A 57671-nucleotide genomic window follows, 5' to 3' on the forward strand; every position below is an offset into this window, starting at 1 on the left:
CTCACCGGAGGCCGCGCCCCAGGCCGCCGCCGTGGCCGTCGCGGCGCTCTGCGCCATCCTGGGCGTCCCCGCGCGGCGGCTGGCCGGCACCGCGGTGCTCGGCGAGGTCGGTCTGGACGGCAGCCTGCGCCCCACCCGCGGCGTGCTGCCCGCCGTGCAGGCCGTGCGCGCGCACGGCCTGCACCGGGTGATCGTGCCCGCCGACGCCCTGGGCCAGGCCGTGCTCGTCGACGGCGTCGAGGTGCTCGGCGCGCACACGCTGAGCGAGGTGGCCGACTGGCTGCGCGGCACCGACACCGCCCTGCACCGGCCCGGCGTGCCCGCCGGCTTCGTCGCCGAGACCCCACAGCCGCCGGGGCGGGCGCTGACCGCCCCGGCGCTGCGGGCGGTGGAAGTCGCCGCCGCCGGCGGGCACCACCTGCTGCTCGACGCCGCCGAGGGCGCGGGCGCGCTGCTGGTCGCGCAGTGGCTGCACCAGCTGCTGCCCGACCTGACCCCCGACCAGCAGCTCCAGCTCGCCGCGATCCGGTCGTTGACCGGCCCGCGCGAGGACGGCGCGATCCTGACCGCCACGGCGCCGATGGTGACCGCCCACCACAGCGACTCGCTCGCCGCCCTGGTCGGCGGCAGCGTGCCCGGCGCGGTCAGCCGCGCCCACCACGGCGTGCTGGTGGCCTGCGACCTCGACCGTTTCACACCCCTCGCGCTCGAGACGTTGCGCCGGGCACTGCTGGACCGGCAAGTCCGGTTGGCCCATGGCGGGCACGAGTTGCGCTACCCGGCCCTCGGCCAGCTGTTCGCCACCTGCATTCGCACCCCTGGGCCGCGGGCCCGGCTTGCCCCGGTGCTGCTGGACGTCCTGGACATCCGGCTCCGGCTCGCCTCCTCCCGGGCTGTGATGCTCCCGCCCGAGGACGATCGGGACCGGATCGGGCGCGTCCGCGCCCACTCCCGCGCCCGTGTCCTGCGCGCACGGGCCCGCGCCGCGACCCGCTGGAGTCAGGCCGCGTCCGGCTCCGACACCGTGTTCACCAACGCGACCGTGCCCGAGGAGGTACTGCACTCCCGGCCGTTGCCCGCTGCGGTGGACGCCCCGATCCACCACGCCCTACGGATCGGGGCGCTGTCCCACCGCGGCGCCGACGCCGTGCTGCGGATGGCCTGGACCGCGGCCGACCTCGACGGCCTCACCCCGCCGGCGCGCCGCCACGTCGAGCAGGCGCTGGCGCTGCGGCAGGCGACTCCCACGCGGTCCGCGACCGTTCCGGAGGTGCGGTGATGCCCGGCCCCGTGTCCGCGTTCGTCCCGCCCTACCGGGAGCTGCACGTGCGCGATGTCGGCGACCTGGGCAACGCGTTGATCGGCGGCGGTCTGCGCCGCGAGTTCGAACAGCAGGTCCGCGCCCGGCTGCCCGAGCCGATGATGAAGGGCGTCACCCGCTGCTGGACCGACTGGTCACAGGTCTGGGTGGTGCAGTGCGGCGGGGACACGCGCAACAACCGCGTCGTGCTCGCCGGGCGACAGCCGCAGACCACGGTCGAGATCACCCTGCCCTACCTGCACCACTACCAGGTGCGCACCCCGCTGTCGGACACCGACCGGGTGTTGACAGCGCTGCAAGCCGCCTACCCGCCCGGCACGCCCACCCGTGCGCTGGCCGACGCCCTCGTCGGTGTGCTCACCGCCTGGGCGCACCACCGGCGCGAACACCACACCGGGGTGCCACTGGCCCAGATCGACCGGGCGATCGCCGAACCGCTGCGACCGCTGTTGGCCACCTGGCTGTACGGCGACGAGATCACCGCCACCGTCGACGCGCAGTGGCGGCTGCGCTGACGCTGCGACAACACCCGCCGGCGCAGACGTGGCCCTGAGATGACGGGCGGCCCTTGGGCGGTGGGGCGGTCGCACTCTGCGCCGGCGGGGGGTCGGAGGCAAGCCCGAAAGGCAGTGCTTGCCCCCTTCCTCCGCCGCCGGCACACGACGAGTGCGCCCCACCACCCACAGCCGCCCGGCCTCGACCGGACCGGGTTGGTCGAACCCGACGACCCCGACAACCACGGTGCCGGATCCGGTGCCGAAAGGACGTGAAACCCCATGCAGGAGATCCGGACACTGGCCGCGCCGGGCATCGCCGCCGACGCCGCCCGCGCCGCTCAGGACAGTTACCGACGCTCCGCCGCCGTTGCCACCCTCATCGGCATTCCCCGCACCCCGGTCCTGGAGCGTGAGGCCCGGGAGGAAGCCGCGGGGGAGGCGATCACCGTCGCCGTCGACGGCGTGTTCGGCCACGACACCATCGAGTACGCGGCCATGCTGTTCATCGCTGTACGCACCCGCAACCACGGCGTCAACGGCGCGCAACTGGCCCGCGCCCACCTGGAGGCGATCGGCGCACCACCCCCTCCCGACCGCGCCGAGTTCATGGCCGGGCAGATCCACACCCTGGCCGAGATCCTGGAGACCTCCGGAGTGGACCTGCTCGACCAGGGCCGCACCGTGACCCAGTTGCGCGTCTATGCCCACACCTTCCACCCGCAAGGACGGGACACGTGACCGCCCCCGCCGCGCCAGGGACGAACGGCACCGGCTCTCCCCGCGTCCCCGTCCCGGCGCCCCGGCGGTGGCCCGACTGCGGCACGCGGCCCACGGCTGCGCGCGACGCCCGCCAGGCGGGTGCATGACAACCGTGGACGCGCACACCGTGCCTCTCGACGTCCCCGACCAGCCCTTCGGACGCGCCGTCTGCCATGTCTCGCCGAGCGTCGCAGTCGAGTTCGACATCCTCGGGCGCTACCTGTTCGGCGACCTGGACATGGCCCATGTCCGGATCCGCTCCATGACCGGTCCGTGGGGCGTGGTGGGAGAAACACTACGGGTGCGGTGGGGTGCCCTCGACGACATCACCACCACCAGCGGCCGGGAGATCACGCCGGTGGACCTCACCCCACCGCAGCTGCGGCAACCGGCACCACACCAGCCGCTCCCCGTGGCCCGAACCGACGCCCGCGGCCCGATCGCCGACCGCAACGTACTCGAACTGCTGTGGCTGGGCTCCTGCATCACCACGGCCAAGCACGACCCCGTTCGCCGAGCCGACCTGCGCACCTCGCTCGCCAACCGGCGAGCGGCACTGAGCCTGTCCCTCGGCACCCCGCCCGAGCACATCGACGGACTCGGCTACACCAGCGCGCAGTGGATGCGCGCCACCCGCCCGACCAGCTACCCGTCCACAGGGGGCCTAGCACCATGACCACCCGCACCGCGCCCGGCCACGACAGCACAACCGACCTGCCGGGCTCCGAGGTGAACACCGCCACGAACGTCCTGTTCAGCCACGGATTCGGCAAGGTCTTCACGTCCGTCGGTGCATCCTTCGACAGCATGCAGTGGGCCGAGGAGGAGATCGAGACCGCCCGCCGCCGGCACCCGGCACACGCCGACCGGATCCACCACAGCTTCCTGCTGCTGTCGGCCAACCCGGACCTCACGCGGCTGGCCGACAGCGAGACGGTCTACCGCGCGCACTGCCGCGAACTGCTCGACCGGGTCGCGGCCGGCGCCGACACCCGACCGGGCACCGCGGCCGAGGTGTGCTGCGCACTGCTGCACACCAGCCTGCTGACACCGCTGACCTCGGCGGCCACGGGCCTGTGCCTGCGGATGTGGCAGGCCGCGGGCCTGCCCGAGATCCCGGGATTCGCCGAGGCCGGTCGCCACCACGAGGCCCTGGAAGGCTCGCTCATCGACGAGCACGAGCGCCTCGCCCGCCGCAAGCTCACCGTTCCCGGCCGCCGCCTCGGGGCCATCCGGTGCAGCGGACGCCACAACAACCAGGACGTCGACTGCGTCTACGCGCCGACCGGCCGGCTCGCCATTGAGCTCTGAGCACGAGGCCGACGGCGACGCCTGTCGGGAGCGCGGTGGGGTCGGTGGAGGGAGAGCCGTGGAGCGGGCGCGGCCGGGGCTGTCGCTCCGCGCGAAGCCGATCAGACCGCGGCCGGGTCCGCGGCGATGAACCCGGCCCGAAAAGCACGGGCCGGAACCCCCGCCGCCCCCTGCGGGGCCCGGCCACGGCCTGATGTCCGGCACGCGGAGCGACAGCCCCTCAAGGCCGAACCCGCCCGGTGAGCGCTTGCCCGGCGGGCGAGGTCGAGCCCGCACGGTAAAGGAGCACGAGTTGGCACATCCGCTGGTCGTCCACCGGAGGTACGCCCGGTACGACGTCTACATCGGCCGGGGATCGAAGTGGGGTAACCCCTTCGTCATCGGCATCGACGGTACCCGCAACGAGGTCTGCGATCTCTACGAGCAGTGGCTGCCCGACCAGCCGGAGTTGATGGCCGCGCTCGGCGAGCTGACCGAGAAGACCCTCGGGTGCTCCTGCGCACCGGACCGTTGCCACGGCGACCTCCTGGCGCACCTGGCGGCCCGCGTGCCCGTGCCCAGCCCGTGGGGAGATGCGGTTCCCGCCGGTGGGCTCACCGCGGCCATGGCGCCGTTCTGACCCGTTCGTCGCAGCGGTGGGCCGGATGTCTCGGCCCACCGCGTCCGGTTCGGGGCGTCGGTTCCCGACGCGGTCACGACGCTGGCCACCAGGCAGACCTCCGCCGTCCGACGCCAGCGTGATCACTGTTGCCGCGGTCGGGGCCTACTGCCAGCAGCACCGGCAACTCCTGTCCATCCCCGGCCACCTCTGACCACCTGAATGAGCGGGCTGGTGCTTCCTCGCCGGCCCGCTTTCAGACCCCGGTCGGGTGTCACGCCCCCTAGCGCCCGGCCAGGGTTCTCCCTGTCCACTCCGAACAGCACAGGACAAGGAGAGCCGGTGCCAATCCGGACGCAACGCTGACACTTCGGCACACCGAGGTGGCGCCCAGCAGACGAAGCAGGCTTCGTTCCCGACCGGTACGAGGTCGTTCCCATCTCTAACAACACCGCAGCCAGCTACATCCGCCTGCACTACTACGCCAAGACCCTACCGAGCACGACCTACCGGTACGGCCTGCTCGACCACCACGCCGGCCAGCCGCGACTGGTCGGCGCGGCCACTCTCGGCGTGCCGATGAGCGAGAAGGTCCTCACCAATCCCTTCCCCGGCCTGACCCCTACGAGGAAAGTCTGGAATTCAACCGGCTCGTCCTGGCCCAGGACGTGCCGGGGAACGGGGATTCCGCGCAGTGATGTACACGATGCATCAGCAGTCGTACCCTTGATCAAGGCTTGCCTGGCTTTACTCTACGATCGTTGTATCCTCACGAGCCAGCTCTTCGCTGAAAAATTCGATTGTCTCCAACCGGGTGCCATCTGGGCGGGTCTCGATTGTCCTCCTCTTCACGACCCCCCTCGAGACTCGCCGCGAAGTCGATCTCCTCTCGATGCGGAAACGCTTGGGCATCTCCTCGTCCAAGGTTTCCTCGATAACTTCAGCGGAGACCTGCGCTTGCCCCCTGCTGACCCAAGCAGCAGTTCCGCCACTTGCGACGGTGGCGACCGCTACTGCCACCCAAGCGATCGGATTGCTGACGAGCGCCGTTGCGATATTCACCGCAACACCGACCGCTGTGGTGAGAGTTGCGGTTAACATGCCGGAGAGCAGTGGCCGCCCACGAAACCGTCGTAGTTGCCGAGGGGAGTCGGTCACCGTTGGCCACCACTGACGATTTCGCTCTGCCTCGTCAACAACCCGGCCAGAGCTTCCTCGTAGGACCGTCTCGACGATTGATCCAGTTCAGTCGATGCTATCGCTTCACGATAGAGTTCAATTGCTTCTGCCAACGCAGACTTGTCATTGAGATGTTGAGCCCGCTCTTGCAGAAGAGCCGCAAGATTCGAAAGATACGTCGTCCGGAACGCGTCACCCGGCTCCGCCTCGGCAAGAGCAGTGCGCATCGCGATGATCGCCTCGTCCAGATCAGCCGGATTTGCTCGCGACGCATATCGAGCTTGTAGAGCAGTTGCCAGATTTGAGATGTATGCCGATCTTGCCGCTAGTTCGGCTGGCGTAAGAGCCAGGGCTTGCCGTAGGGATTCGATTGCTTCGTCTAGATCACTTTCATCACCAAGTGAAGCGTGTCGACGCACCAGAACCAGCGCTAGATTCGACAGTAGCTGAGGACGCTCGGGCGAGTCGGACGGTATCAGAGATACCGATTCTCTTAGGTAACTGACGGCAGCTGTTACATCATCCACGTCGCCGGTGTGGTCGAAGCGGGCGCGCAGGGCGATCCCAAGGTTGGACAGGCGACCAGCCTGTTCCACCGAGCCCGACGGAGTCAGCTCCACCGCTCGCCGCAGCGCGTCGATCGCCTCATCCAGATCCGCCGGAGAGCCGGTGTGGTCGAAGCGGGCGCGCAGGGCGATCCCGAGGTTGGACAGGCGACCAGCCTGTTCCACCGAGCCCGACGGAGTCAGCTCCACCGCTCGCCGCAGCGCGTCGATCGCCTCATCCAGATCCGCCGGAGAGCCGGTGTGGTCGAAGCGGGCGCGCAGGGCGATCCCGAGGTTGGACAGGCGACCAGCCTGTTCCACCGAGCCCGACGGAGTCAGCTCCACCGCTCGCCGCAGCGCGTCGATCGCCTGAACAAGGTTCGGCCGTAGGCCAGTCTCTGAATACCTCCTGAGTTGGCGAGCACCGGTTTCGGCCAACTCTTCGAGATCGATTTCCTCGCCTTCCAGCAGATCTACCCTCTGCAACGCGATAGGCGCACCAGTTAGGGTTGCTGAGGTCAGAAGCAGGTTTTCTTTAAATACAGACCCCCGAAAGGATGCGTCACCCATGAAAGCGACCCTCTCAAAGGAGGCATCCCGATTGAACACGGCTCCGTCAAAGTGGACCGCATTGGAAAATCGAACCCCCTCAAAGGAGGCATCCCAACTGAAGTTGACACCGAGAAACCTTGCCGCACCATCAAAGCGAGACCCGGAGAAGTCGACATTCTGAGCAAAGTTGGCTTCGTCGAACTCGGACAAGCTTTCAAACTTTGCGCCCCGAACAGTGACCGCACTAGCGAAGTTTGCGCGCGAGAACTTTGCATGCCCGGCGATCCGAAGGCCGTCAAAGTAAGCATCATTCACGAAGTTGCAGTTCTCAAAGGATGCCTCGCCTGTAACGTACATGCCGGCGAACCGAGCAAATCCTATGAATGACGCGTCCGTGAAGTTGGCACGCCTAAGCTCGCTGCCAGAAAGGTCGAAATCGACTAGGCGGGCGCCAGCAAGATCGAGGGTTATTTCCGGCCAGAACATGGCCGCTTGAACGTCGACATCCGCCCTCAAATGTGTCGACAGAACGCGTTGTGCAGCCAGCCGGACCGACAGTTCCTGCCCGTGGGCAGACATGTCGCCAGCAGGGAAATCCGAAGTGCCCGCTTCACCGTATGGCATTCTCAGATATGCGCACAGGACATTTACGACTACCTGCCGCATTCCTGGAACATCCTGCGCCAGTCGCTCTAATGCGTACACCCCTGCCAGGCGAACTGCGGGCTTCTCGCTGCCAAGTTGCTCGACGGCAGTGGCATACAGTTCCGTAACGCGACGTTCTGTTGCGTCGATGCGATTTTCTTCAGCAATGCGTTCAGAAAAGCGTTGCCGTCGAACAAGCAATCGAAGACCGTAGATCGCAACGCCGACTCCGGTGGTCACGCCCAGCGCTAAGATGACCTCAACCCAAAGTCGAATCTGCTCAGTCATTCGCACCTTCGCTTTCCTGACGCGTCCCTTGCAGCCGTCAAGGTTGGCGTAACCGCGTCTTGTGCGCCACAACCCCAGGTCCAGCGTGTCATGAGCGTCAAACCCAACGGCGCGCGTGCTGCGCAACGTGAGCAGCGCACCCCAGGCATCGATGACCGCAGTAGAGCCTGCCACGCCGATGGTCTCCCTGCTGCGATTGATGTAGCCTCCTCCACATCATTGATGCACCGCCCGCATCATCTACTGCCGGAGGTGGCGGCGTGGAGAAGCAACCTCACAGCCGAAGCATGCAGTCGGAGCAGGGCGTACCGGGTGCCGCGACCCTGTACGTGGTGCCCGGAGTGACGATGCTGCGCCCCACCGAAGCGGTGTTCGAGAAGATGATCGAGGGGTTCGTCGAGCATCAGCAGGCCCGTGCGCTCAAGCCCAACACGATCGCCGGTCGGGTGCGCACGGTGCGCCAGCTGCACGCCTTCGCCGACGCGTTCCCGTGGGAGTGGAATGCCTCAATCTTCGACCGATGGTCGGCCACCGTGGCCGCCGCGGTGGCGCACTCGACGCTGGGACAGAAGCAGTTGCAGCTGCGAGCGTTCCTGTCATACGTGACCAACACCGCCTACGAGTGGCCGACGGTGTGCCGGGAGCTGTTCGGCACGTTCCCAACGATGGCGTTGGGCGAGCTCAACACCGTGCGCCATTCGCAGGGCTACGTCGGCCAGCCCAGCCGCAACCGGCCGCTGACCCGCCCCGAGGTCCGGGCCTTCTTCGGGCAGATGGATCCCGAGATCGGCCGTCTGCGGGCCGCCGGGCACAAGGGCGCACTGACCGCCGCCCGCGACCTGGCGCTGTTCACCACGATGTACGCCTGGGGTCTGCGGCGGCGTGAGACCGCCTGGCTGGAGATCCACGACTGGCGGCGGCAGGCCAAGCTGTCGGAGTTTGGCGACTTCGCCGGGCTGGCCGTCCGGTGGGGCAAGGCCCTGCCCGGCCAACCGCCGCGTCGGCGGATGGTGATCTCGGTGTGGCCCTGGGCGGTGACCACCGTGCGCTACTACGTCGAGAACATCAGGCCTCTGTTCTACGTCGACCGCCAGGATGACGGCGTGATGTTCCCGACCGAGCGCGACGGAGAGATCTCGATCCGCTCGGTCAACGACCGCTTCGCCCACTGGCGCGCCCTGGCGAGTCTGCCCGACCACCTGTGCCCGCACTGCTTGCGCCACACCTACGTCACCAGGCTGATCGAGGCCGGTTACGACGCGTCGTTCGTCACCGAGCAGGTCGGCCACTCCCATGCGGCCACGACCGCGATCTACACCGCCCTGTCCAGCGACTACAAGAACACCAAGGTGCGCGAGTTCCTCGACGCCGCGGAGGAGGAAGCGTTGCGGACCGCGTTCGCGCGAGCCGAGATCGAGGCCGACATAGACGACGAGTTCGACGCCACCGACACCCAGCCCGCCACCACGGCGAAGGAACGGAGGACCACACGATGAAGGCCGCGTCCGGCGGACAGCAGGAACACAGTGGACAGTCTGACTTCCACGCCCGGCAACCGCGGTGCGCCTGGCGGCTGCGTGAACTGATGGCGGTGCGCCGCAACTGGTACAACACCACCAAACTGGTGCCCGAACTGCGCCGCTACGGCTTCGACTTCGATCGCAGCACGGTCTACCGCCTGGTCTCCGCCGAGCAACCCCCGAAGATCCCGCTGGAGCTGGTGGTGGCCTTGTGCAGGATCCTCGACTGCCGGTTCGAGGATCTGGTCGTCGAACTCGACCCCGAACACGGCACCGACCGGTCGACCAAGCACGGTCCGGCACCGGCCATGCCCGACGGCCCGGTGCTGTCCGCGGACTTCTTCGACGCCGAGAGCTGACCGGCGGAGACCGCGGTGGCGTCGGCAGGGCACGGGACGTGCGACGGCTGCGGCCGGGTACGCGCGTTGAGCCTGAACACCAGGACCCGCAGGCTGTGCAAGGCGTGCTACGACGCCACGCGCCCGAAGGAGACCTGCCACCGGTGCGGGCAGTGGTGCGCGCCCTACAAGCGCACCCCGGCCGGTCCGCTGTGCGCCCGCTGCCACCGCGCCACCCGACCTACCGAACCCTGCACCGACTGCGGCAAGACCAGAACGGTCACCGCCCGACCCCACGGGCACCCGGTGTGCGGCTCGTGCTGGCGACGCCGCACCGCCGAACGCTGCACCGGCTGCGGGCGAATCCGCCCCGTCCGTACCCGCACACCGGACGGCCCTACCTGCGCCACCTGCTTCACCCGGGCCCAACCGCCCGGAACCTGCTCCGGATGCGGACGCCATGGCCCGATCAAGCTGAAGAAACGCAGCCTGTGCAACACCTGCGCGATCAAAGAACGTCCGCCCGAACCGTGCCGGGACTGCGGCCACACCCGGCCGGTCGCCACCCGTGACGAGCGCGGACCGCAATGCCACTCCTGCTGGCGCACACAGCACCGCGCCCACTGCACTCGATGCGGCCAGGCCCGGCCGGTCCTCGGCAAGCTCGACGGCCAGCCGTACTGCCCGTACTGCTGGGAGATCGTCAAGCCCTCGACCAACCTGTGCGTCGACTGCGGGCGGCGCCCCGCCCTGCTGGCCTCACGCGACGACGGCCGCCGACGCTGCCGGCCCTGCCACTGCAACCGGAAGATCCCGTGCGCCCGCTGCGGCACCCCGGCCAAGGCCGAACGCACCTGGCCGGAAGGACCGGTCTGTCTGACCTGCGTGGACACGGTCCGCTTCACCCACGTCACCTGCACCACGTGCCGGCAGCACCGGCCGGTGTTCCGCCGGGACCACCACGGCAACCCGACCTGTCCCGAGTGCGCCGGCGTCCGGTTCACCTACACGTGCACCGCCTGCGGCGGCATGGGCCGCATCCACAGCCGCGGCCTCTGCCCGTCCTGCCGTGCCCGCGAGCGCCTCGACGAGCTGTTCGCCACCGGAACCACGAGCCAGGCGGCCGAGCTTGCCCTGCTGCGCGAGCACCTGGCCGGCTATCCGAGCCCGTACAGCCTCATCGCCTACCTCAACGGCGCCGGTGGCCAGCTCCTCCACCGTCTGATCAGCGGTGACCTCGCCTGCACCCACGACGCCCTCGACCGGCTCCACCAGACCGGCTCCGTCGCGCACCTGCGTGACCTGCTCAGCGCGGCCGGGGTCCTGCCTTCTCGCGACGAGCACCTGGTCCGCGTCCAACACCGCACCCAGGCGCTGCTCGACGAGGTCGACGAGCGTGCCAACAGGCTCCTGCTCGCCCGCTACCTGCGGTGGGTCCTGCTGCCCGCCGCACACCAACAGGCCGAGCGCGACGGCCGGCTCGCGCCGCAGCGGGCCGGGTACCTGCTCGAACAGCTCCGCACCGCGCAGGCGTTCACCAACCACCTCCGCGGCGTCGGCAGCGCGCTCGCGCACTGCACCCAGCCCCAGATCGACGCCTGGCTCGCGGCCCAACGATGGCGTACCAGCTACCTGCGACAGTTCCTCACCTGGGCTGCCCTGCAGGAGGAAGCACCCCGGCACGTCGCCGTCACCGCGCTCACCACCGGTGAAGACCGGTCGATCATGAACGACGCCGACCGGCTTCTGCTGGCCCACCGGCTCGAACACGACGACACCATCGCTCTGGTCGACCGCGTCGCCGGATGCCTCGTGCTCCAGTACGGCCAACAGGTCAGCAGAATCGCCCGGCTCACCATCGACGACGTCCGAGAGCACCCGGCGGAGCCGGGCGTCCTTGGGCTCGTGCTCGGCAGCGACCCACTCTGGCTCCGGCCGAAGCTGTCCCACCTGCTCGCTCGCCTGATCACGGACCGCCGCTCCGACCGCGTCCTGATCCGGAGCGTCCCCAACCCGTATCTGTTCCCCGGCGCGCACCCCGGCCGGCCACTCGGCTCGGACACGCTGGCACGACGCCTAAAGACATTGGGAATCAACAAGGTCCGCCACGCGCGCAATGGAGCCCTCCTTGCGTTGGTCGGAAGTGTCCACTGGAAACTGCTGGCCGACCTACTCGGGATCTCGGACTCGGCAGCGCAACGCTGGCACGTCGCCGCAGGAGGTGATCGAGCCAGCTACGTCGCATCACGACTGAAGCAGGACGCGACAACGGGCCCGGAGTAGTTCCGGTTCAGCCGAATGGGGATCCGTCCGGGATCAATACTGCCCGGTACCAGGAAAGCTGGTTCTGTGCCAGAGTGTTCCGGCGCGCGGCCGAGCACGGCGTCCGTGGCGTGGTGACCTTCGGTGACCCGGTCGAACTGTGACTACCGGCCTTAGTTGTCACTTACAGGCGGTAGTTGTCACCAAGATCCGCGTTTCCGCCCTGGCGGCGCTGTTTCGCATGCGGCGCCACCTCTCCAACGCCGGCCTCCATGGTGCATGACCGTCGTCATACGGCTGGCGCCCGGCCCGTTCACCACCGCCGCCTGCGGCGGGGGCGACCTGCCGCGACGAGGTTTTCTATGTCGGTATCACCGCTGCTGGTGAATTCGCAGGCTCCGACCAGGCCGTTGTGCGCGAGTTGGCCGTTGTCGCGGAGCCGCTCGACGGCCTGGATGTCCTTGGTGCCGGTGGAGCCGAGACCGGGCATTGGTCAGGCTTCACGTGCTCTGGAACGTCGGTGTTCGGCCGCGTGGCCGCATTCTTGCGGTGTGCTGGCGAGCTGTGGGCCTGATGGTGTGCGTGGCGCTGATCCAGCTGGTGGAACCGGGGTGAGGTGGGCGTGGCGGACGCGGTAGCCGGTGGTGACGCCGTCGGTGGCGAGGTATCCGCCGGGACCGGTCAGCACGCGGTCGTGGCAGGTTCGGGGATGGTGGTGCAGGCCGGTCGTGACGCGATGGTCACGGTCCAGCAGCCGGTGCGGCCGATGGTGCCGCGGCAGTTGCCCGCCGCGCCGGGGCTGTTCACGGGGCGGAGCGCGGAGTTGGCCCGGCTGGACCGCGTGCTGACCGCCCCCACACCGCCCGCCGCCCCGGCGGGTGAGGGGCAGGGCGCGACGGTGCTGGTTTCGGCGATCGGCGGCGCCGGGGGCATCGGCAAGACCTGGCTGGCGTTGGCCTGGGCGCACCGCCAGCTGGAGCGGTTCCCCGACGGGCAACTGTTCGTCGACCTGCACGGCTTCAGTCCCACCGGCGAGCCGGTGGCCCCGGCGGTGGCGGTACGCGGGTTCCTCGACGCCCTGGGCGTCGAGGCGAACCGCATCCCCACCGACCTCGACGCCCAGGCCGCGCTCTACCGCAGCCTGGTCGCGGGTAAGCGGATGCTGGTCGTGCTGGACAACGCCGCCACCAGCGAACAGGTCGCCCCCCTGCTGCCCGGCTCGCCGAGCTGTACGGTGCTGGTCACCGGACGACACCGGCTCGCCTCGCTGATCGACCGGCACGGCGCCCGACACCTACCCCTCGACGTCCTGTCCCCGGAGGAGGCCCGCGGCCTGCTGGCCGCCCGCCTGGGCACCGACCGCGTCGCTGCCGAACCCGAGGCGGTGGACGAGCTGATCGGCCTGTGCGGGGGCTACCCACTGGCGTTGTCGATCACCGCGCGCACCGCCGAGCCCCACCCCGACCCGCCGCTGGCCGAGGCCGCCGCCGAACTGCGCGACCTCGGGCTGGAGGCGCTCGACCACGACACCGACCCTGCCGCCAGCCTGCCCACGGTGCTGTCCTGGTCCCTGCGCCACCTCACCGACGCCCAGCGCACCGTGTTCGCGTTGCTGGGCATCGCCCCCGGCCCGGACACCACCCCACCTGCCACCGCCGCCCTCACCGGCCTGCCCGACCGCACCGCCCGCAGGACGCTGAGCGGGCTGGAGGACGCCTCGCTGCTGGAGCGGCGTCCGGGTGGCCGGTATGCGATGCACGACCTGGTCCGCCGCTACGCCGCGGATACCGCCCACACCACCCTGCCCGAGCACGTGTGGGAAGCGGCCCTGGTGCGGGTGGTGGACTTCCACCTGCACACCGCCCACGCCGCCGACCGCCTCCTTGCCCCCCACAGCGCGCTCCTGTCGCCCGAGCCGCCCGCGCCCGGCGTCCACCCGCACCCGCTGCCCGACGCCACGGCTGCGCTTGCCTGGCTGCAGGCCGAGCACGCCACCCTGCTGGCCACCCAACGCACCGCCGCCACCCTCGGCCACCACCACACCGTCTGGCACCTCGCCTGGAACCTGCACACCTTCCACCAGCGGCGAGGACACCGGCGCGACGCGGTCACCACGTGGCGGACCGCGCTGGACGCCGCCGACCACCTGCCCGACCCCGCCACCCGCAGCTGCGCCCACCGACGCCTCGGCCATGCCTGCTCCCGGCAGGGCTTGCACGAGCAGGCCACCGCCCACCTGGAGCAGGCCCTCGACCTGGCCGTGCGCCACCACGACCCCACCGAACAGGCTCGCACCCACCGGATACTCGCGGTCGCCTGGGAACGACGGGGAGACGACCGGCAGGCCCTGGAGCACGCCCACCACGCCCTCGACCTCATTCGCGCCCTCGACCAGCCGGTGTGGGAAGCCGAGTCGCTCAACCAGGTGGGCTGGTACGCCGCGCGCCTGGGCCAGTTCGACACCGCCCGCCAGCACTGCCAGGCCGCCCTCACCCTGCACCGACACCACCACAACCCCGACGGCGAGGCGGCCACCCTGGCCAGCCTGGGCTACATCGCCCACCACACCGGCAACCACCACCAGGCCCTCGACCACTACCACCACGCCCTCACCTTGTACCGCGACCTCGGCCACGCCTACCTGGTCGCGGACGGCCTCGACGGCGTGGGCCATCCCCACGCCGCCCTCGGCCGGCACGAGCAGGCCCGCACGGTGTGGCGGGAGGCGCTGGAGCTGTACCGGGAACAAGGCCGTGACATCGACGCCGAGCGCGTCCAACGGCAACTCGACGACCTCGGCAACACCCCAGACGCTGATCCGGGCGACACCCGCTGACCCGCCACGCACGGCGGCACAAGGTGGGACATGATCATCGTGAGCGCGGGGAACGACACGTTCCACATCGCTTGAGACCACCGCTCACAGGACTCCGTCGGCAGCCCGACAGACACCGCCGTCCCACGCGCTGACCGGTGACAGGGGCCGTGGTGGTGGTCGACGATCGCGGCGTCGGTAGCGCGCAGGCTGACCTCGCGCAGTCACCACTCGGTGGTCCAGGCCAAGGTCTCGGGGCCGCTCTTCCGCTGCTCCGGTCACCGGATAGACGGTCGGATCGTGGTCGATGCAGGTGACAGCCATGACCTGTATTCGGTGACAACAAGCGCTGGCACCTCCACATCGGACCGCACGTCGTGGTGGTCCTCCGGTGACAACCAACTTCTGTAGTCACACGAATGCTGGCGCTCCGGCCCGAACGGGCCGGAGCTGATCAAACCCGGTCACTGCGGAATCGTCTACCAGGCCCTGAATTTCGCATACCTGGGCCGTTCCACCGTCCGCACCCTGACCCTGCTGCCCGATGCGACGGTGCTCACCGCCCGCGCACAGGCCAAGGTCACCGGCCGCGAGACCGCCGCCGCCGGCGTCATCGCTCGCCTGGTCGCTCTGGGCGCCACAGCTCCGCAGGACGACGTCGACCCTCGCCGGTGGCTGCGTGAAGCCCTGCACGCCATCGGCAGCCGCCGCGTCCGCCATCCCGGCAACTACCGCTACGCCCTGCGGATCGGCCGCACCCGCGGTGAACGCACCCGCACCGTCATCGGCATGGCCATCGGCCGCTACCCGAAGCCGGACCTCCAGCTCCCGTTTCCCGACCGCGGCGACCGTCACCAGTCGGCGGATCACCGGTCCCACGGCCCGTGACTGCAGCGACGAGCCAGGGCCGACCGCACCCCGCAGAACCAGACCACGGAGGAACATCTCATGTCGCACGTGGCTCCGCCGCCCGGAACCGCTGTCGAGATCCGACAAGCCCATCGGCACACCGTCCACTCGGTAATCGAGCGAGGAGTGATTCTCCACCCGTCGATGACCTGGTTGATCGCCTACTTCCCGGGCGACCCGGGGCGGGCCGTCGACCCCGCCGACCCGGCCTCGATCCGCGTCGTGCCCACCGCGGAGGTCACGGCCTACCGCGACCTGGTCGACTGCGACCCCGCGTGGGTCGCCGGCACCTGGGAGCACCTGGCCCAGGCAGGTCCCGGGTTGCTCCAGGCACCGCAGGCCGTGCGGGTCTGGGAAGTCGCGGCCGCGCTTGCGCGGCACCGGCTCGACGCGGACGTCACGTCGCCGATCACGCGCGGGCAGTTGGAGACGTGGGCGGGCCGACCGTTGACCGGCCACGACCTGGCCCGGATCGGCGAGGCCGTCCCGAGCTCCTCCATCCCGGAAGCCTTCGGCACCATCGTCGACGGCATGGACAGCCGGGACGCCGAGGAGATCGCCGACCTGCGCGGCAGCATGGCCGACGGCTACGACGCCGAGCGCGTGAACCGGGTCCTCGGCCGCATCAGCGAGGTCTCCGGACTGTCGGTCGTGTGCGTCTGGGTCTACCGCGACGCGGTCGGATTCGGCGGCGACTCCGACTTCTACATCGAGATCGACGGCCGACTGCACCACTGCGCCGGCGACCTCCGGCGATGGCTCAACACCCCCGAGGACCGCCCGGACGCGCCCACCGCCCCCGGCCCGCCCGCCAGCTGGGTGGGAGCACCGTCCGACCTCCACGAAGACCGACTCGCCTACGACGACGGGAGCCACAACTACGCCCTCCGCGACGACCTCGACGCCACCGACGCCACGGAGGATTCACGCCCGGACCAGCGTCTGCTGACCCTCGCCGAAGCCCTTCACGTCGACCCGCTCGACCTGGACGACACCGTGCACGACTTGGTCGGCAGGTCGGCCGGCGCCATCAACAACGGTGGCTTGGACAAGCAGGTCCCTTTCCTGCTCGACCAGCTCGGCGAGGTCGCGACCGAGCAGTTGATCCGCGGTGCCGCGACATCGCAGCAGACCGACTCCGCGTGATGCCGAAGCCGGCTACCGACCCTCGCACCGTCGACAGCCGCGGTGTTCGCCACTCGGCCGCCACCCACGTCCTGCGGATCGGCCGCACACGCGGCGAACGCACCCACACCGGCGTGGCGACCGGTCGTCGCTCCCGACCCGGTCTCCAGCTCGCCTCCACCCGTTTCCCCGGCTTCAAGGGGCAATCACGTGAACGCGCGGATCACCGCCCCGCCCGCCGAGGTCGAGATGGGCCTGGCCCGTTTTGACGGACATCCTGACCCTGTCCGTCGAAACGGGTCAACCCCAATCTCCGACTCCTCCGAGTCCACGGACATTGCACGACCGTGCCTCGAGTGGCAGGCGGGCACCGCCCCAGGCACCGAGCCCGGTGCGGTGGGGTTTGCGCACTCTGCGCCCCCGTCGGGCCGGGGGCAAGCCGCGGAAAAGATGCGGCTTGCCCCCTTACCCCGCCGCGGGCGCCTTCCGAGTGCGCCCCACCGCATCGGGGCCCGGCGCCAGGACGCCTCGACGGCATGTCCGAGCGGCGCCGAACGACATTCACGACGCCAGTGGTCGTGAAGGGTCCGCCACCGAATCGCGCAATCCGCCATGCCGTAGCCGATGCTTCGAGAGGTCGGGACGGCGGGCGAGTGAGGAAGATTGTCGTGCGCCTGAAGAATTCGGCCGGTCTGTTCGTGGACACCGTCCGTTGCCCGGGCAGTCGCAAGCTCGCCATCGACGGCAGCATCGGCCCACGGTCCGACGGCCACCCGACATCGATCTACGGGCGGTGCCCGGTGTGCCGGCAGGTCCGCCCGGTCAACCCGAAAGGGGCCATGGTCGGCCATGACGAGCCGCTGCGGCTGGTGGTCCAGCCGCACGTGGTCGGCGGCGAGAGCTGGGCCGCATACGGCGCGCCGTGGCATCCCGCCGAGCTCGCCTCCATCCCGACCAGGATCGGTGCCGAGCTGGCGTGGAAGCACGGGGACAGGATCCTCATGACCTTCTACGGCGGCAGGGCCCACCGACCGGCCACCGATCCCCTGCCCCGATCCGTTCGTACCTGGCTGGCCGTGCACCTCCGGTTCGTCGAACAGTGGACCGGCGACCGGGACATCATCGACCTGATGCCGGCATCGCAGGCATACCTGTTGCCGATGCTCTCCCCCACGGTCGCATAACGCGCCGGTTCCACCGTCCGGCCGCCGTACCCGGCCGTAGTCCGGATCCGCAATGCTGTCCGTCCTCCTCGATGGGGGGCGCAGCCTGCCGCCACCGCGGCCGCCGACCGTGCCTCGCCGACACGCCTGCCACCGCGCGCCGGCTCACCGCCCGAACAGCGTCCGCCCGTGCCCTTTCGAGCCGGTGCGCGGACGCGCCCGGCCAACCACACCTCCCGGTAGCACAGCCGAACCCCACGGCCGTGCCACCGGAGGACGGCGTGCTGCCCGGCCACACGTCCATGCGCACCCCACCGAGCACCAGGAGCCACACCATGCCCGCCACCCGCATGCCCGCCACCCGCATGCCCGCCGACGACCCGATCCTGTCCGCCCTCGACGCCGTCGGCGAGGCCGCCGAGTTCCCCCGCAGACACGTGATCTTCACCGAAGGCGAGCCGGGCGACCGGCTCTACCTCATCCGATCCGGCAAGGTGAAGCTCAGCCGTGCCCTGTCCGGCGGCCGCGAACACCTGCTGGCCCTACTCGGCCCGGCCGAGATGTTCGGCGAAATCTCCCTCTACGCCGCCGCTCCCCGGGAGTCCACCGCCACCGCGGTGACCCAGGTCCACGTGCTCGGCATCGACCGGTCCTTCCTGCTGCAGTGGATCGCCCACCGACCCGACATCGCCGAACACCTGCTCGGCGCCCTGGCCCGCGGCCTGCGCCGGTCCACCTCGATGCTGACCGAGGCGGTCACCAACGACGTACGCGGCCGGCTGGCCTGGGCGCTGCTCGACCTCACGGCGCGTTTCGGCAGCCAGCACGGCGGCCTGCTGCGGGTCACCCACGACCTGACCCAACTGGAACTCGCGCAGCTGGTCGGCGCCTCACGCGAGACGGTGAACAAGGCCCTGGCCGAGTTCACCGACCGCGGCTTGCTGCGCGTGGAGGGCCGGACCGTGGTGATCCTCGACCCGGAACGCCTCGCGCGCCGGGCGCGCTAGACGGCGTCGACCTCGCTTCCACCTCCAGGACACCTCAGCCCGACCACGCCCATGTCGAGCACCCAGGAGCAAAGTGATCGGTGGCATGGAGTTCCGGACCGAGTCCGGCCGGGGCCGTCGCTCGACACCGAGCCGATCAGGCCGCCGCCGGGCCCCCACCGCCGGGGCCACGGCACTGAGCCAGGCGCGCAAGCGCGCACCGGCCCCCACGCCGCCCCTCCGGGCCCGGCGCCGACCTGATACCCGGCACACAGATCACCAGTCTCCGCGGCCGACCCCCGGCGACATTTCGCCGGGCGCAGAAAGACCTGGCCGCGGTGACGTCGCCGCACCACACACCATCCACACGTTCCTTGCGAAAGCGAGCGCCCATGCCTGCTTCCACCATCGTCGCCTCCGGCGGCCGGTTCCGCCTCTACGACGACTCCGTGCAGACCTTCGACCGACTGCCGGTGGCCACCTACGCCATCGACTTCTCCAAGATGACCGGATACAGCCTTCGCCAGGTCACCCCGCTGGCCCCTGGCGAGGACACCGTCTACGGCTCCCACGTCCAGCGCGTGGATCGCATCATCGGCAGCTACGAGGCGATGGACCGGTCCCTGGGCGTGATCCTCTCCGGCGACAAGGGCATGGGCAAGTCGTTGATGCTCCGGATGCTCGCCGAACGCGCCCGCGAGCAACTGGAGCTGCCCACGATCCTCGTCCAGCACTCGACCCCGGGGCTCGCGTCCTTCCTGGACGATCTCGGCGAGGTCGTCGTCGTCTTCGACGAGTTCGAGAAGGTCTTCGCCAGCCACGGCGAGGACGAGACCCAGACCCAGTTCCTCAGCCTCTTCGACGGACTGAGCGTGACCAAGCGCCTCTACGTCCTCTCGGTCAACGACCTCGTCCGGGTCAACGAGTTCATGCTCAACCGCCCCGGCCGCTTCCACTACCACATGCGGTTCGCCTACCCCGAGCCCGAGACCGTCGCCACCTACCTGCACGACCAAGTACCCGGCATCGCCGCGGCCCAGGTCGACGAGGTCGTCGAATTCTCGCGGAAGTACGACCTGAACTTCGACCACCTGCGGGCCATCGCCTTCGAGCTGCGCCGCGGGGAGCCGTTTGCCGAGGTCATCGGCGACCTCAACATCAAACGCATCGAACGCTCCGGCTCCGTCGTCGAGGCCCGTATCACCTGGCCGAACGGCGAAGCCGACGTCCTGACCGGCTCCATCGACCTGTTCGACCGCGACGGCGCACAGTCGATCAACGACTACGACAGCGAGGTGAGCCTGCGGTTCCGTATGCGCGACGCCGTGTCGACCAACGAGGGCTACCACCTCCCGGCCGGAGCCTTCGAACTGATCGACATGCGGAGCGAGCACAGGAAGGCCCAGGACGGGGAGCTACCGGCTGCCCTCTCCGTCGTTCTCAGCCGTTCCCGGAAACGCCCGATCGACTTCTGAGGCAGCCATCGCGCCGCTCGCCCGGTTCCCGAGGACCACCGACGCGGCGCGCGCACCTGGTCTTCAGGCCGGGCATGCCGGGCTGCCTGCGCGACGACCGACAACCCGCTCCGCCACCTCGCCACGCACACCCGCTTCGCGTACGCGAAGCGGGTTCTTGCCGCCCCGCACCGGAAGCCCGCCCGGGTAAGGACGTGGCGGGGTGGTGGAGAAGGTCCGGGTGTCACACATCGGACGGGGCGGCAGCACCTCGGCTCCCGCAAGGGGCATAGCCGATTCACGGTGATCCCCGGTCCTGGTCGGGGATCACCGTCCGGCTGTTCGCCGCCGTCCGCAACGGCCACTACGTCGCCGGTGACGCCGGGAATGCCCGATCCGCCCTGCTCGACGCGCCGGCCGCCTCCCGGCCATCCACGGCTCGTGCCTGATTACCGCCGTCGGCGACGGGGGGCCGCAGCCCCGCCGGACGAGAACCTCACCGGCTGGCTCACCTGCCCACTCGGCGAAGTCGGCCGAACGCACCAGACGCCCGTCGCCGCCGTCTTGCACCAACTCGGCGCCTGCGCACGCTCTGACCTCCACCCTGGACGGTCGCCCAATCCGACGAGTCGTCGAGCCGGTTGGACGCCGCCCCGTTCGGTGGGGCGCTCGCACGGTGCGTCGGCGCCGGGCCGGGGTCAAGCCGAACAGCATGGCTTGACCCCTTGTCCCGGCACCGACGCCACCCGAGCGCGCACCACCGAACGGGGCGGCACCACCCGGTGATCACAAGCCGGAGACCCCCACAGCAGCCCCCGGTCGCCACCGGCTTCACAGCTCGTCATTTTCCAGGAGGACTTCTGCATGTCCGCATGGATTGTTTCCAGCAGCCACATCGACGTTCTCGTCCACGCGCTCGCGCAGTACGGGGTCGTTCCCTCCGACCTCGGCGCCGTCGGCTTCCGCGAGCTGGGGCAGAGGCTGTGGCACGAAAACCACAAGTCGGTCAACCACCGCTACAGGGAGGACACGTCCACGCCGCGCTACGAGCTGCGCACCACCGAGGCCACCCTCGACCCGATCGTAGTACTCAAGGCCGTGACCTGCTTCAACTACCAGAGCTGCGAGCACCCGGGCTGGCCCGACAGCGAGGCCCACGACCTGATGCACACGTTGCGCACCGCGATCCTCGAACGGCACCCCGACCTCGGCGAGCGGGTCGCGGGGCCGGACGGCGAAACCGACCGCTACACCACCCTGCCCACCTACGACCGCGCCCCCTGGGGAATCGAGTCGCTGGACCAGGCCATTTCCGTGTCGTCCTGATCCTCCCGCGGGCCGCCCGGCGGTCCGCGCCCGAGCAACACGGCGGTACCGCATCGTCCGGTGGAGCGCTCGCACGGTGCACCGGCAGCGGGGCGGGGTCAGGCCCGGACAGCACGGCTTGCCCCCGCCCGGCCCGGAGCCGCCCGAGCACGCCCCACCGATGCCGGAGATGACGTCACCACACCGGACAGCGGTGACCGACCACGCCGATGCCGTCGATCAACCGAGCAAGGATCACGCGCCACTGCGCGCGGCTTGCGGAACGGAGTTCACATGTCCCTGACCACCACAGTCCGCAACGCGACCTTCGAGCACATGCTGGAGATGTTGCGCACCCAGAACGCCGCCAAGCTCGACGTGGTGGCCCCGGCCACCACGCTGCGCGCCCGGGACGGCGCGATCGAGCTGGCCGGGATCGAGCCGGTCGTCGACGACCACGGCGTGACCGTCGTCGACGGCCTGTACGTGCCCACGGCAGCCGCCGACACCACGATCGCCACCAAGCTCGACATCAGCGTCAAGTACCTGCGCCGACTGCGCGTCGAACGGCCCGACCTGTTCGACGCCAACGTCAACGGCCTGCTGCACGGCAAGTCCCGGCGCACCGCCGGCGGCACGACCACCGTGGTCTACCCGGCCGACTCCCGGTCGTTCCTGCTGCGGTTGTTCCGCGGGCAGGACGGCGAGCCGGGGGTGCTGCGCGCGCTGCTGTCGGACCGGTTCGGCATGGTCGACAACCTCGACCTGCTCACCGCCGTGCTCGACGGCATCCGCCAGGCCGATGTCGAGGTCGAGATCCGCTCCTGCGACCTGACCGACTCCTCCATGCACTGCAAGGTCTACTCCCCCGCCGTCGCGCGGCTGGCACCGACCCTGCTCGCCGGCTACCGCAACCCCTTCGCCAACCGTGAACTGGAGGCCGAGCGGCAGCGCATCACCACCGACCTCGACGCCGGGCGCCGCGCGGCCGCCGCCGAGGGCCTGGGCTACGAGCCGGGCGGCGAGCCGGTGGTCTTCGCCGGATTCCGCTTTTCCAACAGCGAGATCGGCTCCGGGTCGGTGATGCTCAAGCCGGAACTCTACGTGCGGATCTGCCGCAACGGCCTGACGTTGCCCGCCCTGGCCTACCGCAGGGTCCACCTCGGGCAGAAGATGGAGGGCGGCACGGTCGGCTGGTCGCAGGACACCGTGAAAAAGCAGCTCGACGTCATCGCCGCCCAGGCTCGCGACCACGTCCGCGAGTGGCTCTCGCCCCGGTTCCTGGCCAGGCAGGTCGAGCAGCTCGAGCAGCAGGCCGGGACGCCGGTCACCGAGCCGCAGTCCACCGTCCGGGTGCTGGGCCGCGAACTGGGGTTCACCGAGGCCGAACGCGAGGGTGTGCTGCGGCACTTCATCGCCGGAGGCCAGCCCACCGCGGCGGGCATCGCCCACGCGATCACCAGCTACAGCCAGACCGTGGCCGACCCCACCCGGGCCGACGCCCTCGACGACCTCGCCCTGCGCGCGATGACCCTGGTCCGGTAAGGGGCACCCAGCCCCTGGACATCTATCGCGTCCCCGGCACGGGGCCCATCCGACAGCGACCGGGTGGGCCTCGTGCCGGGGACGGACCTGTCACGCGGGCCCGTCCCCGGCGGGTGCAGGCCGACCACGCCGATCACCTGCCGGCGCACCGCTCGGGAAGCCGACTCGGGAAGCCGACCTGGATCCCGCTTCCGATCCACCAGGTGCGCGTCGGATCCGTCGCTACTCCCGGCACTGGACTCGGTTCGACCGCACGACCCACCCATCCCGGGCCGCCGGAAGCCGCCCTGTCCACGAGAGCCCCGGGGACCCAATAGTCCGGGGCAGGGCGACCTCCACTCAGCGCTTGCGTGCCCGAAACACAACACAGGAGATGCCCGATGCCGACACCGCACAGCTCCACGACGACCTCGTCACCTCAGGCCGAGGTGGGCCGTACGGTGAACTACCACGGATCCCTCGACGAGCACTGGGGTCGATACCGGATCGCCTCCGTCAGCCGGACCGTCGACGGCCTCCGGTACGAGCTCGCCGACGAGCAGGACCGGATCGCCCTGACCGGTGTGAGCCGGACGTCCTTCACGCTCATCCCCGACGGCCCTGCGCACTGCGTGCGGGACCTGCACCGGCGTCTCGCTGCGGTCAGACGAGCAGCCCACCTCGCCTACGGCGAGCAGCTGCCCGAACCGTTCGACAGCTCTATTCGCACGGTGCCCGAGGTGGTCGCGGCCAACAGGCACGCCGAGGCCGAGCACTACCTGCTCTCGCTCGAAGCCACCGTCGGCTGCATCAGCCAGGCCGACTTCCAGCGACGCGCCCGGGAGGTGGTGGTCACGACCAGCGACGACTCCTGGTCGCCCTGGCCGCAGAATCCGACGCCGACGCCCGCCCCCGGAGCCTCGACCGGCACCGAATGACGACCTCCGATACCGACCCGCATACCGGGTCGACCTCGTCAGGCGGCCGGCCGACGCCCGCGACGCCCGGAAAGAACACCCGGCTCGGCGACGTCGTCACGCGACCGGCGGCCCCTGGCGTGAGGGGCGCGACGTCCGCGTGCGCCGTGCCGGTCCGGTGCGGAAACCCCGCGGATACCATAGTGCACAGTTGTTGATCTTGGTTTGACGTGGTCACGCTCGACGGTCCGGTGCCGACTTCCTGTTGAGCGAAAAGTACTCCCTGGAAAACGAGACCTGGGTTTCCCCGGCCGATCTCTGCGGCGACAAGACGCCATCCCCGCCGGGACGCACGCTTCGACAGCACCGACGAAGCGGTGTCCTTCGCCGTCCACAGCCCGAGGTCCACAGCCCAATACGCGCGAACCACCTGCCCGCGGGCACCCTCCAGCGCCCCGACGGCTCCCCAAGGCGCCCTGCGACGCCCGGGCATGCCCGGGCCGGCAGGCGTCGACGCCGTGCTCGCCGAACAGACCGGCCCGTGCATCGAGCGCAGCACCCGGCACGCCCGCGCCAGGCAGGCCCTGCCGCCTCCCGGTCCCGCCGACCACCACCCGATCGCGGAAAGCCGACCTCCGCAGTCGGACCGCGTTCCACGACATCTGCAAGGAGCACAGTCATGACGACCGACCCGACGCCGCCCTTCTCCCCCTTCGATGAGCCCTCGCGGCCCCGGCTGCACGACCCCGGCGACCTGATCGCCGCCGTGCCGCACCTGATGGGCTACTACCCGACCGATGCCGTGGTAATCAACGTTGTCGTCGACGCCACGATCCAGGTGACGATGTGCTCGAAGCTGCCCGTCAACGCGCAATCCCAGCATCCGATCGAGCAGCTGACCGCGATGGTGGCGCGCTACCCCGGCGCCGCAGTCGCCGGAATCGTCGTCGGCGACGGCACGCCCACCGGCGACACCCTGCCACGCAAGGAGTTGGTCACACAGATCCGCACCGTACTGGCCGAGCACGGCGTGCCCTCGGAGATGTTCTGGACTGCGGCGATCACCGCCGGGGCGCGGTGGCACGACTACGACGATCCCTGTCACACCGGTGTCGTCTCCGACCCGAACAGTTCGGTGCTGGCCGTGACGGCCGCGGTGCAGGGCCTGCACGCCTTCGACAGCCGCGAGGACCTCGCCGCCCTGCTGCGTCCCGACCCCCAGGACGCCCTGGCCCGCCGAGCGGCCCTCATCGAACAACTCCCCGAGCGACCGGCAGGCGCGTCCTACCGCCTGGTGCTCGATCAGGTGGCACGGACCGTCGAACGATCGGAGGCGCTCTCCGATCCCGACATCGCCGCTCTGGCTGTGGCCTTGTCGGACTACATGGTGCGCGACGCGTGCATCTCCACCTCCGCCGGTGACCACGCCCGGGCCGCCGAGCAGCTGTGGACCGAGCTGACCCGGCAGTGCCCCGCTCCCCATCGCGCGGAGCCGGCCGCGTTGCTGGCGATGTCGGCCTACCTGCGCGGCAACGGCGTCCTCGCCTCCCTGGCGCTCGACCGCGCCCAGACCGCCTTCCCCGGCCACAGGCTCTCCGGACTGCTGCGCACTGCCCTGGACAGGTCGATCCACTCCGACGCGTTGCTTCCCCTCGTCCGCCAGGCGACCGAGCAGGCCGAGCGGATGGTGTCCGACCAGTCCGAGTGACCCTTACCGGCGGTGTTCGCACCGGCGGCGGCGTGCCTGCGCGACGACAGGGCGACGTCCGTCGCCGCGCAGGTGCGCCGCGCCGGCGGAGTCCACGCACGCGGGTGACCGCCTCGCCATGTTGCAGACATGCCGACCCAGCAGCAGCGAGGTCGTCATGCTGGACGAACAGTCCGTCCGCTTCCACGGCCCCACCTGCGAGTACGTCCCCCCTGACCTCACCGACGCCCCGGGGGGCCGAGTCGACCCCCTGTTGCCTGATCCGGCGTACCGAGCAGGTTGGGGCGGGCGGTGGGAGAAGGCCTGTGCGACCCAAGAACCGCTCGACGGTCCGAACGACCGCGCTTGCCCGGCTACCTGCCGATGCGCGATGCAGCCAGCACACAGGTTGCACTGGCGCGCCACTTCATCGTGCCGCCCAGACGCCGATACACGCTCCCCATGTCGAGCCCTCACCACCCCCGTCCCGACATCGACCGCCCGAGCGACCCGGCAAGGCTGAGAACCAGACCGCAGACGAACAGGATCGCCCCCCGTTTCAAATCCCCCAGGCCGGGAAACTGCGGGCGGCCGAACTCGTCCTGCCCGGAGGAGATCGCGGAGACGACGTCCACCGCGAGCAGCGCCATGCCGCCAAGCGCCAACACGGCACCGAGCACGGTCACCACCTTCACCCAGGCAGGAGCACCGGAATAGTTGGCCGGACGCTCGACGGAACGTGACCATGTCTTGTTGATGATTCCACCCTGGATGGCCTGGTCGCCGCCGAAATTCTGCATGTTGACCTGTGCTTGCACCTGATTCACGAAACTCCGGCCGCCCGCCCGATCCAACTGGTCGACGATCCTCGCGATCTCTCCCGCGAAGCTGCGGTCCACCGCGGCTATGTTCTCCACGGCCCTGGCCAGCCGGTCTTGCGCGCCCACATCTTCCGGATCGTTTCGAAGATCGCGCACGGCCCCACCGCCGAGCCGCCGTACCACGTGATCGTAAAGCCTCTTCAGGCCGCCATCGAGCCGGTTGTCGACGAAACGCCTGGTCGCGCCGCCGAGGAGCACGGTGAGGTACCCCGCCACCACTCCGCCGTCTACCACCGTGCCCCCTTCGGATCGACCACCTGGCACCGCAGCGAATTCCACCCCTGGATGACCTCCGATTGTGGCACCGTGAGGGACATGGGAGTATGCGTACAAGTACGTACGGCAAGGGGGCGCGACATGAACCGGGCGCGCGATTACGAACGGCTACTCGAACTGGTGGTCGGTATTCTCCAGGACCTGGAACCGGCACGACCGTGGCCCGCGGTGCTCGTCACCCTCAACGAGCAATTGAACGGCACAGGCGCGCTGGTGTCCGAGATTGCGCCGACGACGGGGACGTCGGTCGTCCACGCGGTGGTCCCCCAGCGGTTAGGCCAGCTCGCTCCCATGCTCGACACGTGCGTGCCCGACGACCCCCTGATCCAGCACTATCTCACCACGGGCGACCTCGTACCCCACACCACCGACGAGATCGCCGACCTGCCTACCTGGCAGCGCACCGTAAGTTACGCACTGGTCAGGGACACCGTCGGAGCGCAATCGTGCGTGTCGATACCGCTGATGGCTCCCGCCGGCAGCCATCGCGGCGTGACGGTCACGCTGTCCGAGCGGTCGCTCCCGGAACGACACTGCGGTTACATGGGCGGACTCCAGCGACTGCTGATCGCACTGGACCGCCACCTCCAGCACCTGGAGCACTGGCACAAGCAGTTCCTCACCGAGGCGTCCGACGAGGACGCCGGACACGTGGACACGGTCGTGCAACTCGGCCTCACACCGCGCGAGGTCACGATCATCGCGCTGCTCGCCGACAGCCTCACCGCCGCCGCTATGGCCCGGCGGCTCGGCATCTCGCCCCGCACCGTCCACAAGCACCTCCAGCACGTCTACCGGAAACTGGGCACGACCGACCGCCTCGAGACAGTTCTGCGTGCGCGAGCTCTGGGACTGTTGTCTCCTCGCGGTACGGACGCGACGCGGCCAGCTCCACCCCTGCTGGATCTGCGTACACCGCCACTCTGAGGTTCACCCCGAACGGTGGACAGGGTGCTTACTACGACAACGACAGCTCGTGATGTCCACGTCTTCTGTGATGGCTGATCCGGGCGCGGGCTTGACTTGTTCACCGTCAGGTCGACCAGTGCAGGACGTGGTCGACGCTGTGGGCGAGGCGGTCTGCGAGACGGTTCCGTGATCGGTCATTCTCATTGACGGACAACGGCATCAGCGAGTGGCCAGCGCCGGGGTGAAGATCCCTCTTTTGGTGATCTCGCGAGTGATCACCAGGAAGGCCAGGGCGGTCATGGACAGTGTGACGTGCCGGTACCCGGCCTGGTAGCCGCGAACCTGGAGTGGTCCAGCCCGGTCTCGTTCTTCGCGGTCTGGAAGCACTCCTCGACCGCCCATCGCGCCCCCGCGATCTCCACCAAGCGCCGCAATGTGGTGTCGGCCGGTCGGCCGGGCCGAAGCAGATGTAGTAGGCGATGTCGGACGGGTCGGAGATGCTCCGTCGGGCCAACAGCCAGTGACCCCCCGGTCCGCGCAGCGGGCGGATGGCGACCGCGGCCCCTTCGCGCCCGCACCGGCCGCGAGCCGTTCCCACGCCGTCTCGGGCAGCTCGGCGACCAAGCGGTGGACACGAACCTCGAGCAACCCGCACGACACCGCCATCGCGTTCTTCTGCACGGCGACCGCGTGCGGGATGTCCAGACCTTCCAGCCACAGGCGGAACATCGTGTCGTTGCCGTAGAACTCATCCGCGGTCACCCACCCGAACGGTACCCCCGCCTCCACAGCCCGCTCGATCATCCGCCGGGCGAACATCTGCTTGATCGCGAACCCGACCTCGTCACCGATCCCCACCGCCCGGCACCGTTTCCGACCTCCCGTCCAGCCCTTGGCAGGTACCACTCCCGGTCGATCAACACCCGCCCACGCGGCGAAGCACAGACCGGAACACCCCGATTGGGCAGTTCTCGATCCGCCCGGCCGTCCCGGAGCACCGACGCCCCACTCCGGCTGATCCGGTGCCCTTCCTCAGCAATCCCGCGTCGTCCACGATCAGCCGCCATCGGAGGCGTCGCCGAGCCCTGGCGGTGGCCTTGTCGGACTACACCGTGCGCGACGCGTGCATCTCCACCACCGCCGGGGACCACGCCCAGGCCGCCGAGCGACTGTGGATCGAACCGACCCGACAGTGCGCAGCTCCCCAGCGCATGGAGCCTGCCGTGTTGCCGGCAATACCGGCCCATCCGCGCCGCAACGGCGTCCTCGCCTCCCCGGCACTCGACCGCGCCCAGACCGCCTCCCCGACCACAGGCTCTCCGGGCTGCTGCGCACCACCGTGGGGCTGATGATTCACCCGGACGCGTTGCTCTCCCTCGTGCACCGAGCGAGCAGGCCGAGCAGATGGTGTCGAACCAGTCCGAGTGCCCCCTACCTGCGGTGTTCGCACCGGCAGCAGCGTGCCTGCGCGACGACAGGGCTACGTCCGTCGCCGCGCAGGCACGCCCCGCCAGCGGAGTCCACGCACGCAGGTGACCGCCTCGCCATGCCTCGAGCACACCGATCCAGAGAACAGCGCGGACGGCAGCACGGACAGCAGCGCAGGACACGCCGCGCACCCCGACGGGCCAGAAGGCCGCGAAGCCACCCACCACGCCCCGAGGCATCACCCTCGGCCACCCCCGTGACCGGCCGCCCCTCCGCAGACGACGAACCCGCAGCACCGCCGGCGCCCGGCATCCCGACAGAAAGGACAGGACCGGCTTGCGCATCGAAACCACATCCCGCTCCCCGAGTACCCGCGCGCACCCCGTCCCGCGCCTGATGCGCGTCGCGCTCGACGCAGCCCGCGAAGGCCACTACGTCATCCCGCTGCAGCCGCGCACCAAGATCGCCCGCGACAAGGGATGGGAATCCTGCGCCACCCGCGAGCCCGAGCGGATACGCGACATCTGGAGCGCACGGCCGTTCAACGTCGGCATCGCCTGCGGCCCCAGCGGCCTGTACGTGCTCGACCTCGACGACGCCCACGGCCACCCGCCACCACCGCAGTGGGCAGGCGCCCGGCACGGCCGCGACGTCCTGACCCGCCTCGCCGCAGCAGCCGGACAGCCCTACCCGAACCGGACTTTCACGGTGAGGACCCCCTCCGGCGGGATGCACCTGTACTTCCGGGCACCCGCCGAGCCGGAACTACGCAACACCATCGGCCGCCTCGGGTGGCGGATCGACTCCCGCGGCGCGGGCGGCTACATCGTCGCCGCCGGATCGGTGAGCGCCCGTGGCCTCTACCGGCCGATGAACCGCGCGCCGATCGCCGCACTACCACAGTGGCTCATCCCGCTGCTACTACCACCCCAGCCTCCGACACCGTCGCGGTCGACGAGCTTCGCTCCGCGCCATCCGGACGCCTACCTCGACGCCATCGTCACCAGAGAGGCCGACGCGGTGCGCAACGCCGCCCATGGACAGCGGCACCGGACCCTGCTGCGCGCGGCGAACAAGCTCGGCCAGTGGGTGGGCGGTGGCGACCTCGACGAGCACCAAGTTCGCGCTGTCCTGCACACCGCCGCAGCCCAGCACAACGGGGTCGAAGGCTGGAGCGTCCACGAAGCCGAGACCACCATCAGCGACGGGCTGGCCTGGGGCATGGCCCGACCACGCAGCCTGGCCGACCTGCGCTGACCAACGCCCCCAGGTGGAAGGACCTCTCCCACCTCCAACCCGACTGTGAGGTGGGGCTGCGTACTCGCGGCCGGGTATGCCCGCGGTTGCGGTGCGCCGCACCGTACAGGACCAGTGGGTGGAGGCGGCACACAACGCCGCCTCCACCCACTGGTCCTGTTCCGGCGGACGCACCCCGCAACCGCGGGCCACCCCGACCCACACGAGGGCACGACACCATGGACATCCGAGCGATCCGACACCACCTCACCACGGCCTTCGACCGGTACAGGCACACGCTGTTGCGCTGGGCACGCCGCCCCGTACGCATCCGGGTCTTCCACAACCTCAACGACCGTGCACTACTGGTGGGCTACCAGGAGCAGCCGGTCACCGAAGTCCTCGCCTACACCGAGCCGCCGAGCGCCCGCAGCCACGACGTCGACCTGGTCGAGGCCGCCTTCGAGCTGTGCAACGTCGGCGACGACCCCGAGTTCGGCCGACCCGACCCACGCGCCGTCCGCTACCGCCGCCGCGGCAACCGGTCGCTGTCCATCGGCGACGTCGTCGCGGTCGACGGGCGTTTCTACGCCTGCCAGCGCATCGGCTGGCGCCGCATCACCGAACCCCGGCAGCTCAATGAGCGACGGCACGGCACCACACCACTGCACCACGACCAACGCCCCGTGCCGGAAACCGACCCGCAGTCACCCAACACGCGGCACTGACCCCCGACACGTCGCCACTGCGCCTCGGTCGACCAAGCACCACCTACCCGGTCGGTCATGACGATGCCGACCCCCTAGGCACCGCGAGCCGTTGGCCGATTTCTTCCCACACCAGAGCAAGCGACTCGCCGACGTGACCACTCGACAGTGGCAGGCGCGGAAGCCGACTTCTAACACGACAGGCGCAACGGCGACCCGCCCATAGCCCTTCCCAACACCTCCACCCCACGTGCCCCGACTTCCGCCGGGGCACGTGGGGTTCGCGCCATAGGCAACTCCGCCTCAGTCCTTCAGCCACCTCCTTGCCTTCCAGGAGCCATACCGCCATGCCCTATCAACCCCGACACCGGCATCTGGGACAGCAGCTATAGCCCGCCCACACCCCGCGACCTCCCGGCCGTGCGGCTCTACCTGCGCGAGGTCTTCGCCCAGGTGGAAGCGCTGGCCTTCCACACCACGATGGTCAAGGAGGGTCGCTTCTCGCTCGACCTGATCCGCTCACCGCACCCCGGCCGCCTCGTCTGGATCAACCCTCAGGTCCGAGGCCCGCAGGACAAACCCCTTAAGACCGGCCACACCGTCCACGTCTGGGACCGCCCCACGAACCAATAACACCCGCAGCTCACACCACCCCGGAAGGCACAGCCTCATGTCCAGTTCCCCCGCTCCTGCCACACCAGCGCACGAGACCGCGGTCGTGTTGAGCGACCGGTCCGTGGACTTCCACTGCCTCTCCCGCGAGTACGTCCACCCAGGCCGGCCGGTCATACAGGTGCCCGACCGCACGTGGCCCGCCGAGCGCCCCGAGCTCTGCACCTGGAAGTCGCCGAGCGGCATCTGGTTCGACCGTCACGGCCGCCCGGTCGACTCCGACACGTCGGCCCTCGACACGGGCGTCTTCCTGCTCTGCCCCGGCTGCGGCCTGGACGCCACGTAGACACCACCAGCCCGACGTCGGACACGCCCATCCCCTTGCCTCGACATCGACCTCAGTCCGGCTCGACACAGCCGTTCGAGCCGGAGGAGCACCTCTCACAAGCGCGCCTCGACGCTGCGGCGGCCCGGAGCCCGTACCCGGCCGACCACAGGCAACTTCCAACGGCACCGAAGAGACATCACGTCATGGACAACTCCGAGTTGACAACCGAGATCCAGCAGCTGCTCGCCGCCAGCTTCATGCACGGCCCAGCCGTCGAAGGGACCGACCCGGACGGCGCCGGCTCCACGTCGAAGCCTTGGCCGCGCTCCCGGCTCGGCATGTTCTGCCACGACGACCAGGTCCACTTCCTCGCCCTGCCCGACGATCCGGACGAACTTGCCCTGCTGCCGATCGGCCTAGTCGGCGATCCCTTCGCCGACCGCGTCCACGTCGCGCGCGGCATCGACTTCTGGGTCGGGGACCGCAGCCTGGAGAACCACCCACCCAACCTGACCGTGAACATCCTGCTCGACGTCCTGCTCGCCGACATCGCCTCCGGTGCCTACACCGCCACCGACAACGACCGGGTCTTCATCCGACGGTTGCTCGCCGCGGGCAGGCCGCGCATCTCCGGGGCATGCCTGCTCCTGGGCCGCGACGAGACCAGGGACACCAGCACCGGGCTGCCGGAGAGGTTCCTGGACTGGTTGCAGCGCACAGCGCTCCAAGCCGTAGCCGACTTGGTGCAGACGATAGGCAGGACCGACGGAGTCGACGCCGGCGAGTAGACCACCGTGCCCTGGGCGCCGCCCCCGAGGGCGCATCGGTGAACACGGGAACCGGTGCTACAACGGCTGCCATGGGCAGGCGTACCGCTCACGGGCAGGCCGTGACGGGCAGGTGCAGAGCCGGAGAACTTCGGAAGAGACGGGCAAGGGCGTGCCTGGCCGAAGCCAGGCACGCCCGATGTCACCCGCACAAGCCCGAAGGCTTACCACCACCGCAGGTAGTGGCTCGACCAAAAATGCGGGGACACAACGCACCAGGACCGTACAGGCTCCCAAGGACCCTATCCCGATGCGCGCTCCAGTGTAGCGACTCAACGGATCACCACCACAGCCCTGGTGTCGTAGGGCACCAACCCACCCCGAAGCGGGCCTGACCTGGCTTTTGCCGCACCCCTGGCTGCGTACGCGACCAAGCGAACATCGTCTCCGGAGCCGCGCCTCACCAACGCCCCCCTCGTGCCCTGAGGCTGTCATGCCGCTCCGACCGCATCAAGGCACCCGAAATAATTCTTCTCCGCAAGCTCCGAACAATTATTCCGGGGCCCACCTTGACCCGGTCTACGCGACACGAAACCGGCACTACGCGAGGGGGACGGGAGAAAAAGGGTTAGCCACCACTCCGAACATGTCAACAATGCACGCACCTCACGTCCCGAGGAGTCAAAACCGCAGGTCAGAAGCACGGAATGCAAGGTAACACTTCGACAACAAGCGCAAACGGACCACCCCTCGTCTTGCGAATTGCAAGAATCGCGACTAGGATTAAAACTGCAAGAAACACCGGGAAGACCAAACCCGGCGAACGTACAGCTCCCAATTTCGAGGTTATTCATGTCGCAGCGCGTTTCCGTTCCCACGGCCCTTGCCGACATTGCGTCCCTGGTCAGGTCCGGTGATCTGACCACCGCCAAGCGTCGCGTCCGCACCGTGGTCAACACCGTTGACCCGCAGACGCTAGCCCTGATGGACAAGTGCGCTACCACGCTGAGCAGCTACCCCTACAGCATCGCCGTGGCGAAGCTGCGCAACGCTTGGCAGCGCACCACCAGCGCCGAGGACCGCGCCGTTATCGCTGCCTGTGTCCCCGACCAGGACCCTGGCCTCTACCGCCCCGACACCGCCGACGCGCCCCGCTACGGTCGCGGCAACTACCAGGCCCCCCGCAACAGCAATTCCCGCTACGAGCACAGCGCCCGCCGTACCGTGCCCGAGCAGCGCCGCCGCGCCCACGCCCAGAACGAACCGCGCACCGTGACCGAGTACGTCGAGAACCGCGCCGGGGTGGACGACGCCCCCGCCCGCGCGGAACGGCCGATCGCCTACGAACTGGACTACGACCGGGCCGCCGTTGCCGATCTGCGCACCCGCCCGTGCGTATGGTGCGCCGGGGAACGCGCCGTCATCGACGTTTACACCGACCGCGTCAAGGCCGGTCACGGTGACGACGGGCTGTGCAGCGAGTGCCGCTCGCTCAACCGCCCCGGCATCCCCGAGCTGCCCACCGGCCACAGCTACGCCGACGCCATCCACGCCCGGTGCGACTACCACGTCACCCACAGCGGATTGCCCGCCGTGCGCGCCGAGTGGCGACGCGCCATGCGGCAACACCGCCGCCTCACCGCCGCCACCATCGAGCAGTGGGCGCAGGACTACCAGCAGCGGCACGCCCCCGTCACGGTGGTCGAAGGCGTTCCCCGCTGCGCCCACTGTGACGCCAACCTCCACAGCGCACCCAACCCCTACGACGTGCCCAACGAGCACGACGAGCGCACCACGCCGCATGACCCGCGCTACTGCTCCCGCACCTGCGCCGACGCCGCCACCGCCCCCGAAGACATCCCCGAACCCCAGCCCCAGCACAACCAGGAACAGGAATCCCAGCCCGAACCGGAGCCCCAGCCGGAGCCGGAGCCGGAAAGCGTGCCCACGGTGGACGATGGTTCGTGTGGGACGTGCGGAGACATGCGGCAGGTCCGGCAAGGTCTGTGCCTGGACTGCCGGCGGCTGGAGCAGCAGACCGCCCAGCAGCAGGCCGAACCGGTGGCCGCCTAACACCGAACGCCGCCGGCGGACAGGCCGACCCCGTCCGCCGGCACCCAGCAAGTAAGCGGGGTGGCCGGCATCGAGCCGACCACCCCGCCAAGAGCTGGCCCCACCCACCCACCCCCGACCGCCTCACGGCGACATCGAACCCGCCTGCGGCGGGTACTCACCCCCACCAGCCCCCACACCTCCCGCATCCAAGCGGTGCCCCCCACCTACCGCACGAGCACTCCCGTCAGCATCACCGTCCGGCGGCACCACACCGCCCGACACGTACTCACCGGAACCGCTCACCACGTCCGGTTCAGCATCGACACTGGCACCGGCGACATCCTCGCCCACACCGGCCACGCCCTCGGTGTCCTGTTCCGGTTCATCCGCCTCATCCCCGGTCGAGGCCGAGCGCGCCAAGCGCACCAGCGACGCGACCATCTGATCCGACATCCCGGTATAGCGCGCCAGCTCGACCTCACCGAACACCTCCAGCGCCGCCACGACCGTCTGCGCCAGACCAACGCGGGCCGTCTGCTTCTTCGCCCGCTCCGCCTCGACGTCCGTCCCGAGCTGCTCACGCAGCACGGCGACCCGCTCACGGTGCCGCTTCCGCAGTGCCGCGATCCGCTCGTCACTGCCGCGCTCCACCTCCTCGGCAGCCTCAGCGGCCCTCACGACATCCCGGATTGCGGTCGTGCGCAGCCGCGCTCGCCGCTTGTCCTCCTCCGCCACCTGGCGGGCGATGTCCTTCGCCGACACAGCCATACCCCTCGACCTCCGCTCCGCACGATCCCCCTGGGAGCACTACCACCGTAAACGCCGATTCCGCCCAACTCCAGCAGAAAGAGCACTGGCCACAGCAGCACAGACCCGATACGGCACATCCGCCGCATCTGCCCTTCGAGCAACTTTTCGCTCAACGAAAAGTCAGCATCGGAGCCGCCCGCTGCTTTCAAGCATTACAAGATCAACCGATTTGCACTATGGTATCCACGAGGTTTCCGCATCAGGCCAGCGGTCCGGATGCGGTGATCTCGGCCCCCACGCCAAGAGCCGAAGTGGCGACAGGTCGCGCAGCGCCGTCGCCGAGCAGCGCGTGGGGAGGTCGGGGACGTGGCTTACGTCAAGCCCATCGGCTTCAACCCTGTGGAGATTGACTACCGCCTCGGCGAGCACGACTCGTGCAGCGGCTCCGACCGTGAACGGCCACTGTCGACACACCCGCAGGGTGGTCCCACGGGTCTGCTATGGATCGGGCAAGGGCTGCACGAGGTCGGCATCACGCCGCTGAGTCCGCTGACCCGCGACCAGTTCCCCCAGGCACGGGCTCTCGCCACCGGACGGCACCCGTACACCGGCGAGGTGCTGGTGGAGCCCAAAAAGGCGGTCCCGGAGGACGCCAAGCTGCCGATCTCGCCCCTGGTGCGCGCCGTGCACGGCATCGCCGCCCAAGCCGGGGTACCGGTGTCGGACGTGCTCGCTGAGCGCAAGCTGCGCGACATGTTCGCCACCGCGGAGCGGGTGTGGCGGGCCGACGGAGAGACCGCGCGCCTGCGCGCCGACCACGCAGGTCTCATCCTCGACGCCGTAGGGCTGGCACCGGACGAGGTCTGGCAGCCCGGCGCCTTCACGCAAGCCACGGCGAACCTGTTCACCATCGTCCAGACCACCGGCCACACCGGAAAGCCGCGCAACAAGCGGGTGCCGCGACGCGTCATCACCGGCAACGCCGCCTACGACCTCACCGTCGACATCCCCAAGAGCGACTCGACCTTCCTGGCCATTGCCACCCCGGAACTGGCCGCGCAGGCGGAGCCGATGTTCCTCCAGCAGGTGCTGCGCACCTTCGACTGGCTCGAAGCACGCACCGCCTACGGCATGCGCGGCAAACACGGCCAAGGCAAGACCGCAGCCACCGTCCCAGGATCCGGCTTCCTGGGGTGGGCGATAGTCGAACGCACCGCCCGTCCGGTGGAGGGCATGCCCGTGGGCGATCCGCACTGGCACGTCCACCTCACCCTGGCCAACATGACCCGCGGCACCGAGGACGGCAAGTGGAGCACCATCGCCGCCGGCGGACGCGACCTGATCCGCCACGCCCCGGTGGTGCAACACATGGTGCACGCACTGATCCGCCACCAGATGACCACCAGATTCGGTGTACGCTACCGCCGCAGCGAACGCACCGGTCGCTGGGAGATCGCGGGCATCCCCGACGAGACACTGCGGCAGTTCAGCAAGCGCAACACCGACATCCGTGCGCTGCTCACCCATCTGGGACACGACCCGCAGACCGCGACCCGCGTCCAACAGGACCTTGCCGCCCGACTGACCCGCCGCCCCAAACACGCACCGGGACGTGCCCACGGCAACTACATCGACGCTCCCGACGCCACGCTCCAGGACATCTGGCAAGGGCAGGAACTGGCCGCCGGACGCGACCCCGCCGAGCATCTGCGGCGCGTCCTCGCAGGCGGTCACCTGCCCGAAGACGGCGAGCAACCCGAACCCGAGCCGGTCGTCACCGCCGAAACCATCGCGCAACGCCTGCTCGACCCGGCCGCCGGTCTGACCTCACACAGCCGGCGCTTCACCCGCGCCGACGCACTACGCCACGTCGCCGACGCGATGCCCGGCGGCTACCCCTCCCCCGAGGCGATCGAGGCCATGACCGAACGGGTCCTGGCGCACCTGGACTTCGTCCGACTGCCCCAGGGCGCGGAGCTGGTGCATGGGGTGGGCACGAAGCGCTCCCTGGCCGCTCAGCACATGGCCAACGCGCAGCAGTTCACCACCACCGACGTCGTCGAAGCCGAGAAGATCATCCTTCGCGCCGCGCGGGCCAGCCACCCCGAACAGTCACCAGTGCGCGTCACCGACCCCGACCTGCTCCAGATGGCGCTCGACACCGTCGAAGCCGGACAGGGCTACCCGCTCTCCGACGAGCAACGCGCCGCCGTGACCCGCCTGGCCACCGACGGCCGCATGATCGACACCGTCAACGGCGCCCCCGGCACCGGCAAAACCACCCTCCTGCGCGCCCTGCGCACCATCCTGGAGGCAGCCGGCTACACCGTGCAGGGCGCGGCCACCGCCGCCGTCGCCGCCCGCAACCTCCAAGCCGAATCCGGCATCCCCTCCCGCACCCTCACCTCGCTGCTCAGCACCACCGAGGACCCCGACAGCACCGTGCTCACCGGCGTCGACGTGCTCGTGGTCGACGAGGCCAACCTCACTGACGACCGCGACCGCGCCCGGCTCTACCAACGCGCCGCCCGCACCGGCACCCGCATCATCGAAGTCGGCGACAGGCTCCAGCTGCGCGGCGTCGGCGCGGGCAGCCTGTTCGGCCACGTCCACCGACTCGTCGACGGCCCCGAACTGGTCGACAACCGGCGCCAACGCGAGGAGGATGAACGCGAAGCCATCGCCCTGTGGCGGGAGGGCCGCTACAGCGAAGCCCTCGCGATCTGGATGCTCAAGAATCGGCTGGTCGCCACCGACACCACCTCCGAGGCCACCGCCGCCATGCTCGCCACCTGGGCGCAGATGCGCGCCGGAGCACCCGACCCGCACACCGAGATCCGCGGTCTGGTCATGCTCAGCGCCACCCGGGACATGGTCGACCGCCTCAACCACGGTGCCCAGGCACTGCGTCTGGCCGACGGCGAACTCGGTCCGGGCCGCACCTATGCGCTGCGCCGCGGCGGCGAGATCCGCTTCCACGTCGGCGACCACGTGCTGATGCGCATCAACGCCGTGCAGCGCCGCACGCTGGCCGACACCGACGTCCTCAACGGCTACCGCGCCGTCGTCACCGCCATCGCCGACGACGGCACCCTCACCGTCGAATGGCAGGAGGACGCAGCCGACGGCCGCACCACCCGCCTGGGCAGACTCACGCCCGAGTACATCGCCCGCGGCGGCGTCTCCCTCGGCTACGCCATGACCGTGCACAAGAGTGAGGGCCTCACCGTCGGCGACCAGTGGCGCGGCCCCGACGGCGAATGGTCCGGCGGCACGCTGCTCTTCCACGCCGCCGGAGCCGACAACCCCGCAGCCCACGTCGCGACCAGTCGACACCGCAGTGCCGTCCACCTCTTCGCACCACTGGACGCCCTGGACGCCGAACGCGAAGCGACCAACCGGCCCAGGCCGGGCACCCGCGCGGAGCGGATGGAACGCGCCGTCGAGAAGCTGGCCCGTCGTGCCCGCGCCACCGAAACCTGCCCTGACGACCTCCCCGTCGTCGTCCAACTCGGCTTGGCGGAGTTCCGCGACCTCACCGACGCCCAAGCCCGGGAGCAACGCTCCCGGGACGCCGAAGCCGCGGCACGCGAAGCCGACCGTCGCCGTCAGGAACGCGCGGAACGCAGCACCCAGGCCAAGCAGGCACGTGTCGAACGTGCCGAGCGGGACCAGCGGTTGCGTGGGCGTGCGGCGGAGCTGCTACGCGACGTGTGGCGCCATGAGCCCGATCTGGTGGAGCGGATCATCGCCGCGGCGGCCTTCAGCAGCGTGGCGCGACGGCTGGCCGAAGTCGAAGACTCGGCCTTGAACGTGCACGAGGTATTGGCCCAGGTACCGCTGCGCACCGTCGCCTCCGACGCTGTCACCGACCCCGCGGCGTTCACCGCGTGGGCCGTACGCGACGCCGCCGAACGCCTCGCCGACGGCCGCGTCAACGCCGCACACGATCAGGCCGAACGCCGACAGCAGTGGCAGCTACTGCGCGACCAGGTCGCCGACCTGGTGCGTGAGACCTGGACCGCACGCCCCGAACTGGCCGAAGCCGTCATCACCAGCGCCACGTTCGACGCCGTCGTGCGCCAGCTCGACCGGCACGCGGTCGGCGGACTCGACGCCCGCACCCTGCTGGCACGCGTCCCGCTGGCCAAGGTCGGCCGCGACAACGTCGAAGACCCGGCGCGCCTGACCGCCTACTTCATCAAGCGCACCGCCGGCGCCCACCAGTGGGAAGCCGACAAGGCGCAGCGGAACAGCGACCGGGCAGCCGCCGAGCGCCACCGCCGACGCACCGCCGTCGAACACCTGCGCCAGGCGTGGCCCGACCATCCCGAGGTCGTCGACCTCGTCGCAGGAGGGCCCGCGTTCGGCGCGCTCGCCCAACGGATCGAACAAGCCGCCGAAGCAGGCATCGATGTGGACGCCGCACTACGCCAGGTCTCGCCCGCCGAGGTGAGTGCACGCTGGGTCAAGAACCCCTCGGCGTTCACCACCAGCCACTTCCAACGCGCCGCACAACACCAGATCGAACTCGCCGGGCGCGATCCCGCTGCCGCCGATCAACAGCCGCACCCCCGCGCCCCTGAAGCACAGGGCGTGCCGCACTGGGCCGATCGCGAACACGGCCGCCACGACGACGAGCACCTGCGGCGCCTGCTCGCCGTCGAACAGCAACGCCTCGCCGCACTCGACCGAGCAGTCACCGAAGCTCGCCACAACGCCGAAGAACTACGTATCCAGGTTACCGCCGAAGCCGGTCCGGCCGTGCGGACACTCGACGACCACCTGCACCGGCTCCGCGAGCAAGCCGACCTGGTGCGTCAAGCCGACGACCTCGAAACACGCTGGCACGCCGCACTGGAACGCGCCGAAAACGCCGCCGCCGACCGCGCCCGCACCCAACACGCCCTCGACACCCTCGGACCACTGGCCCGCACACGCCGCACAGAGCTGTCCGAGCAGGTCAAATACCACGCTGAACGGGAAGAACAGGCGCACGCCGACGCCCGCGACCTCGCCGCCCAGGCGGCCCGGCTCCACGAACGCACCGGCCCTCCCGACCAGCGCCGCCACACCCTCACCCGAGCCGACGCGGCGGAAAAGGACTACGAACACGCGCGCCCCAGAGCACAACAGCGAGACCTCGACACCCTCACCGCCGCCCAGGACCGCGCCGAACGCCTCGCCGCCGAACACCACAGCCTCACCAGGCGCATCGACGGCCTGCGCGACGAGATCGAACTGCGGGCCGGACAACCTGCGGAAATACGCGAGCGAGAGCAGCAGGAACGCCACACCGAACTGGTCTCCGCGCGCGATCGAGCCAGCCGGGCAGCGGAGCCGGTCGCCGAGCACCAGCGAAGCGTCGACGACATCGAGCCAGCACAGATCAGCAATGACATCGAGCCGCAGCCGGGCGACCAGTGACGATCACCCGGCCGCGCGGTCTCCGCCAATCCAATCGAATAGGAAGTTACTTCATGTCTTATCGTCGTTGACCGAGGATCGATAGTCGGAAGCACGACGACCAACGATCACCGCCATTATCTTCAGGTGGGCGCGACTGCCTGCCCAATGAACAGGGCCTTGCGTGATCGACATGTCGATCACGCAAGGCCCTGTGATCAACCCAGACGGCTGCTCTGATCAACTAGTGGTCACGCCCCTAGCCGCGGCACGATCTTTCGGTCATGGGTGTGGGTTTGGTCGTGAAGACGGTCAGTCCGCCGGGATTGGTGAGTGTTCCGCGTGCGAACACCGCCGCGGCTCCGGTCGGCGTACAGTAGGTGTGCCCGCCCTGAAGTGTGCGTGGTCGGACTTCCAGGGTGAAGGCGAGGAGCGCCACAGCGCCGGTGTCGGTGCTCAGCAGTTCGGTAATCAATTCGGAGAGATCGTGGCCCGGTTCGGTCCCAATGATGTCAAGCAAGGTCCGGGTGTCCCCCCTGCAGGCGGCCTGGTGGATCGGCCGAACCTGGTCCAGCAGCGCTGTGGGCAGCGCTTGGTTGTCCGAGTCGACGGTCTCGATGTCGGTGCACACCCAGCCGTCAGGTGGAGCGGCTCGGACACCGGTCGTCGTGGTCGGCGGGTTCGTCGTCATGGTGGGCCGCGGGGCCGGGATGGTCGTCACACTGGCCGAAGCGAGCCCAACGGCGGGCTCCTCGGAGTCGATCGTTCTTACCGCGATGGCCGACAGGATGATCAGCACACCGGCCAGGACGCTCCACACCACAGGATTGCGCATCAGGTCGTCCTTGACACAGGCATCGGTCAGCAGCGGCTCGGGCCGAGGTCTATATGGGTGGGATCGAACTCAGCGACGACGCTGAGACCACTGACCATCCTGTAGGCGGATTGGTACGACGCGACATGAGGGCCGCTACATGCCATACCCGCCACCCGGAACGGGCGTCCGTTGTTGTCCACCTTCGTCTCCCGGATCTCTGTGCCGATCTGGTGGACGATCGTCAGCTCGTACTCGTAGCTGCGAGAATCGGCGAACGTGGTCAGGACGATCTCGTGGGTCTCCCCGGCCGAGAGGTTGATCGTGTGTCCGGGGAAGTACGGACCGGTCGGGATTCGACGGCCATCCTGACCCGGAGGAGGTGACGGCATCGGTTCCGAGGCTTGCACTATCGGAAACGCTTCGTCTAGGAACAACAGCACCTCCGAGGACGGCTCACCACCCTGAGGCGGCGCCCAGACGAGGCTGCCTGAGGGAGGTGGAGCCGTTCGCCGGATCGCCGGTCGGATGTCGATTACTCTGGTGCCGCCAACCGGGCCCTCCAGGTGCAGTCGAATCAGGTGGCGCTGCAAACTGACGGCCCCCTCCAGCGAGCGAACTTCCTTCACCAGGGCACGGTCCACCGCGGCCATCGGTTCGGCCAACCGGCCCACGAGGTCGCTGCTGAGGAAGTCCGGCGACTCCGACACATATCCCCACGGACCCTGGTCGTTGTGGGACATGTCGACCGTCACGCGCAACTCGCTCGGCACGCTGACGTCGGGACTCGCATCGTCTGATGACTTCGGCCACACGATGATCAACGCTGCGATCACCACGGCTGAGGAGAGCACGGCAGCAGACGCCCACCACCGAGGCTGTGCTGCCGCAGCCAGATGGACATCGCCGTGGATATCCCGCGCCTGTACCACGTCACGCGCGTCGCCGCTCTGCACGTTCGCCGTTTGAATGTGACTGTCCATCGCATCATCACGTGATGCGTCAACCATGCAACCCCCCAAGGCTGACACGACTGTAGTGTCAACAGGACGACCCGTGTCCGCCGAAATCGGGTTACCTGGATGATGCTGGGTGGTGGCACCGCAAACTCCGCCGCTCCGCCCACCGCTCGGTGACCGAACTCGAAGCCGACGTCCACCGCTGGATCAACGAGTGGAACGCCAGCCCCAAGCACTTCGTCTAGCCCAAAGCAGCCGACGACATCCTCGACACACTCGCCGCCTACTACCAACCAATTACCGACTCACGACACTAGCGAGTGGCAGGTGCTGCCCCCCAGTCGAGCTCGCGCACCCGGTTGAGGACCTCCTCTGAAGAGGGCAGGCCGAGCTTCTCGCGGAGAGACTTGATGGCTATGGACTTGTTGGCCCTGACCGCGTTGTTGTCGATGCTCAGGATTTCTGCGATCATGCGAGGCTTCAGTCCGTCGGCGGACATCCGCAGCACTTCTGCTTGTCTCGGCCCCAGGGAGCGGACGGCTCGGGCGATCTCACTGTGCCCTTCCGGGAGCGTGGCGGTGACCGGTTCGTTCTCCACTTCGCGGCGGATGTCGAGGTGCATCACAATCTCCCGAAAGGCCGAGTGGACCGCTTTGCGGGACCGGCCGGTGATGTCGGCGACCTCGGCCAACTCATAGCCGTCGAGGAAGAGTTCCAGGGCCTCGGTCATGTCGGGCGCGATCCTGTCCACCAGTTCCATGAGGTGGAGTTTCTGCATGTGCTCGATGAAGGGGTTCTGAACGATTCGGCCGACTTCAACCGTCTCGAAGTCGTCCCATGACTCGACCAGGACGTCCGTGTCACGGGCTCGGTAGTAGTCGACCGCTGCATTGTCGGCGACTCTGCGCAGGTAGGCCCACTGGTGAGTGATCCGCTTCCGCTCCTCAGGGGTCAGCCGTGTGAAGAACTTGGTCACGGCGTCTTGAATCACGTCGTGAAGGTCGATGAAGGGGACCTTGTCACGCAGGCGGAACGTGATCACGCGGACTGCGGTGCGCCAGAGGCACACTTCATCCTCGCCCACCTCGTGGCCAGGCTTGAGGTTGAAACCGCGGGCATCTTCGGTCAATGCGGTCATCTCAGGCAGTGCCCTTCTGACCACTACCGGTCAAGTAGAGAGCTGGAAGGACGAGGGCGACGAGCGCGTGGACGTCCTGCGGGCTCCACTTGGACAGCATGGCGAACCCGATGACGGCGAGCAAGGCGCCGCTGCGGGTGAATTCTCGCAGTGGGTCGAAGCCTTCGGTGATGAGCCATCGGGCGCCGAGACTTGACGTGCGGGCCTTCCTTGCGCCCGACCGCTTGTGATCGTCGGTCGCGCGGGAGCGCGGGGACGCCTGTGTGGGGTCGTTCAACCCCGTGTCATTGGTGGACAACGGTGAACCTTCCGAACAGAGGGCCCCGCCGCCCAGCCTCCGGCCAAAAAGTTCGGAGCGGCGGGTCCCTGACGCACTCGGCGGTCTGCCGAGCGTCAGATCAGGATGCCTGACCAGATGCTCTGCCATAAAGTCAAGACAGCGGCACTCGAATGTGTGAATAAACACAGGTTCGCGATTTAATGCTTTGCGGGGCCCGTCCGTCCGTGGTGGCCGAACCGGGCGAACACTCGGGTCACCAGGACCATGGTCCTGGGAACAGGAAGATCCTCTGCCCAGCCTCCGGCCAAGAGTTCGGGGTGGTGGATCTTCGACGCACTCGGCTCTGCCGGGCGTCCGATGAAAGGACGCCACGATGCGGCCAGAGCGCGCCAAGGCGGTGGTCGGGTCCTTATAGGGGCCCGGCCACCGTTTTGTCATCGGTTGGGCAGGTCGACAGGCAGGCTCATCCCGACTGCCGCGACGCTGTCTGCAGGCGGTACAACTCGGCGTAAACCTGTTCGAGTTGTTGTTGCTGCGCGGCGTTCTGCTCGGCTTTCGCTGAAGCGCTTGTCAGCGACGCCAGGTACGCAGAGTTGGTCGTACGCGCAGAGGCTGTCGACATCACAGCGCGTAGCCAACCGTATCGGTCCTGACCTCCCCGACGCACTCCGCCGGCTTTCAGTCCTGCGTACGCGCTCACGGACGCGAGGCCCTGCGATGCCTGGTCGACCACTTTGACGAGCGCGATCGCCTTGCAACGGCTGTGGCACTCCTGCGACTCCACATCGCACTGAACGCCCCAGGGGCGGACGACCCGATGGACTCGTCTCGGCAGTTTTGACCAGCTTCCTCGACCTAGATCAACTACGTGATGGCCCAGACGCAGGCGACCGACACGACGCTTACCTGCTGGCAGAGCTACTGCTTGTTCTCGGTGACCGAGACGAGCTCTCGGCCGAGGTCATGGCCGGCAACCAGTACGCGGTCGAGCGGTTCGACAAGCTGCTGACCGTGCAAGGCAGGCGGGACGAACTCGACCTGTTCCGCAAGTACGGCTTTCAGCCGTCGGGTCAATGACCGGTCGGGACACCGAACCTCATGCTCGACATCGCACTTCCCCCGGTGAAGCCGAACGCAAAGCTCAACGCCTCGCTCGGCTCGCCAGGGTCCGCGGCCTGGAGCCGGTCAGCTGGACGAAGTACGTCACCAGGGCTGGTGCGCCAGGACGCGGGGTGCTCGCCCGCACGGCAACTGGCGGGATCGCCGCCCAGCAGGTGATCCAGCCGTGCGCGGAACGCAGGCAGGTAGCGGAGGTGGTAGTCGCCTGCCATCAGCGGTGTGGATCTGGGGTCGTGGTGGGTGTCGTAGTAGACCCACACCATGACCGCGAGGTCGTGTGCGAGGCCGGGGTGCAGTTCCCAGCAGTCGGGAATGACTTCGCGGCTGGTTACGGCGTGGACAACGTTGTAGTCGTTCACCCACCGTCGCACGGTCCGTCGCAGCGCTGCGATCTCCTGCTTCGACAGCGCGGCCCACGTCCACGGTGTGCGTCGAATCGCAGCGGGTTCGGCATCCAGGAGCGCCAGCAGCATCACCACGTCGTGTTCGGCGGACGGTTCGGTGGCCGTCGAGGCGGAATCGATCGGCTGGTCGGTCACGGTTGGACGTCTCCGGGAGGGGTGAAGGTGGCTTGCACGGCAACCGCGGCGGCGGCTCCGCGGCGGCGGCTGTGTTCGCGACTGTTGGCTTCTTGGACGATCGCGTCGACTGCGGCGACCTCGCGGCGGATGCGGTGGCGCAGTGCGCGGCGTTGGTAGATCGTGGGTGTGGAGGCTACGAACAATCCTGCCCCGCGTGGGGCGATCACCGCGCGGCCGTCGGCCAAGCGCTGTTGTTCCGACACCGGCAGGCTGTCGACCCGGCTGACCTGGTCGCCGCCCCGTTCGCGGGCTCGTTCGACGAGCGCCGCGTTGCCTGCCCGGGTTGCCAGTTCCGGGGCGACGGTCATGTCCAGTCCGCCGACGATCGTGACGCTGGCCGAGGCGCGCAGGCTGTCGGCTTGGGCTCCGTAGAGTTCGTCCTCCTGGCTGCTGCTCTGCACAGAGTAGATGAAGTGCACGCCGTGTTTGCGCATGGTGTTGCCGATGTAGGGCAGGGTGGGCACCACGACGCTGTGGCGCAGCTCGTCCAGCACCGCGACGAACGGAACGGGCAGTCTGCCTCCGGGATGGGCGAGTGCCGCGGTGCGGGCGGCGATGAACATCTCCGCGGTGAACAGCGACAGCAAGGGCCTGATCCGGTGTACGCGGTCGGGGTCGGCCAGCACGTAGACGGTGCCGCCCTCGCGGACGAAGCCTGTCATGTCGAACGACTGGTCCGGGTCGACGTCGCAGAACGCGCGGCCTTCGCGGCTGACGAGGGCGTTGATGGTGAGCGCGAGGTAGCGCTCGACGCCGGAGGTGGTGCGGTCGGCGCGGGTGCTCAGGTGGGTGGTCAGCGCGAGCAGGGCGGTGCGGTCGGTGTGCGGGTGCTCGGCGAGCACGCGGCGTGGGGTGGTGTGCTGGGTGTCGGACAGCCACTGGGTGATCTCGTCCAGGCCGTAGCCGCCCAGCGCCGCCGCGTACAGCCAGGCAGCCAGGACCTCGCTGGCGGAGTTGCGGAAGAAGACGTCGTCGTCACTGGTGCGCCGCTGGGTACTCGCGGTGTCGGAGCCGGCGACCAGGGCATAGGCGCGGCGGGTGGCCACGGCGAAGTCGGCGCACCCGTTGATCGGGTTCCAGCGCACCTGGGGGAAGCCTGCGGTGAACCGGTTGGTCGGGTCGGAGAAGTCCACCGCGGCGATCGGGTATTCACGCGTCCGGCGATGGCCGGGCAGCCACCGTAGCGGCGCCCGCATCGGGCGTGCGGGGCGGTGGCGGCGGGCCAGGACGGTGTGGGTGAACACGGCGGGTTCGATGCTGAGGACCATGGCCGGGCCGGGCAGGTCGCGGATGATGGGGATGAGCAGGCGCAGGGTTTTGCCCCAGCCGGTGCGGCCGAGGATGCGGATGTTGTGCTCGAAGTGCGCCCACAGCGGCACCCACGGCGCCCACGGGCGCAACGGTCGTCCCAGGCGGTAGCCGAACGCGGCGGTGGGCATGGTCAGGCGGGTCCACCATCGGCTTCGTGGCCAGGTGACACGCCCTTTGCGGCGTGCCTGTCGACGGCCGAGCGTGCGCCGCACCTCGTGGGTGCTCGCCAGCCCTTCGCGTCGGTATCCGGCTACAGGTGCGACCACGAACGCCAGCCACGCCGCCCACAGCGGCAGGCCGGCTGTGAACGCCCACAGCGGGCGCACCGGCCACTGGACGGTCACCTGCCACCGGGATCCGTTCTCGTCCGGTCCCGGAAGCCCAACGTTGGTCGTCGTCGAGGGCGCGGCCGGGTCGGAGGTGGCAGTCGGGGACGGCGGCTGGTAGGTCGGCAGGTCCAGCAGTCCGCTGTCACCGCCGGTCGGCGAGTGCAGATGGAGCCGGGGTGGGTGCCATCCCTGCCCGTCGACCACGGCGAGCAGCCCTGCGGCCAGCCACACGGCCGCGATCGCGCCGGCCAGGGCGAGCAGCAACCCCGCCGCGCGGCGTCGACGTTGCTCCAGCGTCGTGCGGTGCCTTCCGGCGATCACCATGCGCGCACCACCGACGAATCGAACCCCGCGACGCGGGTACGCACGAGGCTGACCTTGACGACGTCTCCGCTCTGGGGTGCTTCGACCATGTAGTGGACGCCGTTGAGGGTGCCCAGGTAGAGCGCCACGTGGGTGGCCGGGCGTCCCCAGAACAGCATGTCCCCGGGCTGGGCCTGCTCCCAGGGCAGCGAGCGGCCGAACTGCTGCTGGTCCTGGGAGACCCGCGGCAGCGTGACGCCGATCTGGGCGAAGGCGTAGACCATCAGGCCGGAGCAGTCGAAGCCGACGTTCTCGAAGTCGCCGTGGGCGTCGGCGACGCCGCCGTCGCGGATGCCCACGGTGGGGCCGGCGGCGTTGCCGCCGCCCCAGGAGTAGCGGGTGCCCAGGTAGCTCAGCGCCGAGGCCACCACGGTGGTGACTCGTTCGTTGGGCATGGTGAGCGTGCCGAGGATCCCGGCTTCGGCGGGCAGAGTGATGGTGGTGCCGCTGACCATGATGCGAATCGGTCCCGAGCCGCCACCGGGCGCGCAGACGATGCCGCCGGTACCACCTTGGGCGGGGGTGCCGTCGTAGAGCTGGGCGGCCAGCGCGGTGGCCCACCCGTGCCATCGGGCGTACCAGGAGGCCCCGGCACCGGATGCCTGCACGGTCTGCGCGCCGTCGGCCAGCGCCACCGCCGGGTCGTCGTAGTTCGGAACCCGCTTGAGCAGTTGCTCGTAGAACGCCCTAGCGGTGTCGGCCGGATCGGTTCGGTTGACGCCTGCGTACAGCTCGCCCTGCTGTTGGAACAGCCCGAGGCTGCGCCCGGAGACCGCGTTCGGGTCCAGCGTCGACTCCTGCATCGCCGTGGCCAGGGCGATCGCGGTACCGCGCCGTGTTACGCCCAGGCCCTTGCCGACGGCGACGATGGTGCGCGCGACGGCCATCTGGTCGGCGTTCAGCGTGGCTTCCACCTGGTCACCCGATGCTGTTGTCTGCCCGTCCGTCTGACCGGCAGGTGGGGTGGTGACGGTGCAGCCGCCACGGGGCGGGGTCGCTTCCGCGTCCTGCGCGCCGGCGCTGAGCAGGGCGACCAGGAGAAGCAGGCTGAACAGGGCGGCTGCGCCGCCGAGGAGGCCCTTGACCATCGCCCTCAACCACCGACAGCGGCCAGGTCGACCAGCCATGCGCCGTCGGCCTGGCGCAGCACGACGCGGGTCGAGGAGACAGACTCGACATAGCGGGCACCTGTGGCGGTGGTGACCACCCGGTCGGCGGTGACCCGCACCACGACCCGCTCCGCGGTACGGGGGGCGCTGGGCACGAGCTGGGCGACGGCCGCGGAGCACCTGCCGGTCTCTCCGGCGGCGGTGGCCTGATGCCAGCTGCGCGTGGCGCGCTCGTCGCCCGTGGGGTCGAACAACGACCAGGCGGCGTCGGTCATCGCCGGCCGGGCTCGCCGTTCGGCGTCGCCGAACCGCTCCTCGGTGGTCGTGAACGGGCACCACCGGGACAGCCACGCCACCGCCGCGTCCTGCGGACCGGCCAGTTCCTGGCGTGCCGGTGGACCTGCTGGAGCGGTGACGACGTTGACCGTCGCAGGGTCCGTCGCGGTGCGGGGTTGGGCTTGTGTGGGTGCGACGCCCGCAGCCGGAATGGGCGGTTGGTCCGGCAATGACCACGTGGAGGACGAAGTGCTCCCGGAGGGAGTGTTCGCCGGTGCTGTCGAGGTGGTGGACGCGACCTCGGTGGGCGCCGGTTCGCCGCGCTGTTCCCCCGGCACCTCGGGGGCTGCCCCCGGCTCGTCGCCCATCGACCAGGCCACGCCCACCACTGCGGCGATCACGGCGGCCACGGCGGCGATGGCCGCGATGTTCCTGCTGGTGGGCACGGGCCGCCACGGCGCGCGAACGGCGTCACCACCGTGGTCGAGGCCGTGGGTGAACCGGTGGTGCAGCTCGGCGCGTCGCTGCGCGCCGAGCTTACGCAGCTCACGCCGTCGCTGTGCTCGGGCGCGGGCACCGGAGCCCCACGGCCACCATCCGGGCCGGGGACCGAGCAGGTCACTTCCCCAGAGCGCGCGGCGCACCTGTCGTGCGACCTGCGCCGGACGATCGGTGTCGCCATCGAGTGGATCGGCGGCGGGGATGGACGGCGTGGTGTCGGGCGGCTCGAAGTTGTGGCGTGCCGGGTCGGGATGCGCCATCGATGCTGGTCTCCTCTCGCTGGTCAGCCGGAGGCGGTGTCGTCGCGTCGGCGCCCAGGTGCTCGACGCGGTCGTGGTGGCCGGGCCGGATCCGCACCGCTCTGCTTCACCTGTCGAGGTGGTCGTGGGCGTCCGGTGGTGATCTGGTGAACACCACGACGACTGCGGGCAGGGGGCGGCGGGGTCTTGTCCGGCGGTGCGAGTCCGCGTCCGCCGGGCGGGACGACCCACACCCGGCGCACGTCACCGGTGGCCTGCTCCGTGCCGGTGCCGCCGGGTGGTGCGACCCATCGACGCGGGCCGACCGCGGTGGCTCGTTCGGCGTCGAACGTCGTGCCCGCTCGTGCTTCCGGGTCGGGACGCGGAGTCGGCTTCGGCCGCACCGCCAGACCGGGGCCGGAGGTGATCGCGGTTGACGGGCCGGTTCCGTGCGGGCGTGCTCGTCGTCCTCCCGGGCCCTGGGCGTAGGGCTGCACCGCGGTGGAGGGCGTGATGCGGGTGGCGGTCGCCTCCACCGGACCGCGGTCGATGTCCGCCGCCTTGCCTGCCTGGGACTTGAGCTGATTGCCGGCCGCACGGGTCGCGGCGGCGGCCAAGCCGACCCCGCCGACCGCCGCTGCGCCGGCGACGCGTGCCGTGGCGGCGGCGACGCGGGCGACGCCGCCGACCGCCTTGACCGTCGTGCGCGCCACCGACCGGGCGATCAGCGCCGAGCCGACGCCCATCGTCCGCGCGCCTTCGCCGCCGGTGAGCGAGTCCACCCAGGACTGCATCTGCACCGCCGAGGTCATCAGGGCGATGTTGAGCACGGTGACGATGAAGAAGCCGTGCTGGCCGACGAGGGTGACGATGATGGTGGAGGTGACGGTCACACCGGACACCGTGGTGGTGATGGTCAGCGCCTGGAGGCTGCGGCCGACGGTGTAGACAAGGTAGCGGGTTCCGGTCGCTCGAGGCCAGCCGGGTATCGGCCACAGTGTGAGGAACACAAGCCCGGCAACCAGGGCGAGCAAGAGGCCGACCGAGGCTTTGAGTCCGGCGATGACCAGGCGGATCAGCAGCAGCGCCAGGGGGAGCACCAGCAGGGTGAGCAGCAGCACGATGCCCAGCCGGGCCGGGTCCTGCCCGCGGATGTAGTCGCCGTAGGGCCCGAACTCCTCCACCGCGCCCTGGTCGTCGAGGATTTCCATCCACCGCTTCCACGTGTCGTCGCCTGCGAGCGCGTGGTGACCGGCTTTGCCGCACACCTCCAGGGAGTTGAAGTGCGCCAGGCACCAGGGGGTGGCGCCGAAGTTGGACCACATGCTGTCGACGAGCCGGCGGGTGCCCGCGTGCGGGCTGCCGTCGGCGATCGACGGGGTCGGGAAGCCCGTCGGGTTGTTCGAGGCGGCCACGAACTGGGTGGATCCGGCGATGACGCCGTCGGCGATCTGCTGCCGTGCGCCGTCGACGGTGGTCATCACGGTGGACGGGCCGGAGGCGAACAGCATCGCGGTGGCGGCGGTGGCGATGACCCAGCCCAGGTCGGTGGCGAAGCCTCGGCCTTCGCCGCGCCAGCGGGCGTAGGTCATGACCGCGCCGATCGCGACGGTGGCAGTGATCAGCGGCCAGAACACGTGGTAGGCGACCGAGTTCACCGCTTGGTCGATCTTGTTACTGGACTCCGCGTAGACGGTGAGGTTGAGCAGCCACTCCAGCAGGGTCAGCGCGCCTTCCAGCACTCCGAGCACGAGCCACATCAGCAGCAGCGTGATCACGCCCATGATCTGATACACCGGCAGCGCGACATCGAGCCAGCCCGATGCCGAGTCGTCGGGTTTGACGGTGATGCCGTAGTCGGAGAACGCGTACGTCTCGAACAAGGTTTTCTGGCCGCCACCGGCCAGATCCGGGCCGGTGATCACGTCGTCGGCCACCGCGCCGCGCGCGTGCCCGGCGACGAGCAGCCCCACCAGCCAGGCCAGGGTCATCATGCGCTCCGGCCGGTCCCACAGCCACCGCAGCGGACGCGGCGCACGCTCACGCACCGCCATGACCAGGAGCAACACGCGCCAGCCCGTGCCGCGTATGAAGTCGACGAGGCGAGCGGGCACGACGTCGCTGCTCATCGCGCCTCCACCGGCGTGGGCGTTGTCGAGTCGACCAGCCATCGGTCCTCGACCAGGGCCAGGGTGACCGTGACCTGGCATGGCGTCTGGTCATGTGAACGGACTGCGATCACCACCACCGCGGACTCGGCTTCCCTGCTCGCGCTGAGCACCTGCACCTCCGGTCGTGGCCTCTGCTCGATGGGCAGGCAGTTCATTCGGCGGCCGAGCTGTGCCCGCCACCGTGGTGTTGCCAGCGAGCAGGCGCCCGGATCGTGCGCCTGGTGTCGTTGGGTGAAGGCCAGCGCCACCGACTCCGGATCGGCGACGTTCAGCGGCACCGCGCCAGCCGAAGGTGGCGCCTCCGGCCACGCGACGGCGATCACGACGAGGCTGACCGAGGCGGCCAGGGACACTGCCAGTGCGAACCAGCCCGCGCGACGCCGCGTGATCGCCGGTGCGGCGGACGCGACGGCGATCACCGGACCTCCTCCTGCCGGTCGGTCCGTTGCCGGACATCAACCACGTCCCGGGCACGCGGTTCATCCGGCGTCGTGGTGTCGGCTGCTGTCCCGTCCTCGGAGTGGTCGCGAGGGGCGGCATCGACCGGTTCGGTGTCGTAGGCGTAGAGGTCGGCGGAGTCCTCGGCGGCGTCGGTGGACAGGGTGTCGGCGATCCATTCGGTGAGCCGGTCGAAGGCCACCAGGCCGAGCCGGTTGTGCCGGTCGCGCATCACGCACTCGCCCGGCCCCAACATGCCCTGGGCCTGCCGCAGGCGCGGGCCCGCGTCGGGCCGGTGCAGCAGCACCGCCTGGGCCTGCTGCTCTTCTCGCCCCAGCGCCTCGAACGCCGCGCTCATGACCAGCTGCTCGACCAGGCCCTCGATGGCGGCCAGCTCGACCGCGGACTGGGAGTCCAGCAGCAGGTAGGTCTTGAGCGCGCGGCCGGTGCGGGCCAGCCACTGCACCAGCGCGCGGCCTTCCGGGTAGGCGGTGATGCGGTGCAGCTCGGTCAGCGCGACCAGCTTGATCAGCTCCCGCACGTGGCGCGACTGCATCAGCGCGTAGGCGGTGGAGACCCGGAAGGTGGTCATCGCGCAGCGCTGGGGAACCGTCCACTGCTCCGCCACGCTGCCGGGCTGGGGCAAGCCCAGGCCGTCCAAGCGCAGGTAGACCAGACCGCGACCGGACAGCATGGGCGCGGCGTCAGCGGTCGGTGCGCCCAGTACGGCGCGCACGTCGGACTGCCGGGAGCGCACCGACAGCGTCTCGCCCAGTGTCCGTGCTGCCTGCGCGGCGGGGCTGTCGCCGGAGGTGGCGACGAGGTCGCCGATCACGGCGGTGGCCGACCACATCTTCCGGGGCCGGGCCAGGACCCGGTCGATCGCGGCTTCCAGCACCGCCTCGGTGCCGCGCCGGTCCTCGCCGCTGAGCACACCCAGCAGGGCGTCCAGGGTCAGGGCACGGGCCTCGTCGGCTGTGGGCGCCCACCGCATCGGGTCCATCGACCCAGCGGCTTCCGGGGCGGTGACATCGACGACCTGCACCGGGACACCGAGGATGCGGTCGGCGACCTCGACGATGCCGGCCAGGTCGCCCTTGGGGTCGGCCAGCAGGCACCAGGCGCCCTCGGCCAGCGCGGCGAGCACCGTCAACATCACCGCGGTGCTCTTGCCCGAACCGGAGCGGCCGGTGAACGACATGGTGGTCGGCATTCGCCGGTCGTCAGCGGTGCGGGAGACCAGGTGCAGCCGCACCGGTCCCGGCGTCGCACCGAGGTTGCCGCCGATGTAAGGACCGCTGGTGTCCCCGACCGCCGAGCCGCCATGGAACCACGACCCGGCCAGGGTGCGCATCGGCTGCACCTGGCCGAACTCCGGCACGCGCACCCAGTCGCCCGGCAGCAGCTCCTTCCACAGCAGGTCCTGGATGTTCGGTGCCAGCTCCAGCGCGACGATGCCGGTGTAGCGGCGACGCAGCGCCTCCACGCGGTCGGTCAACTCCTCCACGGTTCCGGCGTGCACCACCCACCGCGGGTGCGAGGTCACCAGCACGTCAACGCGCCGCCGCACCTCCCGGTCGCGTTCGGCGAGCGCGAGCTCGGCCTCGTCGATCTCCTCCGGCGGGACGGTGCCCGCCTCGCCTGCTTCCAGGCTCTGCGAGCGGGTCCATTTGCGGCCGGCGCGCAACAGCGCCAGCGAGCCGGTACGGCCGTGGTTGACCCCGCGCACTGACGCCTCCACGTCGATCAGCTCGGTCAGCAGCGCCAGCCACTCCCCACCGGGGATCTCCAGCTCGTCGGCCGGGAACCCGTTAACGGCCGGCACCAGCACCGCCACGTGCCGGGTGGCACCGGTGCTCGCGTCCCGGGTGGTGACGTAGCGGCCGTCAGGACTGGGTGTGACGTCGCCGTGCATGAGCGACACCAGCTGCGCGCCGGACAACTCGTCCTGTCCAACCGGGGCGAGGTCGGCGGTGCGGCGCAGCTCGCGGGCGTAGGCCCACGCGATCGTCGCGGCAGGAGCCGGAACGCCCCGAAGGGGGCTGTCCCGTACCTGGCTGAACCAGCGCCGCACGGCCGGTGCCAGTTCGTCGACGCGGCCGTGGGCGTCGCGCAGCATCGCCGCGCGGGAGCGCAGCTGGGCGGCGATGGCCTGGCGGCGGCGTTCCCACGGCGAGCTGGTATCGCGGGTGGGCCAACGGACGCCGAGCAGCACGACCCGGCGACGGAAATGGCCGCCCTCGCTGTTGCGTGCGATGCGGTGCGCGCCCAGCTCGATGTAGTAGTCCGCGCCCGGGGCACGCACCCCGGGCATCGAGGTCCAGCTGTCGCGGTAGTCCTCGGGCGAGTACCGCGCCCACATGATTTTCACGTGGTACTCGGCGTCGACCGGCAGCAGCGTGTGCATCGCGGCAGCGGTGGCCCAGGTCGCGGCCTCCAGTTCGCCGTCCTCCATCAGCTCGGTGGAGCCGTCCGGGATCTGCGCCCACGTCCACACCGCATCATCGGTGACCTCGATACCGTCCTGGATGAGCAACGGAGCGGCGGGCGGATCGGTAATCCGGCGCGATGGCCGTCCCTTGCGCGTCACGACGCACCACCTTCCCGATCAGACATGGAGACAGCGGTAACAAGGCGTGTGGTGACCAGCAGGCTGATCGGACGCGTCCGGTGTCCGTCCAGGTGCAGCAGCGGGTTGCCGATCGACCGCCGTCGTACCGGCGCGTGGAACAGCAGCCGGTCGCGCCAGGCCGCGAGCATCATCCGGCCGGTGTCGTCGCGCCGGGTGCCGTAGAGCACGAACACCACCGGCGGCACCAGGAACACCAGCGGCGACAGGCGATGCAGGATCGGCATGCCCAGCAGCAACAGCACCGCCCACCACAGCGCGGCACTGGCGGCCCCGATCAGCAGGACACGCCGTTCCACACCGCGCCCCAGGGAGCGACCGAACAGTTCGTACTGGCGGGTTTGGAGTTTCAGGTGGACGGTGTCGGTGGGCAGCCTCATACGGTGCCGCCCACGATTGACTGGATGACGCCCTTGAGGATGTTCTCGGCGGTGTCCGGGAAGAACACGAACATCCCGCACGCCATGGCGCCCAGGATCTGTGCGACCATCTTGCCGGGCTTGTCCTCCATGTAGGACCAGAAGGCCCGCACCCCGAGCACGATCATCAGCAGCACGCCCAGCAGTGCGAAGATCGCGTCCTTGATGCCGTCGAGGTTGATCTGCTGCAAAGGTTGGGTCTGCGCCAGCCCCAGGGCGGTCACGATGGTCGTCGCGGTGGTCATCACGGTGCTTTCCCGGTGTCGATGTCGATGCCGGCCAACAGCCAGCGGTCGTCCTGGCGGTGCAGGTCCAGGCGGTAGGTGCAGGTCAGCTGCCCGGCGTTCTCGGCCACTCGCCACACCACGCTCGCCACGCCCGCACGTTGCTGCGGTGGCGCGCCCGGCTGCGCCTGCATGCCGCGCCACTGCCGCACCTCCACCAGCGCGACCGCACTCTCAAGGGAGCTGACCCGGGCACGCGGGGCGCGCACGAAGTCCAGCTCGCCGGTGGCCAGCGCCTCGAAGAAGTTCTGCACGGCCTGCCGGGTCTCGCGGGTGAACCGGTCGTCATTCACCGTCTCCACCACGGGCACGGGTTCGCCAGCTGTGGTGCCGGGGTCGCCGACCAGCGCGGGAGGCGCGGTCAACAGCACGCGACCGTCGTGCCGCGCGAGAGGGACCGCGAGGACCAGCCAGCGCGCCGGGTGCGCCTGCCAGCCCGGAGGGTCCGTGGGTGCGGGTTGCGCGGCCGGGACGCCGGATTCGGTGACGGGTGGCGAGGCGTCGGGTTCCTCGGCGGGCGGTTGCGTCGATGACGGATTCTGTGCTCCAGCCTGCTCGTCCGGGGCGTAGGGCACGACCCGCACCCGCACGGTCACCACGGCCTGGTCGACGCCCCGCCGTGCACGAGCGAGCACGGCGGCGCTGTCTGCGGATTGGCGGCCCTGCCCGTCCCAGCCGTCGACCTCACGGTCGGGCAACGCCCACCGCCGCAGCGCCTGCTCGCGTCGCTCTCGCTCCCGGGCGTCCCAGGACAGGTAGTCCACCGCCACGCCCTCGGCGACCCCGTCGAGCACCTCGTCGGCGATCTCCGACGCAGGTGTCGACGTCGACGGGCGCAGGGCACCGACCATCGTGACGGTCACGTCGACCGCGCCCAGGACCGTGAACACGGTGATCGCGCCCAACACGACCAGGCGACGCGCCCGCGTCCACCACGGTTCACGGACACCGTCGACCACGTCGAAAGCGGACTCTCGCGACGAGGGCCGCCGCGGCGGCGCGGCACCGGCCGGAGGCACCGGACCGTGCGGTGGCGGCACCGGGTGGGGTGGCCTCCACAGCGGTGCTCCACCGGTGAGTGCGCCAGGTGCTCCAGGGAGATCGGGTGCTGTGGGCGTCCACGTCGTCGGTCGAGGCTGGGAGCCGTCGGGTGGTGCCGGCCAGCCAGTGACCGCGCCTGCCCGTCGGTCGTTGACGGCGGGCACGGTGCCGCTGGTGTGTCCGGCCGTGCGGGCGCGGCGAGCACGCCAGCGGGCGCGGGCCTCGCGGTGGTTCTTGCCCGCTATCAGCCGCCACAGCAGATCACCGACCATGGCCCGGCCTCCGGACGGCCGACAGCCTCGCGAAGAAAGCACACATAAAGCCCCCTGTGAACGCCGCATCATGACGTCGCTACAACCCGGACGCGCGGCGTGATACCAGCACGATAACCACCCCCTCGCGCCGACCAGGAGTTTTTCCCGCAGATCGGGAAATCCGGATTCCATTGATCGAAAAGTTTGCCCCGCGCACCCGAAACAGTGCGTCGCACCCGGTGACGTGCCATGATGATGGTGGTGGTGCGCGATCGGGGTCGTGCACCGTCGGAAAGCGGACGGTCGGCAAGTCGTCGAGCCGTGGGGGCGTGGGCGACTTACCGACCGTCTGCGGTTACCA

At 69.7% G+C, this 57671-nt stretch carries 47 protein-coding genes and 1 pseudogene (1 of these 48 cut by a window edge); 29 read left to right on the forward strand and 19 right to left on the reverse strand.

Annotated elements, in window-relative coordinates; translation table 11 throughout:
* From EKG83_RS26860 to EKG83_RS26885, 6 genes are all read left to right on the forward strand, one after another.
* Positions 1 to 1279: the 3' portion of an ATP-binding protein gene (locus tag EKG83_RS26860; RefSeq protein WP_051767030.1), read on the forward strand. Its footprint begins 203 nt before the window's first position; 1279 of the gene's 1482 nt are visible here — the last part of the coding sequence; its start codon lies beyond the left edge, outside the window; it ends in the stop codon at positions 1277 to 1279.
* A complete protein-coding gene (locus EKG83_RS26865) occupies positions 1279 to 1836 on the forward strand; it encodes a hypothetical protein (RefSeq protein ID WP_033435686.1) in 558 nt (185 codons plus the stop codon). Before EKG83_RS26860 ends, EKG83_RS26865 begins: the two co-directional genes overlap by 1 nt.
* A 261-nt stretch (positions 1837 to 2097) precedes the next feature.
* The gene (locus EKG83_RS26870; RefSeq protein WP_033435685.1) at positions 2098 to 2556 is read left to right on the forward strand and encodes a hypothetical protein; all 459 of its coding nucleotides are present in this window, start codon (positions 2098 to 2100) and stop codon (positions 2554 to 2556) included.
* 124 nt (positions 2557 to 2680) lie between these two features.
* Positions 2681 to 3253 (forward strand): hypothetical protein, encoded by a 573-nt coding sequence (locus tag EKG83_RS26875; RefSeq protein ID WP_153278444.1) that lies wholly within the window; start codon positions 2681 to 2683, stop codon positions 3251 to 3253.
* The gene (locus tag EKG83_RS26880) at positions 3250 to 3888 is read left to right on the forward strand and encodes a hypothetical protein (protein WP_051767029.1); all 639 of its coding nucleotides are present in this window, start codon (positions 3250 to 3252) and stop codon (positions 3886 to 3888) included. The genes EKG83_RS26875 and EKG83_RS26880 overlap by 4 nt, the downstream gene beginning before the upstream one ends.
* Before the next feature lie 292 nt (positions 3889 to 4180).
* Positions 4181 to 4507: a DUF4326 domain-containing protein gene (locus EKG83_RS26885; RefSeq protein ID WP_051767028.1), complete on the forward strand. Its 327-nt coding sequence runs from the start codon at positions 4181 to 4183 to the stop codon at positions 4505 to 4507.
* Positions 4508 to 5640: 1133 nt separating this feature from the next.
* Here the strand turns inward: EKG83_RS26885 and EKG83_RS26890 are convergent.
* The gene (locus EKG83_RS26890) at positions 5641 to 7695 is read right to left on the reverse strand and encodes a pentapeptide repeat-containing protein (RefSeq protein WP_153278445.1); all 2055 of its coding nucleotides are present in this window, start codon (positions 7693 to 7695) and stop codon (positions 5641 to 5643) included.
* A gap of 260 nt (positions 7696 to 7955) precedes the next feature.
* On the opposite strand from EKG83_RS26890, the gene EKG83_RS26895 reads away from it, so the two are divergent.
* From EKG83_RS26895 to EKG83_RS26905, 3 genes are all read left to right on the forward strand, one after another.
* Complete coding sequence (locus EKG83_RS26895) at positions 7956 to 9191, forward strand: tyrosine-type recombinase/integrase (protein WP_153278446.1); 1236 nt, start codon at positions 7956 to 7958, stop codon at positions 9189 to 9191.
* Positions 9188 to 9574: a helix-turn-helix domain-containing protein gene (locus EKG83_RS26900; protein ID WP_084717169.1), complete on the forward strand. Its 387-nt coding sequence runs from the start codon at positions 9188 to 9190 to the stop codon at positions 9572 to 9574. The genes EKG83_RS26895 and EKG83_RS26900 overlap by 4 nt, the downstream gene beginning before the upstream one ends.
* Before the next feature lie 66 nt (positions 9575 to 9640).
* Positions 9641 to 11836 (forward strand): hypothetical protein, encoded by a 2196-nt coding sequence (locus tag EKG83_RS26905; protein ID WP_153278447.1) that lies wholly within the window; start codon positions 9641 to 9643, stop codon positions 11834 to 11836.
* Between the two features lie 292 nt (positions 11837 to 12128).
* Here EKG83_RS26905 and EKG83_RS26910 read toward each other — a convergent pair whose 3' ends face one another.
* Positions 12129 to 12305: a hypothetical protein gene (locus tag EKG83_RS26910; RefSeq protein ID WP_153278448.1), complete on the reverse strand. Its 177-nt coding sequence runs from the start codon at positions 12303 to 12305 to the stop codon at positions 12129 to 12131.
* Between the two features lie 219 nt (positions 12306 to 12524).
* Here EKG83_RS26910 and EKG83_RS26915 point away from each other — a divergent pair, with 219 nt between their 5' ends.
* The 10 genes from EKG83_RS26915 (at position 12525) to EKG83_RS26960 (ending at position 25721) form a co-directional block, all read left to right on the forward strand.
* Positions 12525 to 14651, forward strand: a complete 2127-nt coding sequence (locus tag EKG83_RS26915) for an ATP-binding protein (RefSeq protein ID WP_051767033.1) — start codon at positions 12525 to 12527, stop codon at positions 14649 to 14651.
* 531 nt (positions 14652 to 15182) lie between these two features.
* Positions 15183 to 15518, forward strand: a complete 336-nt coding sequence (locus EKG83_RS26920; protein ID WP_051767025.1) for a hypothetical protein — start codon at positions 15183 to 15185, stop codon at positions 15516 to 15518.
* 165 nt (positions 15519 to 15683) lie between these two features.
* Positions 15684 to 16685, forward strand: coding sequence for a hypothetical protein (locus tag EKG83_RS26925; protein ID WP_051767024.1), 1002 nt, complete (start codon positions 15684 to 15686; stop codon positions 16683 to 16685).
* Between the two features lie 647 nt (positions 16686 to 17332).
* Positions 17333 to 17848 carry a hypothetical protein gene (locus EKG83_RS26930; protein ID WP_033435680.1) on the forward strand — a complete coding sequence of 172 codons (516 nt, stop codon included), beginning with the start codon at positions 17333 to 17335 and terminating at the stop codon, positions 17846 to 17848.
* Positions 17849 to 18162: 314 nt separating this feature from the next.
* On the forward strand, positions 18163 to 18834 hold the full coding sequence (locus EKG83_RS26935; RefSeq protein ID WP_051767032.1) for a Crp/Fnr family transcriptional regulator: 672 nt from the start codon (positions 18163 to 18165) through the stop codon (positions 18832 to 18834).
* A gap of 371 nt (positions 18835 to 19205) precedes the next feature.
* On the forward strand, positions 19206 to 20288 hold the full coding sequence (locus tag EKG83_RS26940) for an AAA family ATPase (protein WP_051767023.1): 1083 nt from the start codon (positions 19206 to 19208) through the stop codon (positions 20286 to 20288).
* 843 nt (positions 20289 to 21131) lie between these two features.
* Positions 21132 to 21593 (forward strand): hypothetical protein, encoded by a 462-nt coding sequence (locus EKG83_RS26945; RefSeq protein WP_033435679.1) that lies wholly within the window; start codon positions 21132 to 21134, stop codon positions 21591 to 21593.
* Positions 21594 to 21866: 273 nt separating this feature from the next.
* Entirely contained in the window at positions 21867 to 23117 is a 1251-nt protein-coding gene (locus EKG83_RS26950) for a hypothetical protein (protein ID WP_033435678.1), read from the forward strand.
* A 440-nt stretch (positions 23118 to 23557) separates the two neighbouring features.
* The gene (locus EKG83_RS26955; protein ID WP_033435677.1) at positions 23558 to 24034 is read left to right on the forward strand and encodes a hypothetical protein; all 477 of its coding nucleotides are present in this window, start codon (positions 23558 to 23560) and stop codon (positions 24032 to 24034) included.
* A 658-nt stretch (positions 24035 to 24692) separates the two neighbouring features.
* On the forward strand, positions 24693 to 25721 hold the full coding sequence (locus tag EKG83_RS26960; RefSeq protein ID WP_051767022.1) for a DUF4192 domain-containing protein: 1029 nt from the start codon (positions 24693 to 24695) through the stop codon (positions 25719 to 25721).
* A 452-nt stretch (positions 25722 to 26173) separates the two neighbouring features.
* Here EKG83_RS26960 and EKG83_RS26965 read toward each other — a convergent pair whose 3' ends face one another.
* Entirely contained in the window at positions 26174 to 26860 is a 687-nt protein-coding gene (locus tag EKG83_RS26965) for a hypothetical protein (protein ID WP_153278449.1), read from the reverse strand.
* A 78-nt stretch (positions 26861 to 26938) separates the two neighbouring features.
* On the opposite strand from EKG83_RS26965, the gene EKG83_RS26970 reads away from it, so the two are divergent.
* Positions 26939 to 27784 carry a helix-turn-helix transcriptional regulator gene (locus EKG83_RS26970; protein WP_211269328.1) on the forward strand — a complete coding sequence of 282 codons (846 nt, stop codon included), beginning with the start codon at positions 26939 to 26941 and terminating at the stop codon, positions 27782 to 27784.
* Positions 27785 to 27985: 201 nt separating this feature from the next.
* Here EKG83_RS26970 and EKG83_RS26975 read toward each other — a convergent pair.
* Positions 27986 to 28826, reverse strand: a pseudogene (locus tag EKG83_RS26975) (IS701 family transposase); the annotation flags it as partial.
* Here EKG83_RS26975 and EKG83_RS49790 point away from each other — a divergent pair.
* The 7 genes from EKG83_RS49790 to EKG83_RS27015 all read left to right on the forward strand — a co-directional run bounded on the left by EKG83_RS49790 (position 28789) and on the right by EKG83_RS27015 (position 34917).
* Positions 28789 to 29115, forward strand: a complete 327-nt coding sequence (locus tag EKG83_RS49790; RefSeq protein ID WP_211269327.1) for a DUF4192 family protein — start codon at positions 28789 to 28791, stop codon at positions 29113 to 29115. The pseudogene EKG83_RS26975 and the gene EKG83_RS49790 sit on opposite strands and share 38 nt — an antisense overlap.
* A 415-nt stretch (positions 29116 to 29530) precedes the next feature.
* The gene (locus EKG83_RS26990; protein ID WP_228122222.1) at positions 29531 to 30451 is read left to right on the forward strand and encodes a bifunctional DNA primase/polymerase; all 921 of its coding nucleotides are present in this window, start codon (positions 29531 to 29533) and stop codon (positions 30449 to 30451) included.
* 218 nt (positions 30452 to 30669) lie between these two features.
* Positions 30670 to 31158, forward strand: a complete 489-nt coding sequence (locus EKG83_RS26995) for a hypothetical protein (RefSeq protein ID WP_033435674.1) — start codon at positions 30670 to 30672, stop codon at positions 31156 to 31158.
* A gap of 399 nt (positions 31159 to 31557) precedes the next feature.
* On the forward strand, positions 31558 to 31770 hold the full coding sequence (locus EKG83_RS27000; RefSeq protein WP_033435673.1) for a hypothetical protein: 213 nt from the start codon (positions 31558 to 31560) through the stop codon (positions 31768 to 31770).
* 88 nt (positions 31771 to 31858) lie between these two features.
* A complete protein-coding gene (locus tag EKG83_RS27005) occupies positions 31859 to 32095 on the forward strand; it encodes a hypothetical protein (protein ID WP_153278451.1) in 237 nt (78 codons plus the stop codon).
* Between the two features lie 185 nt (positions 32096 to 32280).
* Complete coding sequence (locus EKG83_RS27010) at positions 32281 to 32865, forward strand: hypothetical protein (protein ID WP_033435671.1); 585 nt, start codon at positions 32281 to 32283, stop codon at positions 32863 to 32865.
* Positions 32866 to 33696: 831 nt separating this feature from the next.
* Positions 33697 to 34917 carry a hypothetical protein gene (locus EKG83_RS27015; protein ID WP_153278452.1) on the forward strand — a complete coding sequence of 407 codons (1221 nt, stop codon included), beginning with the start codon at positions 33697 to 33699 and terminating at the stop codon, positions 34915 to 34917.
* Positions 34918 to 35040: 123 nt separating this feature from the next.
* On the opposite strand, the gene EKG83_RS27020 is transcribed toward EKG83_RS27015, so the two are convergent.
* Entirely contained in the window at positions 35041 to 35661 is a 621-nt protein-coding gene (locus tag EKG83_RS27020; RefSeq protein ID WP_153278453.1) for a hypothetical protein, read from the reverse strand.
* A gap of 354 nt (positions 35662 to 36015) precedes the next feature.
* Here EKG83_RS27020 and mobF point away from each other — a divergent pair, with 354 nt between their 5' ends.
* The gene (gene mobF, locus EKG83_RS27025) at positions 36016 to 41076 is read left to right on the forward strand and encodes a MobF family relaxase (RefSeq protein WP_051766993.1); all 5061 of its coding nucleotides are present in this window, start codon (positions 36016 to 36018) and stop codon (positions 41074 to 41076) included.
* Positions 41077 to 41314: 238 nt separating this feature from the next.
* Here mobF and EKG83_RS27030 read toward each other — a convergent pair whose 3' ends face one another.
* The 4 genes from EKG83_RS27030 to EKG83_RS27045 form a co-directional block, all read right to left on the reverse strand.
* Positions 41315 to 41890, reverse strand: a complete 576-nt coding sequence (locus tag EKG83_RS27030; RefSeq protein ID WP_153278454.1) for a hypothetical protein — start codon at positions 41888 to 41890, stop codon at positions 41315 to 41317.
* Positions 41891 to 41916: 26 nt separating this feature from the next.
* Entirely contained in the window at positions 41917 to 42879 is a 963-nt protein-coding gene (locus EKG83_RS27035) for a hypothetical protein (protein WP_153278455.1), read from the reverse strand.
* Between the two features lie 262 nt (positions 42880 to 43141).
* The gene (locus tag EKG83_RS27040) at positions 43142 to 43966 is read right to left on the reverse strand and encodes a LuxR C-terminal-related transcriptional regulator (RefSeq protein ID WP_033435534.1); all 825 of its coding nucleotides are present in this window, start codon (positions 43964 to 43966) and stop codon (positions 43142 to 43144) included.
* 1 nt (position 43967) lies between these two features.
* Positions 43968 to 44264, reverse strand: a complete 297-nt coding sequence (locus EKG83_RS27045; protein ID WP_033435535.1) for a hypothetical protein — start codon at positions 44262 to 44264, stop codon at positions 43968 to 43970.
* Positions 44265 to 45083: 819 nt separating this feature from the next.
* Between EKG83_RS27045 and EKG83_RS27050 the strand changes: the two genes are divergently transcribed.
* On the forward strand, positions 45084 to 45323 hold the full coding sequence (locus EKG83_RS27050; protein ID WP_033435536.1) for a hypothetical protein: 240 nt from the start codon (positions 45084 to 45086) through the stop codon (positions 45321 to 45323).
* Here EKG83_RS27050 and EKG83_RS27055 read toward each other — a convergent pair.
* From EKG83_RS27055 to EKG83_RS47065, 10 genes are read right to left on the reverse strand one after another with little or no spacing between them, the layout of a single operon-like run.
* Positions 45317 to 45904, reverse strand: coding sequence for a hypothetical protein (locus tag EKG83_RS27055; RefSeq protein WP_033435537.1), 588 nt, complete (start codon positions 45902 to 45904; stop codon positions 45317 to 45319). The genes EKG83_RS27050 and EKG83_RS27055 overlap by 7 nt on opposite strands.
* The gene (locus tag EKG83_RS27060; RefSeq protein ID WP_153278456.1) at positions 45901 to 47910 is read right to left on the reverse strand and encodes a type IV secretory system conjugative DNA transfer family protein; all 2010 of its coding nucleotides are present in this window, start codon (positions 47908 to 47910) and stop codon (positions 45901 to 45903) included. Before EKG83_RS27060 ends, EKG83_RS27055 begins: the two co-directional genes overlap by 4 nt.
* Positions 47904 to 49037, reverse strand: coding sequence for a C40 family peptidase (locus tag EKG83_RS49430; RefSeq protein ID WP_033435539.1), 1134 nt, complete (start codon positions 49035 to 49037; stop codon positions 47904 to 47906). The genes EKG83_RS27060 and EKG83_RS49430 overlap by 7 nt, the downstream gene beginning before the upstream one ends.
* Positions 49038 to 49042: 5 nt before the next feature.
* Entirely contained in the window at positions 49043 to 50095 is a 1053-nt protein-coding gene (locus EKG83_RS27070; protein ID WP_153278457.1) for a hypothetical protein, read from the reverse strand.
* A 23-nt stretch (positions 50096 to 50118) separates the two neighbouring features.
* On the reverse strand, positions 50119 to 52203 hold the full coding sequence (locus tag EKG83_RS27075; RefSeq protein WP_033435541.1) for a hypothetical protein: 2085 nt from the start codon (positions 52201 to 52203) through the stop codon (positions 50119 to 50121).
* The gene (locus EKG83_RS27080; protein ID WP_033435542.1) at positions 52200 to 52664 is read right to left on the reverse strand and encodes a hypothetical protein; all 465 of its coding nucleotides are present in this window, start codon (positions 52662 to 52664) and stop codon (positions 52200 to 52202) included. Before EKG83_RS27080 ends, EKG83_RS27075 begins: the two co-directional genes overlap by 4 nt.
* The gene (locus tag EKG83_RS27085) at positions 52661 to 55273 is read right to left on the reverse strand and encodes an ATP-binding protein (protein WP_157591570.1); all 2613 of its coding nucleotides are present in this window, start codon (positions 55271 to 55273) and stop codon (positions 52661 to 52663) included. The genes EKG83_RS27080 and EKG83_RS27085 overlap by 4 nt, the downstream gene beginning before the upstream one ends.
* Complete coding sequence (locus tag EKG83_RS27090; RefSeq protein WP_033435544.1) at positions 55270 to 55692, reverse strand: hypothetical protein; 423 nt, start codon at positions 55690 to 55692, stop codon at positions 55270 to 55272. The genes EKG83_RS27085 and EKG83_RS27090 overlap by 4 nt, the downstream gene beginning before the upstream one ends.
* The gene (locus EKG83_RS27095; RefSeq protein WP_153278459.1) at positions 55689 to 55976 is read right to left on the reverse strand and encodes a hypothetical protein; all 288 of its coding nucleotides are present in this window, start codon (positions 55974 to 55976) and stop codon (positions 55689 to 55691) included. The genes EKG83_RS27090 and EKG83_RS27095 overlap by 4 nt, the downstream gene beginning before the upstream one ends.
* Complete coding sequence (locus tag EKG83_RS47065) at positions 55976 to 56974, reverse strand: conjugal transfer protein (protein ID WP_170191976.1); 999 nt, start codon at positions 56972 to 56974, stop codon at positions 55976 to 55978. The genes EKG83_RS27095 and EKG83_RS47065 overlap by 1 nt, the downstream gene beginning before the upstream one ends.
* Between the last annotated feature and the right edge of the window lie 697 nt (positions 56975 to 57671).

The sequence above is a fragment of the Saccharothrix syringae genome, assembly GCF_009498035.1.
Lineage (GTDB): Bacteria > Actinomycetota > Actinomycetes > Mycobacteriales > Pseudonocardiaceae > Actinosynnema > Actinosynnema syringae.

Excerpts from the sequence above, each read along its gene's own strand:
- EKG83_RS26940 (WP_051767023.1), top strand. The coding sequence starts at position 19,206 with ATGCCTGCTTCCACCATCGTCGCCTCCGGCGGCCGGTTCCGCCTCTAC.
- EKG83_RS27070 (WP_153278457.1), bottom strand. The coding sequence starts at position 50,095 with ATGGCGCATCCCGACCCGGCACGCCACAACTTCGAGCCGCCCGACACC.
- EKG83_RS26945 (WP_033435679.1), top strand. The coding sequence starts at position 21,132 with ATGTCCGCATGGATTGTTTCCAGCAGCCACATCGACGTTCTCGTCCAC.
- EKG83_RS26970 (WP_211269328.1), top strand. The coding sequence starts at position 26,939 with ATGAACCGGGCGCGCGATTACGAACGGCTACTCGAACTGGTGGTCGGT.
- EKG83_RS26915 (WP_051767033.1), top strand. The coding sequence starts at position 12,525 with ATGGTGGTGCAGGCCGGTCGTGACGCGATGGTCACGGTCCAGCAGCCG.
- EKG83_RS26935 (WP_051767032.1), top strand. The coding sequence starts at position 18,163 with ATGCCCGCCACCCGCATGCCCGCCACCCGCATGCCCGCCGACGACCCG.
- EKG83_RS27060 (WP_153278456.1), bottom strand. The coding sequence starts at position 47,910 with ATGGTGATCGCCGGAAGGCACCGCACGACGCTGGAGCAACGTCGACGC.
- EKG83_RS27015 (WP_153278452.1), top strand. The coding sequence starts at position 33,697 with ATGTCGCAGCGCGTTTCCGTTCCCACGGCCCTTGCCGACATTGCGTCC.
- EKG83_RS27030 (WP_153278454.1), bottom strand. The coding sequence starts at position 41,890 with ATGCGCAATCCTGTGGTGTGGAGCGTCCTGGCCGGTGTGCTGATCATC.
- EKG83_RS26865 (WP_033435686.1), top strand. The coding sequence starts at position 1,279 with ATGCCCGGCCCCGTGTCCGCGTTCGTCCCGCCCTACCGGGAGCTGCAC.
- EKG83_RS27090 (WP_033435544.1), bottom strand. The coding sequence starts at position 55,692 with ATGAGGCTGCCCACCGACACCGTCCACCTGAAACTCCAAACCCGCCAG.
- EKG83_RS26875 (WP_153278444.1), top strand. The coding sequence starts at position 2,681 with ATGACAACCGTGGACGCGCACACCGTGCCTCTCGACGTCCCCGACCAG.
- EKG83_RS27010 (WP_033435671.1), top strand. The coding sequence starts at position 32,281 with ATGGACAACTCCGAGTTGACAACCGAGATCCAGCAGCTGCTCGCCGCC.
- EKG83_RS26995 (WP_033435674.1), top strand. The coding sequence starts at position 30,670 with ATGGACATCCGAGCGATCCGACACCACCTCACCACGGCCTTCGACCGG.
- EKG83_RS26910 (WP_153278448.1), bottom strand. The coding sequence starts at position 12,305 with ATGCCCGGTCTCGGCTCCACCGGCACCAAGGACATCCAGGCCGTCGAG.
- EKG83_RS26900 (WP_084717169.1), top strand. The coding sequence starts at position 9,188 with ATGAAGGCCGCGTCCGGCGGACAGCAGGAACACAGTGGACAGTCTGAC.
- EKG83_RS26890 (WP_153278445.1), bottom strand. The coding sequence starts at position 7,695 with ATGACTGAGCAGATTCGACTTTGGGTTGAGGTCATCTTAGCGCTGGGC.
- EKG83_RS27075 (WP_033435541.1), bottom strand. The coding sequence starts at position 52,203 with ATGAGCAGCGACGTCGTGCCCGCTCGCCTCGTCGACTTCATACGCGGC.
- EKG83_RS26880 (WP_051767029.1), top strand. The coding sequence starts at position 3,250 with ATGACCACCCGCACCGCGCCCGGCCACGACAGCACAACCGACCTGCCG.
- EKG83_RS27040 (WP_033435534.1), bottom strand. The coding sequence starts at position 43,966 with ATGACCGCATTGACCGAAGATGCCCGCGGTTTCAACCTCAAGCCTGGC.
- EKG83_RS26950 (WP_033435678.1), top strand. The coding sequence starts at position 21,867 with ATGTCCCTGACCACCACAGTCCGCAACGCGACCTTCGAGCACATGCTG.
- EKG83_RS27035 (WP_153278455.1), bottom strand. The coding sequence starts at position 42,879 with ATGGTTGACGCATCACGTGATGATGCGATGGACAGTCACATTCAAACG.
- EKG83_RS26960 (WP_051767022.1), top strand. The coding sequence starts at position 24,693 with ATGACGACCGACCCGACGCCGCCCTTCTCCCCCTTCGATGAGCCCTCG.
- EKG83_RS26870 (WP_033435685.1), top strand. The coding sequence starts at position 2,098 with ATGCAGGAGATCCGGACACTGGCCGCGCCGGGCATCGCCGCCGACGCC.
- EKG83_RS27095 (WP_153278459.1), bottom strand. The coding sequence starts at position 55,976 with ATGACCACCGCGACGACCATCGTGACCGCCCTGGGGCTGGCGCAGACC.
- EKG83_RS26925 (WP_051767024.1), top strand. The coding sequence starts at position 15,684 with ATGACCTGGTTGATCGCCTACTTCCCGGGCGACCCGGGGCGGGCCGTC.
- EKG83_RS49430 (WP_033435539.1), bottom strand. The coding sequence starts at position 49,037 with ATGGTCAAGGGCCTCCTCGGCGGCGCAGCCGCCCTGTTCAGCCTGCTT.